We start from the raw sequence: 55,714 nt of genomic DNA, 5'->3' as shown, positions 1-55,714 counted from the left end.
CTGTCGGTCAGGCGGACCAGCATGCCGCGAACCGGCAGGCCTTCGAACAGGAACTTGTGCAATTCATTCATGGGAAGGGGTGCCCGGCACGTCGATGCGCACCAGGTCGGTCTTGTATTGGGCGCTCTTGGTGACATAGAGCGCGGTGCCGATGCGCATGCGCATGCGCTCGGCGTCGTTCAGTGGCCGCACGGCCTTGGCGGGCTGACCGAGGATCAGCATGCCGTCCTCGAACACCTTGCCTTCGGTGACGAGGGCGCCCGCACCGACCAGGCACTCCTTGCCGATCACCGCGCCGTTGAGCACGACGGCCTGGATGCCGATCAGCGCACCGTCACCGATGGTGCAGCCGTGCAGCATGGCCTGGTGACCGACGGTCACGTCGGCACCGATGGTGAGCGGAAAGCCGATGTCAGTGTGCAGCACGGCGCCTTCCTGCACGTTCGAGCGTTCGCCCAGCGTGATGGGCTCGTTGTCCCCGCGCAGCACGGCCTGCGGCCACACGCTGCTGCCTTCGGACAGGATCACCTGGCCCATGACGTCGGCCGATTCGGCGACGAAGGCGCTGGGGTGCAGCTGTGGAACCTGGTCCTTGATGCGGTAGACGGCCATGGCACGGGCGCGCGACGCGGCGCGGGGGGCTGTTGGGGAGGGCTTGATTCTAGGCGGCTTGGCCTGCCGCGGTTGGCGCGGGGCCAAAGCTCCACCTATGATCGGTACCATTGCTTTTCAATGGTGCGTTGACCACCTTATGCTCCTCCTGCTGTCCCCCGCCAAGAGCCTTGATTACGAGGCCCCGCCCGTCACCGACCGCCACACGCTGCCCGAGTTCGCCGACGAGGCCGCTGCGCTGATCGACGTGCTGCGTCCCTACACCCCGGCCCAGATTGCCTCGCTGATGGACCTGAGCGACCCGCTGGCCACGCTGAACGTGGCGCGGTATGCCGCCTGGTCGCCCAAGTTCACGGCGGCCAACAGCAAGCAGGCCATCCTCGCCTTCAACGGCGATGTGTACGAGGGCCTGGATGCCACCTCGCTCAAGCCCGCGGATCTGGACTGGGCGCAGGCGCACATCGGCATCCTCAGCGGGCTGTATGGTGTGCTGCGGCCGCTGGACTGGATGCAGCCGTATCGCCTGGAAATGGGCACCCGGCTGGCCAACCCGCGTGGCAAGGACCTCTACGCCTGGTGGGGTGACGCGCTGGCCGAGTACCTGAACCGGCGCCTGGCCGAGCAAGGTGATGACCTCGTCATCAACCTGGCCTCGCAGGAGTACTTCAAGTCGGTCAAGCGCAAGGCCCTGAAGGCCCGCGTGGTGGAGTGCGTGTTCGAGGACTGGAAGGCCGGGCAGTGGAAGATCATCAGCTTCCATGCCAAGCGGGCCCGCGGGCTGATGGCCCGTCACGCGGTGCTCAAGCGGGCGCGGAGCACGGCCGATCTGCTTGATTTTTCAGCCGAAGGGTATGCCCACGATCCGGCAGCCTCGGAGGCGGACCGGCTGGTGTTCCGCCGCAAGGTGGCCGCTTGACCGTGACGCAGCGCGTGAGCCCCGAGCTGCGCGACTGGGCGGTCGCGCAACTGGCGGCCGGCCAGCCGGCCGCGGTGCTGTTGCGCGCCATGCTGGACAGCGGCTGGAGCCGCGATGTGGCCCTGTCCGTCCTCGGCGCAGAAGTCGAGGAGGTCGCGGGCCGGGGTGCATGGCCCGGGCTCGGCCCGGACCGAGTGCGCGCGCCCGGCCTCCCGCCCGGGGCGCTCGAGCGCGGGCGTGTCACCGTGGCCGGCCATGACGTGGACATCCTGGTGCACTGCGATTGCCCGCAGCTGGTGGTCCTGGGCGGGTTCCTCACGCCTGCCGAATGCACGGGCCTCATCGAGGAGGCCCGTGCGCGCCTGAAGCCCTCCGAGACCGTGGTGGGCGATACCGGCGGCAGTGAGGTGAATGTCGCCCGGACCAGCGAGGGCATGTTCTTCGGTCGGGGTGAGTCCGAGCTGTGTCAGCGCATCGAGGCCCGCATCGCGGCCTTGCTGTCGTGGCCGGTGTCGCACGGCGAGGGGCTGCAGGTGCTGCGCTATGGGCCGGGCGCGCAATATCGTCCTCACCACGACTATTTCGATCCCGACCTGCCGGGCAGCAGCCGCATCCTGCAGCGCGGGGGGCAACGCGTGGCCACGTTGGTGATGTACCTCAATACGCCGGAAGAGGGCGGGGCCACCACCTTTCCGGAAGCCGGGCTCACGGTGCATGCCGTGGCCGGCCACGCCGTGTTCTTCTCGTATGACCGGCCCGACCCCGCCACGCGCACGCTGCATGGCGGCGCCCCCGTCATCGCGGGCGAAAAGTGGGTGGCGACCAAGTGGTTGCGGGAGGGCACCTTCGCCTGAAAGCAGAAACGGAGCCCATGGGCTCCGTTTCGGGGGGGGCGGTCAGCGCGCGGGCTGACCGGTTCAGCCGGTCACCGACTGCGGGGGCGACCCGCGCCAGATTGATCGCGCGGTCCGCGTTCCATGCGGCCATCCTGGCGACCCGACGACGGGCCGCGGCCACCTCGCTGACCCCCACCACCGCCACCCGCGGGACGGCCACCGCCGCCCGAACGCGAGCCGGTGTTTCCATGCAAGACACGGCGGCCGAGTTGGATGGGCTCCGGGCGGGCATTCGGGTCGGGTTCGAAGCCGGCCACCACCTCGCGCGGGATCGGGCGCTTGATCAGCTTCTCGATGTCGGCGAGGAAGCCTTCCTCGTCAACGCACACCAGCGAAACGGCCTCGCCGTCGGCGCCAGCGCGGCCGGTGCGGCCAATGCGGTGCACGTAGTCTTCGGCCACGTTGGGCAGCTCGAAGTTCACCACGTGCGGCAGCTGGTCGATGTCGATGCCGCGCGCCGCAATGTCGGTGGCCACAAGGACCTGCAATTCGCCGGACTTGAAATCGGCCAGCGCCCGCGTGCGCGCGCTCTGACTCTTGTTGCCGTGGATCGCCATGGCCGTGATGTTCTGCTTGAGCAGGAACTCGACCAGCCGGTTGGCGCCGTGCTTCATCCGCGTGAAGACCAGCACCTGGTGCCAGTTGTTCGACTGGATCAGGTGGGTGAGCAGCTCTTTCTTGCGATCACGGTCGACCGGGTGCACCTTCTGCGCGATGGTGTCGGCGGTCGCGTTGCGGCGGGCCACCTCGATCACCTGAGGCTTGTCGAGCAGGCGCTCGGCCAGGGCCTTGATCTCGTCGGAGAAGGTGGCCGAGAACAGCAGGCTCTGCTTGCGCGGGGGCAGGATGGCCAGCACGCGGCGGATGTCATGGATGAAGCCCATGTCCAGCATGCGGTCGGCCTCGTCCAGCACGAAGTATTCGACGTGACTCAGGTCGAGTGTGCCCTGCTGGTGGTGGTCCAGCAGGCGGCCCGGCGTGGCGACCAGGATGTCGACGCCGCGCTTCAGGGCTTCGATCTGCGGGTTCATGCCCACACCACCGAACATCACCATCGAGCGGATCGGCAGGTACTTGCCGTAGAGACGCACGCACTCTTCGACCTGGGCGGCCAGTTCGCGCGTGGGAGTCAGGATCAGGGCGCGGATAGGACGACGCCCACCCGAGGCCGGCTTGGCCGTGGCGGCCAGCATGTGCAACAGCGGCAGCGTGAACCCGGCGGTCTTGCCGGTGCCGGTCTGTGCGCCGGCAAGGAGGTCTCCGCCGTTCAGGACGGCCGGAATGGCCTGTGCCTGGATCGGCGTGGGGGTGGCGTATCCGGCCTCCGAAACGGCCTTCAGGAGAGGTTCTGCCAACCCCAGATTTTCAAACGACATCACTACGTGGCCCATTCAAGGTTGTCGGCGACTGCACTCTCTTTGCCCGGGCCGGGGCCAAGCGAGTCAACCGGATGGCATCGGGGAATTTCCCAGCCTGATCGAAGTGCATTTCACCCTTCGCATCACGAGTGCATTGTAAGTCTCGCCGTCTACGGTGAACAGACCATTTCGCGGCATGGAAGCGACTTTCCAGGGCGGTATGTCACCGGATATCACGGCAGGTTGAATGCCTTCCCCCTTGGCTGAGGGGGCCAATGGCGCGACTAGAATCGCGCGATGACTTCGACGGTACTCGCGCGCAAATACCGCCCCAAAGGTTTCGACAGCATGGTCGGCCAGGGGCATGTGGTTCAGGCATTGGGCAACGCCCTGACCCAGCAGCGCCTGCACCACGCCTACCTGTTCACCGGCACCCGGGGGGTGGGCAAGACCACTGTGTCGCGCATTCTGGCCAAATCGCTGAATTGCGTCGGGCCCGACGGACAAGGCGGTATCACGGCCAGCCCGTGCGGGCAGTGCCAGCCCTGCCGTGACATCGACAGTGGACGATTTGTCGATTACGTTGAACTCGATGCGGCTTCCAACCGCGGTGTCGAGGAAATCTCGCAACTGCTGGAGCAGGCGGTCTACAAACCGGTGGTCGGGCGCTTCAAGGTCTACATGATCGACGAAGTGCACATGCTGTCGAACACGGCGTTCAACGCCATGCTGAAGACGCTGGAGGAGCCGCCCGACTACCTGAAGTTCGTGCTCGCCACCACCGACCCGCAAAAGGTGCCCGTGACGGTGCTGTCGCGCTGCCTGCAGTTCAACTTGCGGCCCATGGCGGCGGAAACCGTGTTCGAGCACCTGGGCAGTGTGCTGCAGGCCGAGGGCATTGAGGCCGAACCGGGTGCCTTGCGTCTGTTGTCGCGGGCCGCGCGCGGTTCCATGCGCGATGCGCTGTCGTTGACGGACCAGGCCATTGCCTTTGGTGCCGGGCTTCTTGACGAGGCCGGGGTGAGGCAGATGCTGGGCTCGGTGGACCGGGCGCATGTGCAGCGGATCATCGAGGCGGTGGCGGCGTGTGATGGTGCCGCGCTCGTGGCAGCGGTGGATACGCTGCGCCAGATGGGGCTGTCTGCAGCCGGCACGCTGGAGGAAATGGCTTCCGCACTGCAGCGGATGGCCGTGCTGCAGGCCGTGCCCCAGGCACTCGACCTGGAAGACCCGGACGCGGCCACCTGGGCGGCGCTGGCGCCGCTGTTGGCGCCCGATGAAACGCAACTCTTCTACAGCCTGTGCCTGCAAGGGCGCGCCGAGCTGGCACTGGCACCCGACGAGTACGCCGGCTTGCTGATGCTGCTGCTTCGCCTGCTTGCCTTCAAGCCCGGACAGGGGGGCGGCCCAGGCCCAAAAGCGTTGGGCTCGGCGGCGCAGCCTGACGCCGTCGAGCCCCGTCGCACGCCGGTGACGCAGGCAGCGGCCGCGCCGGCGGGTGCAGCTGCGCGGCCCATTTCGGCGTCCGGGGCGTCGGCTTCCGGCAACACTGCCGTCGCTCAGGCCAGCGCACGAGTGCCCGTCAGCGGTGGCATCGCCGCGCCGGTGCCCGTTGTTGCCGAGGCGCGGGCGGAGCCGGCCCGCACCCTCGACCCTGTGGCGCCACCGGTGGCACCCGTGCGCCCCGTCGCCCCGTCGCCGGAGGCAGCGTCGGCGCCTCATCCGCCTGTGGTGGCTGCCCCGGCTGCTTCGCCAGCCGCTGCCCCTGCGCCCCGTACCGCGCCTCAGGAGGCACGGGACGGCGGCGGCATTCCCCCATGGGAAGCGCTGCCGCCGGAAGCCAATGAATGGGATGCGGCCCCGGCCGCCATGCCGGACGAGCCCGCCTGGATGGACGTGCCCGACGACGTGCCGGATTCGGTGTCGACATCCCGCCCTCGTCGGGGCCCGTCGGAGCCCATGCGGACATCGGCCCGTCCGGGCGCCTCGGTCTCATCGCCTCCCGCCGAGGTGCCCCCCGAGGCGCGTCCCTCGGTGACGCCGACCTTGCCCCCTCGCGGGGCGGATCCGCTTTCCGATGAATGGGCTGACCTCGTGACGGCGATGGCCGGGCAGGGCTTGATCGCCGCGCTGGTGCGCGAACTGGCCATGCAGGCGCAGTGCGTGGCGTGGCAGGAACAAGGTGAGGGCATCGCAGGCACGCTCCGTGTCGAGCGTGAAAGCCTCATCACCGCAGCGTTGCAGGACCGGCTCACGCAGGCCCTCACGCAGCACTTGCAGCGACCGGTGTCGGTCACCGTGGAGCGCGGGGCGGCGTTCAACACGCCGGCTCAGCGCGATCAGGCTGCCCGCGAGCAGCGCCAGCGCGATGCCGAAGCCTTGATCCAGAGTGATCCGCTGGTGCAGTCGTTGTTGCTGCAGCATCCCGGGGCGCGCATCGTCCCGGCTTCCATCAGGCCGATCTGAGCGGCCGACCGCGTCGCCGTTGAACGCGGCGACAATCATGTTTTGCGCAAGAAAGGATGAGCCATGCTCAAAGGACAACTCGCCGGCCTGATGAAACAGGCCCAGCAAATGCAGGACAACCTCAAGAAGGCCCAGGAAGAGCTGGCCCAGATCGAGGTGGAAGGTCAGTCCGGTGCGGGCCTGGTCAAGGTCGTGATGACCTGCAAGAACGATGTGAAGCGGGTGACGATCGACCCGAGCCTGCTGGCCGACGACAAGGACATGCTTGAGGACCTCGTGGCCGCGGCGTTCAACGATGCCGTGCGTCGTGCCGAGGCGACCAGCTCGGAGAAGATGGGCAAGCTGACGGCCGGGATGCCCATGCCCCCCGGCATGAAGTTCCCGTTCTGAACGGGATTGCACCATGGCAGATCCGGCGCTGGACGGGCTGGTCGAAGCCCTGCGTTGCCTGCCCGGTGTCGGGCAGAAGTCGGCGCAGCGAATGGCCTACCACCTGCTGCAACATGATCGCGCTGGCGCCCTGAAGCTGGCGCGCGCGCTGGATGGTGCCGTCAACGAGATCGGGCACTGCGCCCGATGCCATACCTTCAGTCGCGCCGAGTTGTGTGACCTGTGTGCAGATTCGACGCGTGATGCGCGGTTGCTGTGCGTGGTCGAGACGCCGGCAGACCAGGCGGCCCTTGAACGCACGGGCAGCTACAAGGGGCAGTACTTCGTGCTGCTGGGGCGGCTGAGCCCGCTGGATGGACTTGGGGCCCGCGACATCGGCCTGTCGGCGTTGCTGACCCGGGCAAGCGATGGTGTGGTGGAGGAGGTGATTCTTGCCACCAACTTCAATGCAGAAGGCGAGGCCACGGCCCATGTGCTCGGTGAGCAACTGAAGGCCCGTGGCCTGAAGGTGACCCGGCTGGCGCGTGGCGTGCCGGTGGGCAGCGAACTCGAGTACGTCGACCTCGGCACCATCGCGCACGCCTTCATGGACCGGCGCTGAGGCCGGCCTGCCCTCGGGAGAGGGCGGTCAGTGGACTCAGCGGGCGCTGGCGACGCGGACCTTGGTCTTGCTGCTGCGAGGCGTGTTGCGGCTGGAACCGGCAGCGTTGCGGTTGCCACGGCTCTCCGACTTGCTGACCCGGTTGCTGGCCACCACCACGGCCTTCTTGCCGGTCTTGCTCTTCGATGCCGAAGCCACTGTCGACACCGCACGCTTGCTGTCCGCACGGGCAGCCGGCACATAGATCGCGATCGTCTGACCCTTGCGGAAGGTGGCGCTGGCGGCCACCTTGTTCCATTGGGCCACTTGCTGCGGTGCGACCTTGTAGCGCCGCGCCAGCGAGGCCACCGTGTCCCGCTTGCCGGCCTTGACGCTGATGCGACGCAACGGGGGCACGTCGGGGGCCAGCGTCATCATGGCGTTGTCGGCCAGCACCTCGGACACGTCCTGCATGCGCTGCTCGGAACGCGGCACCAGCAACGTCGAGCCGGCCTTCACCAGCATCTTCGGCGGGATGTGGTTGAGCTCGCGCAGGCTGGATTCGGGCATGCCGACTTCGCGCGCCGCGTCCGTCGGGCGCATGGTGCGGGGCACCACCCACGCGGTCCAGCTGGCCAGGCGGCCCTTGTGGGCCTTCAGGTTGTGCACGAACAGGCTGGCGTTGTCGTAGGGCAGCAGCAACTGCGGTGTACCGGCCGCGAGGATCACCGGCTTGTTCAGGGACGGGTTGAGTGCCTTGAACTCCTCGATGGGCAGGCCGGCCAGCCGTGCGGCCAGGTTCACGTCCATGTCCCGCTGGATCGGCACGCTGACGAAATAGGGGTGGTTGTCGACCGGCGTCAGCGTCAGGTTGTACGCCTCCGGCTGGGCGACGAGTTGCCGCACCGCATACAGCTTGGGCACATAGTGTCGGGTCTCGACCGGCATGCTGAGGCTGAGGTAGTCGGTCGGCAGGCCCTGGCGCTGATTGCGGGCGATGGCCCGCTGCACATTGCCTTCGCCCCAGTTGTACGCCGCCAGGGCCAGCTGCCAGTCACCGAACATGCGGTGCAGGCGTTGCAGGTAATCCAGCGCCGCCCGCGTGGAGGCGAGCACGTCACGGCGGTCGTCGCGGAACAGGTTCTGCTTCAGGCGGAAGTCCTTGCCCGTGGCGGGCATGAACTGCCACATGCCGGATGCACGGGCGCTGGACATGGCCTGCGGATTGAAGGCGCTCTCGATGAAAGGCAGCAGGGCCAGTTCCATCGGCATGCCGCGCCGCTCGATTTCCTCGACAACATGGAAAAGGTAGCGGCTGCCCCGGTCGGTCATTCGCTGCACGTAGTCCGGCCGGGCTGTGTACCAGCGACGGTGCTCGGCCACAAGATCGGAATCGAGTTCGGGTAGGGTGAAACCCTTGCGGATGCGGCTCCAGAGATCCTGCGTGGCGCCGCTGTCGTCCAGGTCGACGGTGGTATCCGGGCTCAGGGGATCGGTCGCCATCCCGACCGCATCCTTGCCTTCGTCCTCCGCCGGACGGGCCTGCTGCAGCGTGACGGCAGGCCGCAGAGGCGAGGGCGTGGCCACCGTGCCGCCGGCGACGTCAAGTCGGGGAAGGCCGGGCTGCCGTGCATCAGCCGGGCGGGGTTGCAGGTGGTCAGAGGTGCGCAGGCTCAGTTCGGCCATGCGCGGGTCGGTGGGGGTGCTGCTGCATGCCCACAGGCTGGCCGAAGCCAGCAGCGTCAGCGCCAGGCGCAGGCCGCGGTGCAAGGGAGAGGCGATCGTCATCGTCAGAAGGTGTTTTTCCACAGGCGAAGCGCGGCAAAGACCGCCTCGGGGCTGTCATCCAGGGCGCCGTGATGGCGTGCAGCCTGGATGACCGCCGCCTCGGTGCACCGCAGGAAGGGGTTGATCTTCCGTTCCAGATGCACCGTGGTGGGCAGGGTGGGCAGGTCCTGCGCGCGCAGACCTTGGCAATGGGCCAGATGGCCCCGGATGTCTTCGTTATCGGGTTCGACCGCCTGCGCGAAACGCAGATTGCCGAGCGTGTACTCGTGGGCGGGACACAGCACGGTCGAGTCGGGCCACCGGGCCATCTGGGCGACGCTGTGTTGCAGTTGGGTCATCGTGCCATCGAACACGCGCCCGCAACCCGCGGAAAACAGTGTATCGCCGACGAAGGCTACAGGCGAGGGGGTCAGCTCATCCAGCCCGTCGGGCAGCATGTAAAGCACGTGACCGGCTGTGTGCCCCGGCGCGTTGATGACCTGAAAGCGCGCCCCCAGGGCCTCGATGTCCTCACCACCGGCCACTGCATGCGTCACACCGGGAATGGCCTCGTGTCGCGGGCCGTACACGGGGATCTCCCCGGTCTGCAGCGCTGCCAGACCGCCGACATGGTCGGCGTGGCGATGCGTCACTAGAATGGCGGCCAGGGTCAAGCCCAGGCGCTGCAAGGCGTCCTGCACCGGCGCGGCCTCTCCCGGATCCACCACCACGGCCTTGCGGCCATCGTGCAGCATCCAGATGTAGTTGTCGGCGAAGGCGGGCAGGGCTGAAAGTTTCATGTCGAAAGTCGGGCCGATTATAGAGTTGCACCCCTGGTTGGGCCTGCCGAGCGGTCAGGCCCTGCTGGCGTGGGAGCAGGCCCGCATCGATGCGCTGGTGAGCGACATGTTCGGCTTCCATGCCTTGCAGCTCGGGCTGCCGGAACTGGACGGCCTGCGCACCAATCGCATGCCCCATCGTTGGCTGGCTCTCGACGCAGCGTACCAGCGGTGGTCGCCGGCCTCGAACGCCTCACCGCTGGAAGAGGGGCCTTCGCTGTCGAGTGCGCCGCTCGGCCTGCGGTGCGATTTCGAGTCGCTGCCGTTTGCCAGCAACAGCCTCGATCTGGTGGTGTTGCCACACGCCCTGGAGTTGGCACGCGATCCGCACGACACGCTGCGTGAGGTGGAGCGCGTGCTGGTGCCCGAGGGCAAGGCGCTCATCATCGGCTTCAACCCGATGAGCCTGTGGGGCACGCGCCAGCGCATGGGACGTGGCCGGGGTGCCTCGGCCAAGGTGCTGCCACAGGGCGAGTTCATCGGCTACTGGCGCCTGCGCGACTGGCTGCGTCTGCTCGACCTCGAAGTCGAGACGGGCAGCTTCGGTTGCTGGCGCCCCATGGTTGGCACCGAAGCCTGGTGGCAGCGGCTCGCGTGGATGGAGCGCGCTGGCGAACGCTGGTGGCCGGTGCTCGGCGCCGTGTACGTCGTGGTGGCCGTCAAGCGGGTGCGCGGCATGCACCTCGTGGGCAAGATCCGCAAGACCCGGTTGCCCGCTGCGGCGCAACCGGCCGTGGTGACCCAGCGCCATCCGGTGCGGGCACCGTATCAACAGGATGTGAATGGATGACTGAAACGGCAGCACCTGCAGTGGTGGCCTATACCGATGGGGCCTGCAAGGGCAACCCGGGCCGAGGTGGCTGGGGGGTGTGGATGGTGAGCGGCCCGCACGAACGGGAAATGTGGGGCGGCGAGTTGAACACGACGAACAACCGCATGGAACTGACGGCGGTGATCGAGACGCTGAAGTCGCTCAAGCGGCGCTGCAAGGTGGTGATCTACACCGACAGCGAATACGTGCGCAAAGGCATCACCGAATGGATACACGGCTGGAAGCGCCGGGGCTGGAAGACCGCTGACAACAAGCCGGTGAAGAACGCCGAGTTGTGGCGTGAGCTGGAAGCCATGGCGGCCCAGCACGACGTGGACTGGCGCTGGGTGCGCGGCCACAACGGCGACCCGGGCAACGAGCGCGCCGACGGCCTGGCAAACCGGGGCGCAGCCGAGGCCCGTTGAGGCCCGTTGAGGCCCGGGCTCGCTGGCGGTGGTGCTCAGAGCACGAGCACCATGGTGAGCTTGTCGAAGTAGCGGATCTGGCCCGGCGCGTCGACCAGACGGATTGCGTGGGGCAGGACGCCGCAGCCGCGGAAGCCTGCGCGCTCGTACAGATTGATGGCCGATGTGCTGGCGGTGCTGACGCGCAGGACGATCTGTTCCAGGCCGATGGCCTTGCGGGCTTCGGCCACGGCGGCTTCGACCAGCGCGATGCCGACGCCCTTGCCGGTGTGCGAGGGTCGGACCATCATGCTGTTGAGCTCGGCACAGTGTCTGAGCTTGTGGAGGGACTGGCGCTCCAGCCCGACCATGCCGATCATGTCCCGGCCTTCCCAGGCACCGATCAGGAACGTCCCGCCCAGGGGTTCGGTGAGGCCCAGCTTGCCGAGGTAGCTCTCGGGCGGCCGGGCCTGTTCGCTTTCGATGTCGGCGTCGAAGGCATCGGGATAGAGGCGGAGACCTTCATCACGCAGGTTCTTGTAAGCGCTCAGGTCGGCGGGGGCGATCCGCGACAAGCGCACTGGTGAATCAGTCACCACCATGCTCAGTCTCCAGGGTGTTGAAGTTCGCGAATCCTGCCGCGTCGGCAAAGGATACGCTGGTCCATTTGCATCTGGCAATCAGATGCCCGACTTTGCGTTCCCCCGAGATGAAGGCGGTCTGCAGCGTCGGGAGCACGCGCTTGTGCATCAGCGCGCACACCCAGTGGTGGCGCGAGCCGTCCAAGCCGTCGGGTGTGCATGGTACAGCCACGTCTGCCCCATCCCGGTGCGCTGCGCGCCACAATGTCGCAAGCACGTCACCCGGAAGGCGCGGCATGTCGCATGGCAGAAACCAGATCCATTCCTGGGGCGTCGCGGTCATCGCGGTGAGCATGCCGGCCAGCGGACCGCTGAAGGGCGGGAGCCCGGGATCGTCGGCGTGGACGCCCAACGAGGTCGGTGCCGGCGGTTCTGCCACGGGATGGGCGGTGCCTGACGCGTGGTGCGTCAGGAGGGCGCGGTAGCGGTCTGCATGCCGATTGGCGACGATGCCCAGCCCGCCTACCTGCGGTGCCATCGCGGCCAGAACGTGGTCACCCATGGGGCGACCCCGCCACGGAAGCAGTCCCTTGTCCTGGCCGCCGACACGTCGGCCCTCTCCCCCCGCCAGCAGCCAGCCGGCACACGCCACGATCCGTTCAGCCACCGATGAAGCTCATTTCAATGCGTTCAGGGGCGGCCGGTGCGCGGCCGCGCAGTTCCGAGTAGCGGTCGCTGCGCTGCTGCCACAGTGCAGTCAGTCGATCGCGGATGGCGTCATCCGGCTCGCCCCCGCGCAGCAGGGCGCGCAGATCATGGCCGCGGTCCGCGAACAGGCAGGTGTAGAGGCGGCCGTCGGTCGAGAGGCGCAGCCGGGTGCAGTCGCCGCAGAAGGGGGCGGTGACGCTCGAAATGAAACCGACATGCCCCGCGCCATCGGCGTAGGCCCAGCGCTCGGCCGTGGCGCCAGGGCGCGGCGCTTCGGCGGGTTGAAGAGGCCATTCGGCCGCAATGCGGGCGCGCACGGCATCGGACGCAAGGACGACATCCCGCTGCCAGGCGTTGGTCTTGCCCACGTCCATGAACTCGATGAAACGGAGCTCGACCCCGCTGTGGCGGAAGTGGCGTGCCATGGACACGACCTCGGTGTCGTTGATGCCGCGCTGGACCACCATGTTGACTTTGACGGGGCCGAGGCCGGCCTCGCGGGCGGCATCGATGCCGTCGAGCACTTCATGCACGGTGATCGCGCTGTCGCTCATGCGGGCAAAAAGGCTCGGATCCAGTGCATCGAGGCTGACCGTCACGCGGCGAAGGCCAGCGTCACGAAGGGCTTGCGCCTTTCGACGCAGCAGGGAGCCGTTGGTGGTGAGGGCGATGTCGGGCGGCGTGCCCTCGATCGTCTTCAGGCCGGCCAGTTGGGCCACCAGGCGCTCGAGATCCTTGCGCAGCAGGGGTTCCCCGCCAGTGAGGCGCAATGTGCGGACGCCCAGCGACAGGAACAGCTGCGCACTGCGGGTGATTTCTTCGAAGCTCAGCAGGGCGCCTTGCGGCAGGAAAGCGTGGTCGCGGCCAAAGGCTTCGCGCGGCATGCAGTAGCCGCAGCGGAAGTTGCACCGGTCGGTCACGGAGATGCGCAGATCGCGCAGTGCGCGGCCTCGGGTGTCGGTCAGTGCACCGTTGACGGCGATGCCGGCCCGCTCACGCGGGGGCAGGGGCAGCACCCGGCCTGCATCCGGAGCGTCGGGCACAAGCGGGATGGTGCGGCGTGGGGCGACAAGCGGGTCTGGCAGACGCATGGCGCACATTGTGGCGCGGGTCAGGGTGACCCGGTATGCGCGGGCACAAGGCCGGACTTACTTAGGGGCTTCGATGCCTGGCGGACGCGCCACCATCGCGGGGGCCCGGCGGGCACCATCGAAGCGTTGCTGCCAGTAGCTCACGCGCATGTCTTCGACACGCACGGCACCGCCGGCGCGCGGGGAATGGATGAACTTGTTGTCACCGATGTAGATGCCGACGTGGGAGAAGGTGTGGCGCAGCGTGTTGAAGAAGACAAGGTCGCCGGGCTTCAGTTCGCTCTGCTGCACGGGGATCAGGTCGGGCGAGTTGGCCTGTTCGATGGCGCGGCGCGGCAGGATCAGGCCGACGCTGTTCTCGAAGACGTGGCGGGTGAAGCCGCTGCAGTCGAAGCCCTGCTCACGCGATTGGCCGCCGCGACGGTAGGGCACGCCGAGGAAGTTCATGGCCGAGAGGACGAGCTCGGATGCCATGTCGGAGGCCTTGCCGCGCATTTGCTGGGCGAAGTCGACCACCGGGCGGGTATTGGGCAGGAGCCCTCGGTCGGACAGGAAGCGGGAGACCGGGTCTTCGCTCTCGGTGCGCGCGGGCGCCGAGGCGGCCTGGGCAGGCGCCACGATGGACTGCGCGTGCGATGCAGGGGTCACTGTGAGCGAGGCCGTGACCGACACGAGCACCAGGGCGACGACGGTGGTCAGGGAAGCAAGGCGTTGCTTCAGCGCACGCAGACCCGGAGAGGAGCCGCCACCTGGGCGGATTTCAAAACGCATGGGGCGCAAGCGTAGGCAGGAAGACGCCGGACGTCAACCTTGGAAAGTCGGTGATAACGCGAGATTAGCACCGAATCTCCGTGCAACCCGGTTTTCACTGGCCGGAAAACCGGGGCGCCGAAGGGTCAGGTGCTCAGCGCAGCACGAGGCGCACGTCGATGTTGCCGCGGGTGGCATTGGAGTAGGGGCACACCTGATGGGCTGCATCGATCAGGGCCTGGGCCTCGGTCCTGTCCATGCCGGGCAGGGTGATGTTCAGCGTGACCTCGATGCCGAAGCCAGCCGGAATCGGCCCGATGCCGACGTCGGCAGTGATCTCGGTGCCCGCGGGCAGGGCCTTGCGCTGCTGCCCGGCGACGAAACCCATGGCGCCCAGGAAGCAGGCGGAGTACCCTGCGGCGAACAGCTGTTCCGGGTTGGTACCGTTGCCTTGTCCGCCCATTTCCTTGGGCCGGGCGAGGGCGACATCGAGATGACCGTCATCGCTCACGGAGCGACCGTCGCGACCACCGCTCGAGGTGGCGTGGGCGACGTAGAGAACTTTGTCGAGTGCCATGGATTTTCCTTTCAGGCAATTAAGTTGCGTGCAATGTATTTTGCGGTAAAGACGCTGTGGTATCACGCGTCGCCTTCATAACCCCCGGTGCCTACAGGGGTTCCGGCGGCAGGCCGTGCAGGCGCTGACGGAGCTTGCCCAACGTATCTTGCAGGGAGGCCACTTCATCTGGTGAAAGACCCATCCGGCACAGCAGCGTGCGGGGCACATCCTGTGCAGCGTGCTGGAGCGTGCGCCCGGCTTCTGTTGGCTCCACCAGAACGCGGCGTTCGTCAGCATGGTCACGCTGTCGGAGGATCAGGCCGGCGTTTGCCATGCGCTTGAGCAGCGGGGTCAGCGTGCCGGAATCGAGGTGCAGCGTGTGGCCGATCTGGTTGACGCTGAGACGCCCGTGCTCCCACAGCACCAGCATGACCAGGTACTGAGGGTAGGTCAGCCCGAGCGGGGACAGCAGCGGCTTGTAGAGTTTCGTCATGGCCAGCGAGCTGGCGTAGAGCGAGAAGCACAACTGGTTGTCGAGCGACAGCAGGGCGTCGGGTGCGGTGTCGGGTCGGGGCTCGGGCGGCGATGGGCGGGTCTCAGGCATGGCCGCATGGTAGACGCCCGCGGCAGGCGTGCTCAGTTGACGTGCAGCAAGGCGATGGTGCTGCGAGCTTTCTATCCTGAACGGTGCGCTGGCCGCAGCCCGGATGGCCGCGGCGTTCCAGCCGACACGTCACAAGGAGACATGCATGAATTCCGTGGAAGCCCCGCTGCGCGCGCAAGCTGGACTCGATGTCGACACCCTCGGCGAACTGAAGGCCCGCCTGCAGGCGCACCGGATGGATCTGCTGGGGCGGGAAGGGCAGCTGCGCGCACGCCTGGCGGCCGAAGATGCGGCCACCGCGAACACGTTCGTGGCCGGTGTCGAAGGCGGGGCTGCGGCAGAAGCCGATGACGAGGTGATCGCCATGCTGCACCACGATGACGCCGAACTCGCGGCCGTGGACGCTGCGCTGGCGCGCATGGCCGATGGCACCTATGGATGGTGTACCGGATGTGGTGAAGAGGTCGGGGTGGCCCGACTCAAGGCCCTGCCTCAGGCGGAACTCTGCATTGCCTGTCAGGACGTCGCGGAGCATCGCCGCGGGCACTGAGCGCCGCGGCGATGACGCCCGGATGGGTCAGGCGCTGAGTTGCTCGATGGCGTCGGTGAGTTCAAGCCACCGGGATTCCAGTGTTTCGATCTCGTCGCCCAGGGCCTTGAGCCGTTTGCCCTGTTCGGCCCGCTCGGCACCAGTGAGATCCGGGCCGCCGAGTGCTTCCGTCAGTTCCGTCTGCTCGCGGGCGGCATGGGCCAGGCGGTCGTCGATCTTCTTGAGCTCGGCTTTCAGCGGTTTGGCCTGCTCGGCCAGTCGCTGACGGGCCTGTGCTGCCGCTTTGCGGTCTTCCTTGCGGTTGGCCGGGGCTTCACCCGGAGCGATCGCCTTGTCAGCGTCGCGGGCTGCGCGCGCGGCCAGCGCGACCTCGCGTGCCTGCTCCTGCAGCCAGCGCTGGTAGTCGTCGAGGTCGCCGTCGAAGGTGCTGACACCGCCTCGCGTGACGAGCCAGAACTCGTCGCACACCTCGCGCAGCAGGGCCCGGTCGTGGCTGACCAGCATCACCGTGCCTTCGAACTCGTTGAGCGCGATGCTGAGCGCCTCGCGGGTGGTGAGGTCGAGGTGGTTGGTGGGTTCGTCGAGCAGCAGCAAGTTGGGGCGCTGCCAGACCACCAAGGCCAGCACCAGCCTGGCCTTCTCGCCTCCGCTGAACTGGCCGACGGGTTGCATGACCATGTCGCCCGTGAAGCGGAAGCGCCCCAGGAAGTCGCGCAGTTCCTGCTCGCGGGCCTGTGGGCTGACTTCCTTAGCCAGGCGGATCATGTGGGCGAGCGGGCCTTCGTCCGGCCGCAGGACGTCGAGTTCCTGCTGCGCGAAGTAGCCGATGCTCAGGCCTTTGCCTTCGGTGACGGTGCCGCCCACCGGCTGCAGCATGTGAGCCAGCGTCTTGACCAATGTGGACTTGCCCTGCCCGTTGGCGCCCAGGATGCCGATGCGTTGCGCCGGCAGCACCGAGCGGTTCACGCCCTGCACGATGGTCAGCGGGGTGTCGCCCTCCCTCGGGTAGCCACACTGCAGGTCTTTCATGACCAGCATCGGGTTGGGCAGGCTGGCCGGGGCCGGAAACTCGAACTCGAAGTCGCTGGCCGTGAGCACGGGGGCGAGCTTCTCCATCCGTTCCAGCGCCTTGACGCGGCTTTGCGCCTGGCGGGCCTTGGTGGCCTGGGCCTTGAATCGGTCGATGAACTTCTGCAGGTGGGCGATGCGGTCCTGCTGCTTTTCGAACGCAGCCTGGTGCTGCGTGAGCCGCTCGGCCCGCATGGCCTCGAACGCGGTGTAGCCGCCGGTGTAGCGGGTCAGGGTGCCGTCTTCGAGGTGCAACGTGACGCGGGTGATGGCGTCGAGAAACTCTCGGTCATGGCTGATGATGATCAGCGTGCCTTCGTAGCGCTGCAGCCAGCCTTCCAGCCAGACCAGCGCGTCGAGGTCCAGGTGGTTGGTGGGTTCGTCGAGCAGCAGCAGGCGGGCGGGACACATCAGCGCGCGGGCGAGCTGCAGCCGCATCCGCCAGCCACCGGAAAAGCTGTTGACGGGCGCCATGGTCTGCGCGAGCTGGAAGCCCAGGCCCAGCAGCAGCGCCTGGGCGCGGGCAGGTGCATCGAAGTGGCCGGCCTCGGCCAGCGCGGCGTGGGCCTCGGCCATGGCGTGGCCGTCGCCGCTGGCTTCGGCCTCGATCAGGGCCTGTCGCGCTGCCATCAGGCGGCCGTCGCCCTGCAGCACGAACTCGGTGGCCGGCTCGTCGGTTTCGGGCATGTTCTGCGCGACCTCGGCCATGCCGCCGGGCTGCAGCCAGCTGGGCGGGATCTCGACGTCGCCGGCATCGGGGTGGAGGCGCCCGGCCAGCAGCGAGAACAGCGAGGACTTGCCCGCGCCGTTGCGGCCGATGAGGCCGACCTTTTCGCCAGGGTGGATGGTGGCGCTGGCCTGGTCCAGCACGGGCTTCACGCCTCGCAGCAGGGAGACGTTCTTCAGGACGATCATGATGAGAGCGGGGCGCCTTCGGGGGCGTGGGTATCGAGCAGCAGCGCGTCGCGGGTCACCAGCAGCAGCTGGTCGTCGCCGGACGTGGTGGGCAACCAGGTGACGGCCAGGTCGGGGAAGGCGCTTTCGAAGTTCGGGCGTTCGTTGCCGATCTCGAGCACGATGACGGCGTCTTCGCCCAGGTGACGGTCCGGATCCGCGCGCAGCGCGGCAAACAACGCCCGCGTGAAGTCCATGCCGTCCTCACCCGAGGCCAGGGCCAGTTCGGGCTCGGCGCGGTATTCGGCCGGCAGTGCCTTCATCGATTCGGCGTTGACGTAGGGCGGGTTGCAGAGGATGAGGTCGTAGGGGCCACGCACGCTGGACAGCCCGTCGCTGTGCAGCAACGTGATGCGGTCCTGCAGGCCGTGCTGCTCGACGTTGATGCGGGCCACGGCCAGCGCGTCTTCGCTGATGTCGGCACCGTCGACGGTCACGTCCGGGAAGGCCATGGCGGCGAGCACCGCCAGGCTGCCGTTGCCGGTGCACAGGTCGAGCACCCGGTGGGTGCGGTCGCTGAGCCAGGCGTCGATGCTGCCGTCGGCCAGCACTTCGGCGATGAAGGAGCGCGGCACGATGACGCGTTCGTCCACATAGAACGGCACGCCTTGCAGCCAGGCTTGCCGGGTCAGGTAGGCGGCGGGCTTGCGGGTGGTGATGCGCTGCTGGATGAACACATCGACGGCGGCCTGTTCTTCGGCGTTGACAGGGCGGTCGGCCACGTCGTCCAGGCTGTCGAGCGGTTCACCGAGGCGCCACAGCACCAGCCACGCGGCCTCGTCGAAGCTGTTGGTGGTGCCGTGCCCGTAGGCCACGCCGGCTTGATCCAGTTGCGCTGCGGCTTGCTCGATCAGCGCGATGACGGTCAGCGGCGCGCTCACGCCACGAGCCTTTCCAGCGTCTTCAGGTAGATGTCCTTCAGCGGCTCGATGTCAGCCACGGCGACGTGCTCGTCGATCTTGTGGATGCTGGCGTTCAGCGGGCCGAATTCGACCACCTGCGGGCAGATCTGGGCGATGAAGCGGCCATCCGAGGTGCCGCCGCTGGTGGACAGCTCGGTCTCGATGCCGGTGACCTCGTGGATGGCGCCCGAGATGGCTTCCACCAGCGGGCCCTTGCGGGTGAGGAAGGGGCGGCCGCTGAGGGCCCAGTCGATGTGGTACGCCAGGCCGTGGCGATCGAGCACCGCGGTCAGACGTTCCTTCAACGATTCGGGCGTGGAGTCGGTCGAGAAGCGGAAGTTGAAGTCGATGACCAGCTCGCCCGGGATCACGTTGTTCGCGCCCGTGCCGGCGTGAATGTTCGACATCTGCCAGCTGGTGGGCGGGAAGTGATCGTTGCCCTCGTCCCAGACGATGGCGGTGAGCTCGGCCAGGGCCGGGGCGGCCAGGTGAATGGGGTTCTTCGCCAGATGCGGGTAGGCGATGTGGCCCTGCACACCCTGGATGCGCAGCTTGCCCGACAGCGACCCGCGACGGCCGTTCTTGATCATGTCGCCCAGCGCGCGCACCGAGGTGGGCTCGCCCACGATGCAGGCGTCCACTCGCTCACCGCGTGCCTGCAGCCATTCGCACACCTTGACGGTGCCGTCCACCGAGGGGCCTTCTTCATCGCTGGTAATGAGGAACGCGACGCTGCCGGCGTGATCCGGGTGGGCCGCCACAAACGATTCCGTGGCCACGACCATGGCCGCCAACGACGTCTTCATGTCGGCGGCGCCGCGGCCGTAGAGCTGTCCGCCGCGGTAGGTGGGCGCGAACGGCGGGCTGTTCCATTGCTCGAGCGGGCCGGTGGGCACGACGTCGGTGTGACCGGCGAAGACCAGGGTGGGCGCGCCCGTTGCGTGGCCATGGCCGCGGCGGATGGCCCAGAGGTTGGTGACCGGCGCGTTCTCGGGCCCGAAGGTCAGGGTGTGGCACTCGAAGCCGATGGCCTGCAGGCGCTCGGCCATCAGGGCCTGGCAGCCTTCGTCTTTTGGGGTAACCGAGGGGCGGGCGATCAGCGCCTCGACGAGGCGCACGGTTGGGGTCATGGTGGGAGCTTCAGAAACGGGTGGACGCGAAGCCGGGCACTTCGTCGTGGTTCACGTCCAGGGTGATTTCGGTGAACGACGGGCCATCGTCGTGTTCTTCGACCTGCGCGGTCAGCTTGCTTCTGGCCGTCGTGTCATTGGCCAGTCGCCACATGAGGTTGGTCGGCGAGTCGGCGTTGGCCAGGCCTTCGTCGCGGGTCACGACGCCTTCGGTGATCAGCCGCGCGATGTCCTGTTCGTAACTCTGCGAGCCTTCGGCCAATGACTTCTCGATGGCTTCCTTCACGCCGGTGAAGTCACCGCGCTCGACCATCTCGGACACCAGCTGGGTGTTCAGCAGCACCTCGACGGCCGGCACACGCCCACCTGCCGTGGAACGCAGCAGACGCTGCGACACGATGGCCTTCAGGCCGGAAGCAAGGTCACTCAGCAGCGCGGGGCGGGCCTCGGGCGTGTAGAACGACAGGATGCGGCCCAGCGCGTGGTAGCTGTTGTTGGCGTGCAGGGTGGACACCACCAGGTGGCCGGACAGGGCGTACGACAGCGCGGCCGTCATGGTCTCACGGTCGCGGATTTCGCCGATGAGGATGCAATCGGGCGCCTGGCGCAGCGCGTTCTTCAGGCCGATCTGCAGCGATTGCGTGTCGCGGCCCACCTCACGCTGGTTCACGATGGACTTCTTGTTCGAGAACAGGAATTCCAGCGGGTCTTCGATCGTCAGGATGTGGCCCGTCATCCGCTGGTTGCGGTGTTCGAGCATGGACGCGATGGTCGTGCTCTTGCCGGAGCCGGTGGCGCCGGCCAGCAGAATCAGGCCGCGCTTTTCCAGAATCAGGTTGCCCAGGATGTCGGGCACGTTGAGCGTGTCGAGCTGCGGGATCTCGGAGGGGATGTGCCGGAACACGGCCGCCACCGAACCGCGTTGCTTGAATGCGCTCAGGCGGAAGATGGCCACGCCGGGAATCGTGATGCCGAGGTTGAGCTCTCCGGTTTCGTCGAGCTCTTCCATCTGCGTGGGCGAAACCAGTTCGGCCAGCAACTGCCGCGGCTGGGACGGCGTGAGCGCCTGGTCCGTCAGCTGCATGATCTGCCCGTGGATCTTGATGAGGATGGGCGTCTTGGCCGAAAGGAACACGTCCGACGCCTTCTTCTCGGCCATCAGACGCAGCACCCGCTCCAGATTGCCACCACTCATCCTGCGCTCCCGGGGTTTGGTATCTCAGTCAGGGCCGGGGCCCGCTCAGGCGCCCGGCCGGTTGACACTGTTGGGCCGATCAGGCGCGCAGCAGGTCGTTGATGCTGGTCTTCGAGCGAGTCTGGGCATCGACGCGCTTGACGATCACGGCGGCGTACAGGCTGTAGTCCTGGCCGGCGGCGGTCTTCTTGGGCAGGTTGCCCGACACCACCACCGAGCCCGAGGGCACGCGGCCGTAGGTGATCTCGCCGGTTTCGCGGTTGAAGATCGGGGTGCTCTGGCCCAGGTACACGCCCATGCCCAGCACCGAGTTCTCTTCGACGATCACGCCTTCGACCACTTCCGAGCGGGCGCCGACGAAGCAGTTGTCTTCAATGATGGTGGGGTTGGCCTGCAGGGGCTCCAGCACGCCGCCGATGCCCACGCCGCCAGACAGGTGAACGTTCTTGCCGATCTGGGCGCACGAGCCCACGGTGGCCCAGGTGTCGACCATCGTGCCTTCATCGACGTAGGCACCGATGTTCACGTACGACGGCATCAGGATCACGTTCCTGGCCTGGAAGCTGCCACGACGGGCGACGGCCGGCGGCACCACGCGCACGCCGGTGGCCTTGAGCTGCTCGGGCGTCATCGAACCGTACTTGCTGGGCACTTTGTCGAAGAAGGTCAGCGGGCCTTCGCCCATCGGCACGTTGTCGTTCAGGCGGAAGCTCAGCAGCACGGCCTTCTTGATCCACTGGTGCACGACCCAGTTGCCGTCGATCTTCTCGGCCACGCGGGCCTTGCCGCTGTCGAGCTGGTCGATGATGTGGTTGACGGCGTCACGGATCTCGGCGGGGGCGCTGGCCACGGACAGCTCGGCGCGGGCTTCCCACGCGTTCTCGATCACGGTTTGCAGAGCTTGGGTCATCTTGTGTCTTTCGGGGGAGGGTTCACTTCGACTGGGAAAGGATGAAGGCCTTGATGCGTTCAGCCGCTTCCACACATTCTTCGACGCCGGCCACCAGGGCCATGCGCACGCGACCGGCACCTGGGTTCACGCCCTGGGCCTCGCGGGCCAGGTAGCTGCCGGGCAGTACCGCGACATTGTATTGAGCCAGCAGTTCACGGGCGAAGGCCTCGTCGCTGCCACCACAGACGGTGTCGGGCACCTTGGCCCACAGGTAGAAGCTGGCGTCCGGCAGGGCCACGTCCATGACCGAAGCCAGGATGGGCGTGACCTTCTCGAACTTCTCGCGGTACAGGCGGCGGTTTTCCACCACGTGGGCCTCGTCGTTCCAGGCGGCGACGCTGGCGCGCTGCACGGCGGGGCCCACTGCGCTGCCGTGGTAAGTGCGGTAGAGCAGAAAGGCCTTCATGAGCTTCGCATCGCCCATGACGAAGCCCGACCGCAGCCCCGGCACGTTCGAGCGCTTGGAGAGGCTGGTGAGGGCCACAAGGTTGCGGAAATCGGAGCAGCCCAGTTTCGCGGCGGCTTCCAGGCCACCCAGGGGCGCGGCATCGGGGCCTTCGCGGAAGTAGATCTCGGAGTAGCACTCGTCCGACGCGATCACGAAGCCGTGGCGGTCGCTCAATTCGAACAGGCGCTGCCATTCTTCCAGCGGCATCACGGCACCCGTCGGGTTGCCCGGCGAGCACACGTACAGCAGCTGGGTCGTGGCCCACACGGCGTCGGGAATGCTGGACCAATCCGCCGCGAAGTTGCGCGCCGGGTCGGAATTGGCGAACACCACACGCGCGCCGGCCAGCAGGGCCGCGCCTTCGTAGATCTGATAAAAAGGGTTGGGGCAGACCACCGCCGGGCCGCCTGCTTCGGCGTGCTGCGTCGGGTCGATCACCGTCTGCGCCAACGCGAACAGCGCCTCGCGCGAGCCGTTGACCGGCAGGATCTGCGTGGCAGGATCGAGCGACAGGCCGTAGCGACGCTGTACCCAGGCCGCACAGGCTTCGCGCAGGGCGGGCTCACCTGCCGTGGCAGGGTAAGCGGCCAGGCCGTCGAGCGCGGCGGTCAGGGCGTCCTTGATGAAGGCAGGCGTCGGGTGCTTCGGCTCGCCAATGCCCAGGCTGATCGCCCGGTAGGCCGGGTTCGGCACCACCCCGGCCGTCAGCTGACGAAGGCGCTCGAAGGGGTAGGGCTGCAGTTTGGAAAGCAGGGGATTCATGGGGCGCGATTATCGCCCGTGGTGGGGCTCGGACTGCGCCTTGTCGGCCTCGGGATGTGTCATGTGCCCGTGCGCGCGGCGAGGGCGTCACGGTCCCGGCCGCTCCGCTTGGCCTGGTACAGCGCCTTGTCGGCCCGCTCCAGGATCTGGGCGACATTGCCCGGCGCTTCGTGCACGGCGATGCCGGACGAAAAGCGCACACGCAGTCCCGGGGCCGAGGCCGACACCGGGGCGTGGCTCAGGGCCTCGCGCAGCCGGCGCATGGCGATGGCGGCCTTGCCTGCCGTCGCGTTGGGCAGCACCACCAGGAACTCCTCGCCACCCCAGCGCGCCACCGTGTCGGTCTCGCGCAGCACCAGCATGGCGGCGGACGCAAAGGCCTGCAGCGCCTCATCGCCCACCTTGTGGCCATGCTGGTCGTTCACCTGCTTGAAGTGATCCAGGTCGATCAGCACCACCGCAAAGCGCTCGCCGTAGCGATCGAAGCGCTTGACGCTCTGGTCGAGCTTCTCCTGCATGAAGCGGCGGTTGTACAGGCCCGTCAACACGTCGCGCACGGCGAGCTTCTGAACCTGCTCCAGCGCGGCCCGCAGATCCCGTCGCTGCGTGGCGACGCGCTCACGCCAGGTCGAAAGCCGGTAGGCCGACAGCACGACCACGGGCATCGAGCCGGCGAGCAGCTCGAACCGGATCAGCTCGTGGGCGGGCGGGTAGTAGACCGGGTCCAGCCAGGACAGGATGCCCATGGTGGCCGCCAGCACCAGTGTGGCGACGATCCCGATCGCGGCAGACTGTTTGGGAGTGTGCGTGTACATGCCGAAGACGGTGACCAGTGCCAGCAACACAAGCACTAGGCCCCGGTCATGCGGCCCGACGGCCGTGTAGGCGAACGCGATGGCCAGCAAGGCAAACACGTTCTGCGGGATCATCAGCGTCGGGTCCTTCAGGCGGCGCGTGCGGCCGCTGCGCACGAGCAGGAAGAACACCACATAGGCGGGCAGGCTGGTCCACGCCAGCCAGGCCGGCGCGAAGCTGCGCATGACGCCGATGTCGGCCGCCATCCGCGCGGCCAGGCAGCAGATCAAGTACATCACCGCGCAGAGCAGAATCGCCGCCGTGCGCAGCCTGGTGGCGCGGTCGGGCCCGAACACGAAGGCGGCCAGCCGGCTGATGGCCTCGATGATGGGGTCATGCTCTTCCGCGAAGCTGGTGGCCGGGTTGCCGCTCATGCCCCGTCCTCCTGAAGGCGAGCCACGCTGCGCAGGTCGATCAGCAGGGCGCTGCCTTCTGCCTGGGCGGCAGGCTCACCGCTGCGCGGTACGGCTGCCACGCACCGGTTTCGGCCCGTGCGTTTTGCTTCGTACAGTGCGGTGTCCGCCCGGTCGAGCAGGGCATCCAGCGTCTCGTCCTCACGCAGTTGCGCCACACCGGCCGACACGCTGATGTGCACCGACGGGTGGCCCGGCACCGCCAGTTGCTGTGCCTGGAGTCGCAGACGATCAAGCGCAACGAGCGCATCGGCCAGGGGCACGCGGGGCAGCAGCAGCAGAAACTCCTCGCCGCCCCAGCGTGCAAGCAGGTCCACCTGGCGGAGGTCCTTGCGACCGAGTGCAGCCAGAGCCTTCAGCACCTCATCGCCGGCGGCATGGCCGTGGCGGTCGTTCACGTGCTTGAAGTGGTCGATGTCGATCAGCGCCACGCACATCGGCGTGTCATGCCGCAGGCTCTGGCGAATTTCACGCTCGAGGATTTCCGTCATCATCCGCCGGTTCATCAGCCCGGTCAGCATGTCGGTGGTGGCCAGCTGCTGCACCGTGGTCAGGGCGTCCTTCAGCTCCCGGGCCTGACGGTCAAGGCGCACCCGGATGTCGCTCACCCACTTGGCAACCAGCGACAGCAGCAGGATGGTGGAGCCCCCCACTGACAAATGCAGCCACCCGACGGGCGCGGGGAAGCTGGCGGGGTCATGGTGGTGCAGCCCCGTCACCGCCGCTGCGAGCAGCAGCACGGAGGCGCAACCCAGCGCCAGAACCTGGAGGGGGCGCAGGCGGAACATGGCGGCGACGATGGTCTGCGCGATGAGGATGATCACGTTGCCGCGGTCGGAGCCGAGCGCCACGTAGGCGGCCATGGACAGCACGATGCACGCCATGGCGTGGGGAAACGTGAGCACCGGATCGCTGAGGCGGGCCGACCAGCCGCTGCGCACCAGCGCGTACACCAGCGTGAAGACGGCCAGGCTGGTGCCGGCCAGGATCAGCGCAAGGGACGGGGCCAGCAACCCGAATGCCGACGACTGGATGGCCACGGCCATGCTGACCGCGTAGAGAGGCCCCGTGGCCAGCACGAACAGCACATGCCGCCGCCGCCGGGGATGGCGGCCCAGCAGGGCATTCGCGAAGGAGGGAAACCGGGGTGAGGGCAGTGGCGGCATCGGTACATCAGGCCTGATGCCGCAGGATATCGGCCGCAAGCGCCCGGACTCCCGACGTTTACGCCAGTTCAGTGCGTGGCGGGGAACATTGGCCGCCGGATGACGTCATGGGCCCGGGCGATGGGGGCCGGCGAGATAGCGCTGGTCCGAATACGTCAGCATCCAGTGCGGCTTGAATGCCACGAAGATGGCAGTCAGCATGCCCGTGCTGATGGCTTCGCCCCACCCGAGCAGCCAGTGCGCCAGCAACCATTCACCGGTGTCGATGCCTTCTGGCACGCGCCCGATGGCCGCCGCGGCGAGCCCGGCGAGCGTGACGGACAGGGCCGTGACGATGAAGCCCCGCCCGAGAATGAAGACGAAGAGGTGGGCGGGCATGAACCGCCGGACAGCCAACCCCAGCAGCAGGCCCAGTGTGGCCGGCAGCACGCCGAGCCACGCCACCTGCGCGGCGATGGCATCGGCCTGATGGAGCAACCGGGGGCCCAGATCCGTTACGCCCTGGATGGCGGGCAAGGCCTCGTTCATCCAACGCTGATGCGCGTTCAGACGCGGGGGGGTGAAGGCCTCCAGCGCGGCCGTCAGCACGCCGACGAGCGTGATGCTCCACACGGCCAGCGGCCAGCCGAACATCAGCACGAGCAGGCAGGCGCCGCTGACATGCAAGGCCAGCCCGGAGGGCAGCAGATGCCGTGTCCACCAGGCAAAGGGCAGGATCACCATGGCGCCGAGCCAAGGACTCTGCAGTTCGCGGTGGCGCAGCGGCAACCAGGGCTTGAACGGCAGGGTGGCCGCGAGGCAGCCAAGCACCATCACCCATTCGATCGCGGGCAGCGCCCCGTCCGAGAAGGTCATTGCTCGCTGCCCGGTGGATCAGGGGCTCAGCCCAGCAGGCCGGTCTCGGCGTTGTGCTGCGGCAGTTCCACGCGCGGGGCCGGCTTCCAGCCCTTCTTGCGGTGCTCGACGACCACGTTGGTGTAGATGCCGCCGCGCACGTACCACTTGGCCGTGATCCGCAGGTAGCGCGGGTCGATGGCCTTGACGATGTCTTCCAGAATGTCGTTGGTGACCTTCTCGTGGAACGCGCCTTCGTTGCGGTAGCTCCACATGTACATCTTCAGGCTCTTGAGTTCGACGCAGAGTTCGTCGGCGATGCAGTCGATCGTGAAGTGCGCGAAGTCGGGCTGCTTGGTCAGCGGGCAGAAGCAGGTGAACTCGGGCACCTGGAACTGGATGACGTAGTCGCGCTGGGGGGCCGGGTTGGGGAACACGTCCAGCTGGCGCGACGGCACCGAGGGGGGCACCGCGGGGGCGGTGCGCTCACCGACGACCAGATCGGCTTCGGTCGGGGCGGTCTTGCGGGCGCGGGCAGGGGCCTTCGCGGCGGTGGAAGAGGCTTTCTTGGCCATGCGGGGATTGAAGCAGTGCACGCGGTGGCGCGCGGGTCTGGAGGAGGAGGTGCAAGCCACCACGCGACCTTAGGGCCGTGCGCGGAGGCAGGCTTGCACAGCAAATGCCAATGGTATCATCCCTGATTGTCTCTCGCCCTCAAAACGGCGGGTTTTGATAGAGAAATCAACGACTTAGCGGGTGGCTTGCCTCGAATTTGCGTCGGGTGTGCCCGCGGTCCGGCCCGCAGGCATCGGTCCCGGTTGAGCCCCAAGCATGCGTCTGAATTCGATCAAGCTGTCCGGCTTCAAATCCTTCGCGGAACACACGCACTTCCAGCTGCCCGGGCAGCTGGTCGGCGTGGTGGGCCCCAATGGCTGCGGCAAGTCCAACATCATGGATGCCGTGCGCTGGGTGCTGGGCGAGTCCAAGGCGTCCGAGCTGCGTGGCGAGTCCATGCAGGACGTGATCTTCAACGGCTCGGGCAACCGCAAGCCGGCCAGCCGCGCCAGCGTCGAACTCGTCTTCAGCAATGAGTCGGGCCGCGCAGGTGGGCAGTGGAACCAGTTCGCCGAAATCGCCGTCAAGCGTGTCCTCACGCGCGACGGTACGTCGAGCTACTACATCAACAACCAGCCCGTGCGCCGTCGCGATGTGCAGGACGTGTTCCTCGGCACCGGCCTGGGGCCGCGCGCCTACGCCATCATCGGACAGGGCACCATCAGCCGCATCATCGAGTCTCGCCCGGAAGAGTTGCGGCTGTTTCTGGAAGAGGCGGCCGGGGTCTCGAAGTACAAGGAGCGCCGTCGCGAGACCGAGAACCGGTTGAAGGACACGCGCGAGAACCTGACGCGGGTAGAAGACATCCTCCGGGAGCTGAACAACAACCTGGAGCGCCTGGAGCGGCAGGCCGAGGTGGCTTCGCGCTACCACGGGCTGCAGGAGCAGGGCACGCTGAAGCTGCATCAGCTGTGGTTCCTCAAGCACCGCGATGCCACGAGCGAGGAAAGCCGCATCCGGCTGGCGGTCGCTGAGGCCACCAACGCGCTGGAGGCCCGCATGGCCGAGCTGCGGTCGGTGGAGGCCGAGCTGGAGCACGTGCGTCAGGACCACTATGCATCGAGCGATGCGCTCCATGTGGCCCAGGGCGCGCTGGCCGATGCCAACCTGGAAGTGAGCCGGCTGGAAGAGCGCATCCGCTATGTGGTGGAGGGCCGTCAGCGCACCGAGCAGCGTCTGGCGGAACTGAAGGCACACAACGATCAGTGGGCTGAGCGCGCTGCCGCGGCCGAGATCGAGCTGGAAGAGCTGGCCGAGAAGATGATGGCCGCCGAGGAGCAGGCCGAGATCCTGGCGGCGCAGGCCGAAGAGCTGGCCGGCAACGTGCCTGCCCTGGAAGACGCCGTGCGGGCCGCCACCCAGCGCGCCAACGCCCAGCGCGGGGCCGCACAGCAGGTGCAGCAGCAGATCCAGCTGCTGGCGGCCGAGTCGCGCAGCATCGACGAACAGACGCGCCAGTTCAACATGCGGCGCGAGCGCCTGGTGGCCGAGCGGCAGAACCTGACTTCGACCGACGACGCTCGCCTGCATGAACTGAAAGCCCAGCTGGACGAGGGGCAGGAGGCCCTGGCTGTGCTGGAAGCCCGCCTGGGCGACCTGACCGACACCGTGCCCACGCTGGACGAGCAGCGCAAGGCGCGCCAGAACGAGGCCAATGCGCAGGCCGCGCGCCAGGCTGAACTGGCCGCGAGGCTGGAGGCCCTGAAGGCCTTGCAGGAAAAGGTGCAGACCGAGGGCAAGCTCAAACCCTGGCTGGCCAAGCACGGGCTGGATGGCTTGCCCGGGTTGTGGACCCGCGTGCACATCGAGCCCGGTTGGGAGAACGCCCTGGAAGCGGCCTTGCGCGAACGTCTGTCGGCGCTCGAGGTCGGTCGGGTCGAGACCGTGCGCGCGTTCGAGCAGGATGCGCCACCCGCACGCCTGGCGTTCTACAGCCTGCCGTCGGACGAGATTGCGAACACCCACGCCACCTTGCCCCGTCTGAGTGACCTGCTGCGCCTGACCGAGCCGGGCCTGAAGGCGATGATGAACGACTGGCTGGAGGGCGTCTACACCGCCGCCAGCCTGGAAGAGGCGCTGGCCAGCCGCAGCAAACTGACCCATGGCGAGCTGATCCTGACGCGGGCCGGTCATGCCGTGAGCCAGTTCGCCGTCACGTTCTATGCGCCGGACTCCGAGCAGGCCGGCATGCTGGCGCGCGCCCAGGAAATCGAGAACCTCGACAAGCAGGTCAAGGCTCAGGCGCTGATGGGGGACGATGCCCGGGCTGCGCTGATCCGTGCCGAAGCGGCCTACACCGACGCCTCGCAACGCCTGGCCGTGTCCCGGCGTGAAACGAGCGAAGCGCAGCAGCGCACGCACGCCCTCCAGGTCGAGGTGTTGCGGTTGACGCAACAGGCCGAGCAGACATCGAGCCGGCGCGGGCAGATCACCGAAGAACTGACCGAGATCGACGCGCAGCTCGACGAGCTGCAGGAACGCCGCGCCACCGGCGAGGCCCGCTTCGAGGAGCTCGACGTCAGCCTGGGTGAGGCCCAGGAAAAGCACGCGCAGCTGGAAGAGAGCGTGATCGAAGCAGAGCGCAAGCTGTCGCAGGCGCGCGAGCAGGCCCGTACGCTCGAGCGCCAGGCTCAGGAGGCGCAGTTCAGCGCCCGGTCGATGGTGGCGCGCCGCGGTGAACTGCAGCGCGGCATCGAAACCGCCCGTCAGCAGATTGCCGCCAACGAGGCGTCTGCCGCACAGCTGAACGACGAGCTCGCGAAGCTCAGTGAGTCGACGGCCAGCGCCGGGCTGGATGAGGCGCTGGCGGTGCGTGTGGAAAAGGAAAAGGCGCTCGGTGCGGCACGCCAGCATTACGACGACCTGTCCGCGCAGCTTCGCCGTGCCGACGAGCAACGCATGGGCTTCGAACGCAGCCTGCAACCGCTGCGCGACGAGATCACCAAGCTGCAGCTCGAATTGCAGGCGGCCTCGCTGGGTGGCGCACAGTTCATGGAGCAGCTCAACGCCGCCGGTGTCGACCTGGCCGTGCTGGCCGAAGGCATCGAGCGCGATGGCGTCAAGCTCTACGGCCTGCAGACCGAGATCGACCGGATCCAGCGCGAGATCAATGCGCTGGGTGCCGTCAACCTGGCCGCGCTGGAAGAGCTGACCGCCGCCCGCGAGCGCAAGGGCTTCCTCGATTCGCAGATGGCCGACCTGATGGACGCCATCCAGACGCTCGAGGACGCCATTCACAAGATCGACCTGGAGACCCGTGACCTGCTGGGCTCTACCTTCAACACCGTCAACGAACACTTCGGGCGCATGTTCCCCAGCCTGTTCGGTGGAGGCAGTGCCAAACTGGTCATGACCGGCGACGAGATCCTCGATGCCGGCGTGCAGGTCATGGCCCACCCGCCGGGCAAGAAGAACAGCACCATCCACCTGCTCTCCGGTGGCGAGAAGGCGCTGACCGCCATCGCCCTGGTGTTCGCCATCTTCCAGCTCAACCCCGCCCCGTTCTGCCTGCTCGACGAAGTCGATGCGCCGCTGGACGACGCCAACACCGAACGTTACGCCCGCCTGGTCAAGAGCATGTCCAGCGGCACCCAGTTCCTGTTCATCTCGCACAACAAGATCGCGATGGAGATGGCCGAGCAACTGGTGGGCGTGACCATGCAGGAGCAAGGCGTCTCGCGCATCGTGGCCGTCGACATGGAAGCGGCACTGGGCATGGCCCAAGCCTGAGGACCCTCATGAACTCTTCCCTCACCCTGTATCTGGCGATTCTCGGCGGCGTCGTGCTGGCGGTCTTCCTCATCCACAGCACCTGGCAGTCGCGCAAACTGGCCGCCCGGCAGCCGCGCCGTGCCGCCGTCGAGCCGGTAGACACCCAGGCCGGCCTGCCCGGTGAACCGACGCTGGGCGACGACCTGCCCACGCAGCCGTTGGACCTGCCCGCAGCGCCCGGCACGGTGCCGCCGCTCAAGCGAGGACACGTGCACCTGGATGCCCTGGTGGACGCCATTGCGACCATCACCATCGACGCACCGATGAGCGGCGATCACATCCTGCTGCACGTGCCGACCACGCGCCGTGCGGGCAGCAAGCCCGTGCTGATCGAGGCGCTGCGCGCCGATTGCGGTGAGTGGGAGGCACCTCAGGCCGGCGTGACGTACGCCGAGCTGCAGGCTGGCGTGCTGCTGGCCAACCGCACCGGCGGCCTCAACGAGATCGAGTATTCCGAGTTCGTGCAGAAGATCCAGGCGATGGCCGACGCGCTGAGCGGCGCGGTCGAGTTCCCGGACATGCTGGACGTCGTCGCGCGGGCCAAGGAGCTGGACGCCTTTGCCGGCGCGCACGACGCACAACTCGCCATGCGCTTGTATGCCCGCGGCAGCGCGTGGTCGGTGGGTTACGTGCAGCAACAAGCGGCGCGTCACGGATTCCTGCCCGGCTCGCTGCCCGGCCGGCTCGTGTTGCCCGGCAACGAAGAGGGTGCTCCCCCGGTTCTGACGCTCCAGTTCGACGCCCAGGTAGCCTTTGCAGAAGACCCTGACCAGGCCGCGCTGCGGGAACTGCTGCTGGCCTTCGACGTGCCCCAGACCGCGCCGGAACAGACGCCGTTCAGGGCTTGGTGCGCCGCGGGCGAAGCCCTTTCCATGGCGCTGGATGCCGTCATGGCCGACGACCAGGGCCAGCCGTTCTCACCGGCCGCATTCGCCTCGATTGAAGGCGAGCTGACCCGCCTGTACGAGGCGCTTGCCGCGCGCGACCTTGGCGCCGGATCGGCCGCCGCACGCCGCCTGTTCAGCTGACTGGAGGCGCCATGTCGCAATCCAACGTGTCCGGCGGCGCTCCGACGGCCCCGCCCGGCGACGACCTGCCCACGCCGGCCGAGCAGGCTGCCACGCTGCGCGCGCAGTTGCACGAGCACGCGCACCGCTATTACGTGCTGGACGAACCGGCCATTCCCGACGCGGAATACGACCGGCTCTTCCAGGCGTTGCAGACGCTGGAGGAAACCTACCCCGAGCTGCGCACATTCGATTCACCGACGCAACGCGTGCTGGGCAAGGTGCTGGAGGGCTTCACGCCGGTGCGCCACGCGGTGCCCATGCTGTCCATCCGCACCGAGACCGACACCGAGGCAACCGGCGCCGAGGCCTTCGATGGCCGTGTGCGGCGCGAGTTGGAGCTGCCTGATGAAGCACCGGCCGTCGAGTACGCCGCCGAGCTGAAGTTCGACGGGCTGGCCATCAACCTGCGCTATGAGCAGGGCGTGCTGGTGCGCGCGGCCACACGCGGCGATGGTGAGACAGGCGAAGACGTCACACAGAACATCCGCACCATCCGACAGATTCCGCTGCGCCTGAAAGGCGAGGGCGCGCCAGCGGTGCTGGAGGTGCGCGGCGAGGTCTACATGCGCCGTGACGACTTCGAGACCCTGAACGCCCGGCAACGCGAACACGGCGACAAGACCTTCGTGAACCCGCGCAATGCGGCGGCCGGCGCCGTCCGCCAGCTGGATCCGGGCATCGCCGCCCGCCGCCCATTGAGCTTCTTCGCCTATGGACTGGGTGAGGTCCAGGGCTGGGACATGCCGGCCACGCACAGTGGTGTGCTGGATGCACTGGCTGCGTGGGGCCTGCCGGTCAGCAGCGAGCGTACCGTGGCGCAAGGCGCAGCTGGCCTCGTTGCCTTTCACCAGGCCATCGGGGCGCGGCGCGACGGCCTGCCCTTCGACATCGACGGTGTGGTCTACAAGGTCAACAGCCTGGCCTTGCAGGCCCGACTCGGTTTCGTGACCCGCGAACCACGCTGGGCCGTGGCCCACAAGTACCCCGCACAAGAGCAGCTCACCCAGGTCGAAGGCATCGACATCCAAGTGGGCCGCACGGGCAAGCTGACCCCGGTGGCGCGCTTGAAGCCCGTGTTTGTCGGCGGCGTGACGGTCACCAACGCGACGCTGCACAACCTGTTCGAGTTGCGCCGCAAGCGCGTGCGCGTGGGTGACACGGTGATCGTGCGACGCGCCGGCGACGTCATCCCGGAAGTGGTGGGCGTCGTGGCCGGCGAGCGCCCGGCCTACGTGCCCAACTTCCGCATGCCCGCGCACTGCCCGGTGTGCGGCAGCGATGTGGTGCGCGAACGCGCCGAGGTGGATCACCGCTGCTCAGGTGGCCTGTTCTGCGCCGCGCAGCGCAAGCAGGCGCTGCTGCACTTTGCCCAGCGCCGCGCCGTGGACATCGAGGGCCTCGGTGACAAGCTGGTGGACCAGCTGGTCGATGGCGGTCTGGTCCGCACGCTGCCCGAGCTGTACAAGCTCGGCCTGATGAAGCTGGCCGCGCTGGACCGCATGGCGACCAAGAGCGCGCAGAACCTGGTGGACGCGCTGGAAAAGAGCAAGCACACGACCTTGCCGCGTTTTCTGTTCGGCCTGGGCATCCGCCACGTGGGCGAGGCCACGGCGAAAGACCTGGCACGCCATTTCGGCGGCATCGACCGCATCATGGACGCCACCGAGGCGCAGTTGCTGGAGGTACGCGACGTGGGCCCGGTGGTGGCACACAGCATCCGCACCTTCTTCGACCAGGCGCACAACCGCGAGGTGGTGGAGCAACTGCGTGCGTGCGGTGTGACCTGGCCCGAGCACGAGCCGGCGGCCGACCCGGCCAGCCTGCCGCTGTCAGGGCAGACCTTTGTGCTGACGGGAACGCTGCCCACGCTCAGCCGCGATGAGGCCAAGGCCCTGATCGAAGCGGCGGGGGGCAAGGTCGCCGGCTCGGTCTCGAAGAAGACGCATCACGTCGTGGCCGGCGCGGAGGCCGGCAGCAAGCTCGAGAAGGCGCAGAGCCTGGGGGTGTCCATCCTCGACGAGGATGGCCTGCGTGCGCTGCTGGCTCTGGCGGGCAGCGTGGCAGGTGGCGCGGTCGGCGAAGAAGCCGATCAGTCCTGATCGCGGTGCTGCTGGGGCTCGAGCGCATGCGCTTTCAGGGCCTCCAGCGGGATCACCTCCAGTGCCTTTTCATGGGTGGCTTCCAGGGCCACCGGCGGGGCCACGCCGGCCTGCCACGCTTCCAGCCAGCGATTGGCGCACAGACACCAGCGCTGGCCCGGCTGCAGACCGGCAAAACGCCATTCGGGGCGGGGCGTCGACAGGTCATTTCCCCGTTTCATCGAGAACGCCAGAAACTCGGCCGTGACGCGACAGCACACCACGTGCAGGCCGGTGTCGTCGGGCCGGGTGCGGCAGCAGCCGTCCCGGAAGTAGCCGGTCAACGGATCGTAAGAGCAGGCCCGCAGCGGGCCGCCCAGCACGTTGCGGCCGGGCACGAGGTCGATGGCAGACATGGTCTTGGCGTTGCGTGGAGGTGAGGGCGGTCAGGCCTTGGGCGGCGTGTGCGGCCCACCGCGCTGGATCAGGGTCATGGCCGTGCCGATCAGCGACGACACCTCGCTCATGTTGCCCGGCACGATCATCGTGTTGTTCGTGCGCGCCAGCTGGGCATAGGCCTCGACGGCCTTCTCGGCCACCTTCAGGTTCACGGCCTCCTGGCCCCCCGGCGCGCTGATGGCCGCGGCAATCTTGCGGATGGCCTCGGCGGTCGCATCGGCCACGGCCGCGATGGCCGCTGCCTCACCCATGGCGCGGTTGATCTCGGCCTGTTTCTCGCCCTCGGACTTCGCGATGAACGACTCGCGCTCGCCGTTGGCCAGGTTGATCTGTTCGAGCTTGCGGCCTTCGGATTCGGCAATGCGGGCGCGTTTGTCGCGCTCGGCGGTGATCTGCTGCTGCATGGAGCGCAGGATCTCGTTGGGCGGCGTCAGGTCCTTGATTTCATAGCGCAGCACCTTGACACCCCAGTTCAGCGCGGCCTCGTCCAGCGCGGCCACCACGGCCGAATTGATCACCTCGCGCTCCTCGAAGGTGCGGTCCAACTCCATCCGACCGATCACGCTGCGCAGCGTGGTCTGGGCCAGCTGCGTGATGGCCACGACGTAATCGGCCGAGCCGTAGCTGGCCCGCATCGGGTCGGTCACCTGGAAGTAGAGGATGCCGTCAACCTGCAGCTGCGTGTTGTCGCGCGTGATGCAGACCTGGCTCGGCACGTCGAGCGCGATTTCCTTGAGCGAGTGCTGGTAGGCCAGGCGGTCGACGAAGGGCACGAGCACGTTCAGACCGGGCGTCAGCACGCCGTGGTATTTGCCCAGCCGCTCGACCACCCAGGCGCTCTGTTGCGGCACGACCTTGACGGCCTTGGCGACGAAGATGACGGCGATGACGAGCAGGACGACGGCGAGTTCCATGACGGGGCTTTCCTCGTTGATCGGTTCAGATCTTTTCCAGCACGAGCTGGTTGCGCTCGATGGCGCAGATGCGGTGCGGGCCGGTCTGCGGGGCACCTTGCGGGTCGGCCAGGCGGGCGCGCCATTCCGAGCCACGATGGTGGACCCGGGCGGTGCCGTCGGCGTGCCAGTGCGACACCTGCACCTGCTCGCCCACATCCAGATGGCCCAGCCCCGGCGGCGGCGCGTCGCTGTCGGCCGGGCGCGTGGCGCGATGGCGTTGACGCGCATACCAGGCAAGCGCGGCCGCACCGCCCGCGCAGGCGGCCACCACGATCTGTGCGACCAGGCCGATGCCCAGCCACGCGGCCACCCCGCCGACGGCGGCACCCAGGGCCAGCATCAGCAGGTAGAGCGTGCCGCTGAGCAGCTCGGCGCCCACGAGCAGGCCGGCCAGAATCCACCACATCGTCACGTCACCCATGCGTCAACTCTCCCGTTGCAACCGAGTGTAGTACGGGCGTGTGACGGTGCCAGCGCGCCGGTTGCGTGCAAGGCCAGCCCCCCGGGGATGTGTGCTGGCGCAAATTCGCCGCGCCTGACATACGCAGCACCTTCAATCGCCCCTACACTTCGCGCTTTTCCGGATTTTCCGCCGTTCCATCCTGAAGGGGCCGCCCATGCTGCGTTTCCGCTTTCCGATCGTCATCATTGACGAGGACTTCCGCTCCGAGAACACCTCGGGTCTGGGCATCCGTGCCCTGGCTGACGCCATCCAGAAGGAAGGCTTTGAGGTGCTGGGCGTGACCAGCTATGGCGACCTGTCACAGTTCGCGCAGCAGCAAAGCCGCGCCAGCGCTTTCATCCTGTCGATCGACGACGAAGAGTTCACGCCCGGCCCCGAGCTCGACCCGGCGGTCTTGAACCTGCGCAAGTTCATCGAGGAAATCCGCTTCAAGAACGCGGACATCCCCATCTATCTGTACGGCGAGACGCGCACCTCGGAGCACCTTCCGAACGACATCCTGCGTGAGCTGCACGGCTTCATCCACATGTTCGAGGACACGCCCGAGTTCGTGGCGCGTCACATCATCCGCGAAGCCAAGAGCTACCTCGACGGCCTGGCGCCGCCGTTCTTCAAGGCGCTGATGGACTACGCCCAGGACGGCTCGTATTCCTGGCACTGCCCGGGGCACTCGGGTGGCGTGGCGTTCCTGAAGAGCCCGGTGGGCCAGATGTTCCACCAGTTCTTCGGCGAGAACATGCTGCGCGCCGACGTGTGCAACGCCGTGGAAGAGCTGGGCCAGCTGCTGGACCACACCGGCCCGGTGGCCGAGTCGGAGAAGAACGCCGCGCGCATCTTCAACGCCGACCATTGCTTCTTCGTCACCAACGGCACGTCGACCTCGAACAAGATGGTGTGGCACCACACCGTGGCCCCCGGTGACATCGTCGTGGTGGACCGCAACTGCCACAAGTCCATCCTGCACAGCATCATCATGACCGGGGCCATCCCCGTGTTCCTGACGCCCACGCGCAACCACCTCGGCATCATCGGCCCGATTCCGAAGAGCGAGTTCGAGCCGGACACCATCCGCAAGAAGATTGCCGCGAACCCGCTGCTGAAGGGTGTGGACGCCAAGAAGGCCAAGCCGCGCATCCTGACGATCACGCAGAGCACCTACGACGGCGTGCTCTACAACACCGAGACCATCAAGGGCATGCTGGACGGCTGGATCGACAACCTGCACTTCGACGAAGCCTGGTTGCCGCATGCCGCCTTCCACAAGTTCTATGGCATGTACCACGCCATGGGCAAGGGCCGCGCGCGCCCCAAGACCTCGGTGGTGTACGCCACGCAGTCGACCCACAAGCTGCTGGCCGGCATCTCGCAGGCCTCGCACGTGCTGGTGCAGGACTCGCAGACGGTGCCGCTGGACCGCCACCTGTTCAACGAGGCCTACCTGATGCACACCTCGACCTCGCCGCAGTACGCGATCATCGCGAGCTGTGACGTGGCCGCGGCGATGATGGAGCCCCCGGGCGGCACGGCGCTGGTGGAAGAGTCGATCAAGGAAGCGCTGGACTTCCGCCGCGCCATGCGCAAGGTCGACAAGGACTACGGCAAGGACTGGTGGTTCAAGGTCTGGGGCCCGGACAAGCTGGTGGCAGAAGACATCGGCAAGCCGTCGGACTGGGTGCTCAAGGCCAATGAGAAGTGGCATGGCTTCGGCAACCTGGCCGAAGGCTTCAACATGCTCGACCCGATCAAGTCGACCATCGTCACGCCGGGCCTCGACATGTCGGGCAAGTTCGCCAAGAGCGGCATCCCGGCGAGCATCGTCACCAAGTACCTGGCCGAGCACGGCGTGGTGGTCGAGAAGACGGGCCTGTACTCGTTCTTCATCATGTTCACCATCGGCATCACCAAGGGCCGCTGGAACACGATGCTGACCGCGCTGCAGCAGTTCAAGGACGACTACGACCGCAACCAGCCGATGTGGCGCGTGCTGCCCGAGTTCTGCCAGAAGTATCCGATGTACGAGCGCATGGGCCTGCGCGACCTGTGTCAGGCCGTGCACGAGGCCTATGCCAAGGGCGACATCGCACGCCTGACGACGGACGTGTACCTGTCGGGCCTGGAGCCGGCGATGAAGCCGAGCGACGCCTATGCCTGCATTGCCCGCCGCCAGACCGAGCGCGTGGACATCGACCAGCTGGAAGGCCGCATCACGACCGCGCTGCTGACGCCTTATCCGCCGGGCATCCCCCTGCTGATCCCGGGCGAGCGCTTCAACCGCAAGATCGTCGACTTCCTGAAGTTCACGCAGAGCTTCAATGTGGCCTTCCCCGGCTTTGCCACGGACGTGCACGGCCTGGTGTCGGAAGAGCTGCCGGGCGGCGCGCGACGCTACTACGTGGATTGCGTCAAGGCCGAAGGCTGAGGCACATCAGGGCAGGCGCAGCGTGAAGGCGGCGCCCCCGGCCGCGTCGGGGGTGAGGGCGACCTGACCCTGGCGCTCGCCGCTGCGGTGTGCCTCGGCCACGGCGCGGCTGAGGGCGGTGCCGAGACCCGTGGCATGCGAAGCGCCCGGGTCGCCCGCGCTGAGCCCTGCCCCGTCGTCACGAATGCGCCAGACCAGCCAGCCGGATTCCTCGGCGACACTGAGCCTTACGGCGCGCGTGGCAAACCGCAAGGCGTTGTGAAGGGCGGCATCGAGCGCCAACTGCACCAGGCGGCGATCGAAATACCAGAAGGGCGGAGCGAGTGGATCGGCGTCGATGCTGAACTCGACCGGTCGTCCTTCCGCGTTCGCCTTGAGCTGCCAGACCTGTTGCAGGTACTTCAGCAGGTCGGAAGGCGACTCGTCCTCACACAACGCATGCAACTGACCCGACTCGGCGCTGTACAACGTCAGGAATTGGGTGAACTGGCGCCTCAGGTCTGCGCAGTGCTGGTGAGCCGTCTCGGCGCCCACGGGTGTGGGGTCGTCGATCATGGCCGCCAGCTCGCACTCGAGCACCCCCAAGGCATTCTTGAGGTCGTGGGCAATCAGTGCGAGGGGCGTGCTCATGGCATTCAGCGAGGGAGACCGCCACCTTCCAGGGCACTCACGGTCTCGCGGAAGTAACGGCGCATCATGGTGACACGGTCGTTGGCGGGCATCAACTTCTCCAGCCGGCTGAGGTAGAGACGCACCTTGTCGACACGGGCCGGGTTCAACTCCTTCTTCAGGCGCAGCGCCATGCAGTTGATCTGCGCCGCCTGCAGCAGCACCCCGGTGTTCTCCGGGTAGTCCTTCACCGCCTCCTCGATGGCCAGCACGGCCTCGTCGACCTGGCTGTCGCGCAGCAGCTTGCGGGCGTCCTTGACCTTGTTCTCGAGGGCCGCCGCCGCGCCGGCAATCAGCTGCTCCACCTTGTCTTCATGGCCCGTATCGCGCAGCGCGTTGCCGATCATCTGCTTGACTCGCGGGTTTTCGTGGTCCGCCGACACGGCAGACTCGAGCAACTTCAGGCCGGCCTCTTCGTTGCCGGCCATCAGCTCTGCCTTGGCAAGGGCAATGGTCGCGAAGTCGGCCTTGCCCTTGCGCAAGGTCTCACGCGCCCGGCGCATGGTCTTCTCGGCCTCGATGGCATTGCCGTTGCGGATGTGGGCCTGGGTCTGGATGGCCATGGAGACGCTGCCGAAAGCGGGGTTGGTCCGGTAGGTGCTGTCGCCCTCGCTCAGTACCTTGAGCGCATCTGCCGCCTCGCCCTTGTCTACCAGCGCCTGAGCCAGCAGCAGGGTGTCCTGCGGCTGCGCGATCACCGATCCTTTGGTGGCCTTGGCCACCTTCTGCATGCACTCCTTGGCGGTGTCCAGGTCGCCGTTGCGGTAGGCGCTTTCGCCCACGAGCCGCTGACGCCGCGCAGAGGGCACCACGGCTGCCGCGTCTCGCAGCACCCACAGGGCGCCACTGGGGTCACCCTGCGCCTCCAGCGCCTCGGCCACCACGTCGTAGGCCGCCACGTTCTTTTCGCCTTCTGGCGAGTGGATGATTTCCTGGGCGATCTGGCGGGCCTCCTCGAACTGCCCTGCGGCCTTGTGCGCGCGGGCCAGCCCCAGCTGGGCCCAGATCAGGCCCGGGCGGTGTTCCAGGGCCATGCGGTAGACCTGCTTGGCGTCTTCATGGCGCCCGAGTTGCAGCAGGGCTTTGCCCTTGGCCTGCAGCGCCGCCATGGCCCAGCGGCTGCGCTGCGCCAGAATGCGGTCGCACGCGGCCACCGCACCGGTCAGGTCTTCCTTCGAGAGGCACTGGTGGATGGGCAGGAGGGCCTCGCGCTTTTCCAGCTGCGACTTCAGCCGATCCTCGATGTCGCTGGCCGTGATGGGCTTGAGCAGGTAGGCGTCTGGGTGATGCTCGGTCGCCGCCGCGACCTGGGCATAGGCGCTCTCGGCCGTCACCATGAAGAACAGGCAGTCTGCCGGCAGCAGGTTCTGATCGCGCAGGTACTCGAACCACTGCTGTCCGTCGGACTTGTGGTTGAGGTTGAAGTCGCACAGGATGAGGTTGTAGCGGCGGCTGCGGATCAGCCGCGTGGCATCCTCGGCGTTCGCGGCCACGTCGGCCTTGCCGATGCCGATCTGGTTCAACTGGCCGCGCAGCGTGGTCTGCTGCGTCGACATGTCGTCCACGATCAGTGCGGTGAGGTGGGAGTAGGGGGTCACGATCGCCATAGGGGCACTCTCTCGTCTGCGCCGGCACGCCTGTGGCCGCGCGCCATGCCAATGGGCGGAACGCCCGCCCGGGCTACCACGGTCTGTTTTTCGGCATGCTGAAATGGAACTTGAGGGCTGGGAAATGCGGGCGTCGTTTCACAAAGAAAAACGGCGCCGTAAAGGCGCCGTGGATGGAGCAGGGGGGAGGCCTCTGCGTTACTTGAAGATGTTCTTCACGCGGTCGGTCCAGCTCTTGGAATTCGGCGAATGTTTCTCGCCGCCCTTCTTGAAGGACTCGTCCAGCTCCTTCAGCAGCTTGCGCTGGTGCTCCGTGAGCTTGACTGGCGTCTCCACCACGATGTGGCAGTACAGGTCACCCGGGTAGCTCGAGCGGATGCCCTTGATGCCCTTGCCACGCAGGCGGAACGTCTTGCCGTGCTGCGTGCCTTCAGGAATCTCGATCTCGGCCTTGCCGCCCAGCGTGGGCACCTCGATGCTGCCACCGAGCGCTGCCGTGGTCAGCGGCACCGGCACCGAGCAGTGGAGGTCGTCGCCGTCCCGCTCGAAGATGTCGTGCTGCTTGATGCGGATCTCGATGTAGAGATCGCCAGCCGGCCCGCCATTGGTGCCCGGCTCGCCGTTGCCGGCCGAGCGGATGCGCATGCCCTCGTTGATGCCCGCCGGGATCTTGACTTCCAGCGTCTTGGTCTTCTTGACGCGACCCTGGCCGTGGCAGGCCGTGCACGGCTCGGGGATCACCTTGCCGGTGCCCTGGCAGTGCGGGCAGGTCTGCTGCACGCTGAAGAAGCCCTGGCGCATGTGCACCGTGCCCGAGCCGTTGCAGGTGGGGCAGGTCTTGGCGCTGGTACCGGGCTTGGCGCCCGAGCCGTGGCACACGCCGCACTCATCCCACGCGGGGATGCGGATCTGCGTGTCCTTGCCGGCGGCGGCTTCCTCCAGCGTGATTTCCATGGCGTACGACAGGTCGCTGCCACGGTAGACCTGCGGACCGCCGCCCCGGCGGCCGGCGCCCTGGCCGAAGATGTCGCCAAAGATGTCGCCGAACGCATCGGCGAAGCCGCCGAAGCCTTCCGGACCACCGCGGCCGCCCATGTTGGGGTCGACGCCGGCGTGGCCATACTGGTCGTAGGCGGCCTTCTTCTTGGGGTCGGAGAGCATCTCGTAGGCCTCTTTGACCTCCTTGAACTGCTCCTCGGCCTCCTTGGCCTTCTCACCCTGGTTGCGGTCAGGGTGGTACTTCATGGCCAGCTTGCGGTAGGCCTTCTTGATCTCGTCTTCCGACGCGCCCTTGGCCAGGCCAAGGACTTCATAAAAATCGCGTTTTGCCATGTGGATTCCAGGCGGTGGCGAAGGTGGCCCAGGCAGCAGATTGCCGCAAGGCCCCGGATTCGACAAAGGCACAGGGTGCGAGCGCGGTGCTCACACGGCCTGTGCCCTGCCGACGCTCGGGCCGAGGCCCGATCCCGATCAGTCCTTCTTGACTTCCTTGAACTCGGCGTCGACCACGTTGTCGTCGGCAGGCTTGCTGTCGGCTGCACCAGCGGCATCGGCACCTGCGGCACCGGCTGCGCCAGCAGCACCCTGGGCGGCCTGCATGTCGGCGTACATCTTCTCACCGAGTTTCTGGCTGGCGGTCATCAGGGCGTTGGTCTTGGCTTCGATGTCGTCCTTGTCTTCGCCCTTGAGCGCTTCCTCGACGTCCTTGATCGCGGCCTCGATCTTTTCCTTCTCGCCGGCTTCCAGCTTGTCGCCGTACTCGGTCAGCGACTTGCGCACGCTGTGCACCATGGCGTCGCCCTGGTTCTTGGCCTGCACGATCTCCAACTTCTTCTTGTCTTCGGCGGCGTTCAGCTCGGCGTCCTTCACCATCTTCTGGATCTCGTCTTCCGACAGACCCGAGTTGGCCTTGATGGTGATCTTGTTTTCCTTGCCCGTGCCCTTGTCCTTGGCGCTCACGTGCAGGATGCCGTTGGCGTCGATGTCGAAGGCCACCTCGATCTGCGGCACGCCACGCGGTGCGGGCGGGATGCCTTCGAGGTTGAACTCGCCCAGCATCTTGTTGCCCGAAGCCATCTCGCGCTCGCCCTGGAACACCTTGATCGTCACGGCCGGCTGGTTGTCGTCGGCGGTCGAGAAGGTCTGCGCGAACTTCGTCGGGATCGTCGTGTTCTTGCTGATCATCTTGGTCATGACACCGCCCAGGGTCTCGATGCCCAGGGACAGCGGGGTCACGTCCAGCAGGAGCACGTCGGTGCGGTCACCCGACAGAACCTGGCCCTGCACGGCGGCGCCCACGGCGACGGCTTCGTCCGGGTTGACGTCCTTGCGCGGCTCCTTGCCGAAGAACTCCTTGACCTTCTCCTGCACCTTGGGCATCCGGGTCATGCCGCCGACCAGGATCACGTCCTGAATGTCGGCCACACTGACGCCAGCATCCTTGATGGCGGTGCGGCAGGGCGCGATGGTGCGCTCGATCAGCTCGTCGACCAGGCTTTCCAGCTTGGCACGGGTCAGCTTGACGTTCAGGTGCTTCGGACCGGTGGCGTCAGCCGTGATGTACGGCAGGTTGACGTCGGTCTGCGTGCTGTTGGAGAGCTCGATCTTGGCCTTCTCGGCGGCTTCCTTCAGGCGCTGCAGGGCCAGCACGTCCTTGGACAGGTCCACGCCCTGGTCCTTCTTGAACTCGGCGATGATGTAGTCGATGATGCGCTGGTCGAAGTCTTCGCCGCCCAGGAAGGTGTCGCCGTTGGTCGACAGCACTTCGAACTGCTTTTCGCCGTCCACATCGGCGATCTCGATGATGGACACGTCGAACGTGCCGCCACCCAGGTCATACACCGCGATCTTGCGGTCACCGGCGCCGTGCTTGTCCAGGCCGAAGGCCAGGGCCGCGGCGGTGGGCTCGTTGATGATGCGCTTGACGTCGAGACCGGCAATGCGGCCGGCGTCCTTGGTGGCCTGGCGCTGCGCGTCGTTGAAGTAGGCGGGCACGGTGATGACGGCCTCGGTGACTTCTTCACCCAGGTAGTCTTCGGCCGTCTTCTTCATCTTGCGCAGGATCTCGGCGGAGACCTGCGGCGGAGCCAGCTTCTTGCCGCGCACTTCCACCCACGCGTCGCCGTTGTCGGCGGCAGCGATGGTGTAGGGCATCAGGTCGATGTCCTTCTGCACTTCCTTCTCGGTGAACTTGCGGCCGATCAGGCGCTTCACCGCGTACAGCGTGTTCTTGGGGTTGGTGACGGCCTGGCGCTTGGCCGAGGCGCCCACCAGGATCTCGCCGTCTTCCTGATACGCGATGATCGACGGCGTGGTGCGTGCACCTTCGCTGTTTTCGATGACCTTGGTGGTGTTGCCTTCCATGATGGCCACGCACGAGTTCGTGGTGCCCAGGTCAATACCGATGATCTTGCCCATGTTGGTCTGCTCCTAACGGAATCTGAATCTGTGTGTCTGGAAGCGATGGCTTCCGCTTGTTCGGGTAAGTGCGTGCGCCGTGGGGTTTTTCAAGAGCCTGCCGATTTGATCTTCAGCAAGTTCCGCCGCACCGGCCGCGCAGGCGTCACTTCGGCGCGGCCACCGTCACGAGGGCCGGGCGCAGGATGCGGTCGGCAATCGAGTAACCCTTCTGCAGCACGCCCACCACGGTGTTGGCTTCCTGATCGGCGGGCACCATGCTGATGGCCTGATGGAGGTTGGGATCGAACCTGGCGCCTTGCGCGGGGTTGATCTCCAGCACCTTGTTGCGCTCGAGGGCCGAGGCCAGCTGGCGGAGCGTGGCCTGCACGCCTTCCAGCACGGTCTCGACCGGGGTGTCGGGCTTGGCGGCTTGCGTGGCGAGGGCGGCCTCCAGGCTGTCGCGCACGGGCAGCAGGCTTTCGGCGAACGACTCGACGGCAAACTTGCGGGCCTTGCTGATTTCGTCTTCCGCGCGGCGGCGGACGTTTTCGGCCTCGGCCTTGGCTCGCAGGTAGGCATCGGCCACTTCGGCGTGCTTGGCCTGCAGCTCGGCAAGTTGCTGCTCGATCGAGGGGGCAGCGTCGGGCGTGGCCGACGGGGCGGCCTCGGGGGCATGTTCGGGCGTGTGGGCGGTGTCGCTCATCTCTGCTTGTGTGGGTTGGATGCGAAAACCTGGGGTAGATCAGGGTCAGGCGGCGGCTTTCAAGAGGCCGTCGCCAAAAAAATGTGCCTCGTCGGCAAAAAAGAGGTCAGCGCTCGTCGACGCTGGCAGACCACCGTTGCCAGTCCGCCAGCTGGCGCCGGTCCCGCTTTGTGGGGCGGCCTTGCTCGATGCTCTCTGCCGGCTCGGCCGACAGCCGCCGCCGCTCTGTGTGTTCGCTGCGGCGAAGCAGGCTTTCTGCCGTCTCTTCGTACAGCATCTGCGCCTGCACGGCAGGCCCCCGCACGGTGCTCACGGCCTTGACCACCACCGTTCGCGTCAAGGCCCCCTGTCGGATGTCGACCGTCTCGCCACCGCGCAGCTCGCGCGATGCCTTGGCCACCTGGCCATTGACCTGGATGCGCCCTTTGTCAATGTCGTCCGCGGCCAGGCCGCGCGTCTTGTAGAAACGCGCAGCCCAGAGCCATTTGTCGAGGCGGAGCCGGTCGGTGAGGCCGGGCAGCGGGCGAGCAGAGGTGTCTTGCTTCATGGTCGGTGAACGACCGCACTGTAGCGCAGTGCGCAGGCGGCCGCCCTCGGGTCAACTGCTGCTGTCAGGGGCTTGCGCGGCGGCGCCCCGTGCTGCGCGCGCCAGAAAGCGTGCCGGGTCGAGCGCGTCGCGCAAGTCTGCCTCGACCGGGCAGGGTGCGCCCGTCACCCAGTGCGCCAGCAGCCGTCCGGCCAGCACGGACCACGCGATGCCTCGCGAGCCCAGTCCGGCGATCAGGTAAAGCCCCCCGGCGTCATCGCGCTGTCGGGCAATCTGACGCACCTGGTCTGCGCGAAGATGCGGGACATGGGCCAGCCGAGCAGGCGCCCATGGCAACGCGCCGACCACGGGCAGCCGGTCCGGCGTGACGGCACGCCAGCCGACGCGCCCGTCGAGCCCGTCCACGTCGTCTTCCTCGGAAGGCAGGCCGGAGAGCCCCAATCGCCGGGCCTGCTGCAGGTTGTGACGGTGATCGGCCTCCCGCACGGTGGGGTCGGCGTCGTGGTGCTGGCTGGTGGCACCGCACAGCAGGGTGTGCTCGTCGAGCGCAAGCGCGTAGCCGCTGCCGGCGATGGGCGCCTGAGGCAGGCCGGCTGGGAGGGGCAGGGCCGTGATCTGTCCTCGCACGGCGCTCAGCGGCGGCACGGCGACGGCGAGTTCATCGGGCAGCGTGCCGAGCAGCGTCGGTGCGCCCAGCGCGTTGGCCAGGACCAGGGTGGGCGCCTGTGCCAGCGCGGCGCCGGTGGCGGACATCGCCTGCCACTGGCCTGTGGGCTCGTCGCGTTGCATTGCGGCAGCTTCAACACCGAACTTGACGGTCAGCGCACCCGGGAAGCCGGTTGCCGCCGCTTCCAGCATCGCCTGGGCCAGCCCGGCCGGGTGCAGCCAGCCCGCCTGAGCAAACCACCAGCCGCCGCTCGGCACGGGCACCCCACATCGCTGTGCAGCTTCCTCGGCCGTCAGCCAGGTCACATGCGCCTTCGGCAGGCCCAGGCGACGCAATGTGGCGCGCGCCGTGGCCTCGTCCGTCTTCGGGTCGAGGCGCAGCAGGCCATCGGGTTGACCGCGCACCTGACCGCTTGCAAGCCAGTTGCCCGCTTTCTGCCAGAGGGCGAGCACAGCGGCCCGGTGCGCCCGCGCATGCACACCGTCTTCGCCATGCACGATGCTGTGAAACAGCCCGCCCGGGTTGCCGGACGTGGCCTGCGCGGGGCCGCTTTCGCGATCGAGCAGGGTCACGCGCCATCCGGCCTCGCACAGGGCCAGCGCGGCGCTCGCACCCGCCAGCCCGGCGCCGATGACGACAGCGTGCCGATGCCGCGGGGCCGGCGCGCGCCACAGCCCCCCGGCGGGTGGGGAGGGCACATGGCGCGGCGCGTGGAGACCGCTCAGCGCCTCGCGATGACCTTCGGCGTCCGGCATGATCGCCAGTTCGAAGCCGGCTGCGGCCAGCGCACCGCGAATGGCAGGTGTGTGCGTCCAGCAGGCGAGGGTGGCTTCCGGAGCGGCCAGCCGGTTCAAGCGGGTCAGCAGGCGCTCGTCCCACATGGCCGGATTGCGGTCGGGCGCGAAGCCGTCGAGGTAGAACGCGTCGGCCTGGGCCAGCAGCGCCGGCAGCAGGCGGTTCACATCGCCCAACCCCAGCATCAACCGAACCCGTGGCCGCCTGCCGCTGCCACCGGCAGGCAGGCCGGCCTCGTCGAAATCGAGCAGATGCCAGCCCGGCGTCAGCGGGGGCCAGGCGGCTTGCAGGCGGGCCGCCAGTTCAGCGGCTGGGCCTGTCTTGCCGGCATGGGCCGCGGCCAGGTCAACTGCTTGCAGCGGGTGCTGCTCGACCGAGATGAAGATCAGTTCGTCGCAGCGGGCCGGGTCGTCACGCCAGCTCAGCCAGGTGGCCAGAAAGTTCTGCCCCAGCCCGAAGCCGGCCTCCAGGATCACGAAGCGATCGCGTTGCTGCCATCGCCCCGGCAGGCCGTTGCCGTGCAGGAACACATCCCGGGCGCGCGCCCAGATGTCCCTCGGCTCGCCATAGAAGTCATCGTAATGCGGCGCGTAAGGCGCGCCAGGCGCCCGGCCCCCTGGCGCTTCGCCCAGGGTTGCAGGTGTCAGGGTCATGCCCGATTACTGGGCCGCCCAGCCACCGTCCATGTTCCATGCGGCACCGCGGATGTTGTCGCCTGCCGACGAGCACAGGAACACGGCCAGGTCGCCCAGTTGTGCCGGGGTCACGAACTGCAGCGAAGGCTGCTTCTCACCCAGCAGGCCCTTCTGGGCTTCGGCCAGCGAGATGCCTTCACGTGCCGCCTTGTCGTCGATCTGCTTCTGCACCAGCGGGGTGAGCACCCAGCCCGGGCAGATGGCGTTGACCGTGATGCCGGTCGTCGCGGTTTCGAGCGCCACGACCTTGGTCAGGCCCACGATGCCGTGCTTGGCCGCCACATAGGCCGACTTGCCTGCCGAGCCCACCAGCCCGTGCACCGAAGCCAGGTTGATCACGCGCCCCCAGTTCTTCGCCCGCATGCCGGGGATGGCGAGTCGCGTGGTGTGGAAGGCCGAACTCAGGTTGATCGCGATGACCGCGTCCCACTTTTCGATCGGAAAGTCTTCGACGTTGGACACGTGCTGGATGCCGGCGTTGTTGACGAGGACGTCCACACCGCCAAAAGCCTGATCGGCATACGCCATCATCTCGGCAATCTCGGCCGGCTTCGACATGTCGGCGCCGTGGAAGCCGACCTTCACGCCGTGCGCCTGGCCTGCAGCCGACACGGCTGCCTGAGGCGCGGCCGTGTCGCCAAACCCGTTCAGAATGACGTTGGCGCCCTGTGCAGCCAGCTTTTCAGCGATCCCCAGGCCGATGCCGCTGGTGGACCCGGTCACGAGGGCGGTTTTTCCTTTCAACATCTCAGGCCTCCTGTCGGCAAGTACAAAGACAATGTGGGTGAACAGCCCATTATCTGACCCGAATCACCCGCAGCCATGAACCACGTGCAAACAGAACCCACGCTTCAGTACGTCACCTGTCCCGGGGCAAGTCGCACGGACCCTCAGACGCACCGCATGGCCTACTGGCAATGGGGCGACCCGACCAATCCGCGCATTCTGATCTGCGTCCACGGTTTGAGCCGTCAGGGCCGCGACTTCGACGCACTCGCAGGGGCGCTGAGCGACACCTACCAGGTGATCTGCCCGGATGTGGTCGGGCGCGGTCACTCTGACTGGCTGGCTGAACCCGCCGGGTACCAGGTCTTCACATACGCGTCCGACATGGTGGTGTTGCTGCAACACCTGCGTCAGCAGGTCGGCGCCGCCAGCCCCATGGACATCGACTGGGTGGGCACGTCGATGGGGGGGCTCATCGGTCTGGCGCTTTCCACCGTGCCGACGGAGGTGACGGGCGCACGCTACCGCCGGCTCGTGCTGAACGACGTCGGTCCCCGGCTGCGTCATGAGGCGCTGGTGCGCATCGGCGACTACCTTGGCCAGCCGATGCGCTTCGACACCGAGCAGCAAGCGGCCGATTACCTCTGGAGCATCTCGACAGGCTTCGGACCGCACACACCCGCGCAGTGGCTGGCCTTGTCGCGCCCCTTGTTGCGTCCTGCCCCGGATGGCGCCGGGTTCGTGCTGCACTACGACCCCGCCATTGCAGCCCCGTTCAAGACCATGTCGGCCGACAGCGCGGCCAGCGGGGAAGCCATGCTGTGGCAGGTGTACGACGCGCTGCGCTGCGAGACCCTGCTGCTGCGCGGCGCACAGTCCGACCTGCTGGATGCCGAGACGGCGGACGCCATGACCGCCCGTGGCCCGAAGGCCCGCCTGGTGGCGTTCGAGGGTGTAGGCCATGCGCCCACGCTCATTGCACCGGACCAGATCGCCGTGGTGAAGGACTTCCTGCTGGCATGAGAACCGGTTCGCTTCAGACCGCGCCCCTCGAGCCGGGCGGCGCCATGCAGGCTGCCATTGTCGGGCTGGCCGATGTGGCTGCGGGCGGTGAACAGGCCGGTGGTGAACACCTGCTGCTCAAGGCGCGGACCTTTGCCGAGCCTCTGCTGGCCGGCCGCCATTTCGACACCGGTGAGGACGCCTTGCGCCACGCCGACGGCGTGCGCCTGATTCTGCAAGGCATCGGTGCGCCGCCGTCGCTGCAAGCCGCGGCCTACCTCGTCTACGCCAGCGAATACCTGACCGACCCGGAAGAGGTGGTGGCGCGCGCCTTCGGCGACGACGCGGTGGGCCTGGTGATGCACACGCGCAAGCTGGTGCAGGTGCAGCGCAACGCCCGTGACGCACTGGGCGACGACACCGACGGGCCCCTGCGAGCCGAGCAGGTCGAGCGCATCCGCAAGATGCTGCTTGCGTTCTCGCGGGACTTGCGTGTGGTCCTGCTGCGTCTGGCCTCGCGCCTGCAGACCCTGCGGCACTATGCCGACACCAAGCAGGTCTGCCCGCGGGCACTGGCCCGTGAATCGATGCAGGTCTTTGCGCCGCTGGCCAACCGCCTGGGCATCTGGCAGATCAAGTGGGAGCTCGAAGACCTGTCCTTCCGCTTTCTCGAGCCGGACACCTACCGCAGCATCGCCCGCTCCTTGCACGAGAAGCGCCTGGAGCGGGAAGCGCACATCGAGCAGTTGCGGCAGCAACTCACGCAGGCGCTGGCCGAGGTCGGCCTGACGGCGCAGGTGCAGGGCCGACCCAAGCACCTCTACAGCATCTGGAAGAAGATGCAGGGCAAGCATCTGCCCATCGAGCGCGTGTTCGACCTCCGCGCCCTGCGCGTCATCGTCGCCGACGTGCCCGCCTGCTACGCTGCGCTGAGCCGTGTCCACGAACTGTGGCATGCCATCGCCGACGAGTTCTCGGACTACATCGCTCGCCCCAAGCCCAACGGCTACCAGTCCTTGCACACCGTGGTGCGTGACGACCGGGGGCGCTCCATCGAGATCCAGATTCGCACCCAGGCCATGCACGACCACGCCGAAAGCGGTGTGGCGGCGCACTGGGCCTACAAGGAGGCGGGTGCCAAGGGCTATGCGGGCGTGCAGGCGTCGGGCGACTTCGAGAGCCGCGTGGCCGAAGCGCGCAAGACCGTGCTGCGTCAGCTTCTGGCGTGGGAGCGAGATCTGGCCAACGCCGACGAGGCCGAAGGCGGGCAGGCGGGTGCAGGTCTGTTCGACGACCGCATCTATGTGTTCACGCCGGACGGCGAGATCATCGACCTGCCCACTGGCGCCACCCCGGTCGACTTTGCCTACACGCTGCACACCAACCTCGGCCACCGTTGCCGCGGAGCCCGCGTCGATGGCGCCATGGTCACGCTCAACACCGAGCTGCGCAGCGGGCAGACGGTCGAGATCGTGGCGGCGAAAGAAGGCGGCCCCTCACTGGACTGGATCAACCCCGAACTGGGCTACCTGCGAAGCCAGCGCGCGCGGGCCAAGGTGCGCGCCTGGTTCAATGCCCTGGCGCAGCAGGCCACCATCGCCAAGGGCCGCGAACTGGTCGAGAAGCTGTTGCAGCGCGAGGGCAAAACCGCCATCAAGCTGGATGAGCTGGCCGCGCGGCTTGGCTTTCGCAGTGCCGACGCCCTGTTCGACGTGGTCGGCAAGGACGAGTACTCGCTGCGCAACATCGAGCAGAGCTTCCGGCCCGCCGAGCCCGAGCCGGATCCAGACCAGGTGCTCTCGCAGCGTCTGGCGCGTCAGGAGGCCGTCGGTGCGCCGGGAGGCAAGGGCGTGCTCGTCGTCGGCATGGACTCACTGCTCACCCAGCTGGCTCGCTGTTGCAAGCCAGCGCCACCGGATGTGATCGGAGGCTATGTCACGCGCGGCAAGGGCGTGGCGGTGCACCGCAGCGACTGCAGCAACTTCCGGCAGCTTGCAGGCCGCAGCCCCGAGCGCATCATCCCGGTGGCCTGGGGACGCGAGGCCGCGGCCGACAACGCGCACTACGCCGTGGACGTGCTCGTTGAGGGCCACGACCGCAGCGGACTGTTGCGTGATGTCTGCGATGTGCTGGCCCAGGCGAAGATTCCGGTGCAATCCATCCACAGTGAGGCGGTGAGGGATCGAATCACGGTTACACTCACGCTCCAGACAGCAGACACCACACGGCTTGCGTCGGTTCTTTCGAAAGTGTTGCAAATCAGCGGCGTGACGAAAGCAAGACGAAAGTAAGAAAAACGTGTTATAGTCTAAGTCTTCCAGGCGCGTAGCTCAGTTGGTTAGAGCACCACCTTGACATGGTGGGGGTCGTTGGTTCGAATCCAATCGCGCCTACCAGATTACCTGGAATTGAGGGCCCGTTCGAAAGAGCGGGCCCTTTTCTTTTTCCGGCGCTCTGCCGAGGTCTTACATCGCCTGTGACGTCCACCGTCGCACCCCCGTCTGCGGGACCCTGACGCCCGACCATCCGTGTCCGGGGCGGGCCACCGTCACCAAAGTGCGCTCCCATCCCACAATCCGTTCCCGAAACACAACAGGGGAGGCGCGATGGCGCGTGGATTGGCTCGATGGGTCGGCGTGGCCTGTGTGGCGATGGTGCTGACGGCTGCATGTGGGTGGCTCTGGCTGCAGCGCCCGCAGGCCGCAGTGGCGCCGACACAGGCCCGGGCCCACTTTCAGCGGGCCGAGCAGTGGCTGCGAGCCCACGAGGGCGACGTGCTGGGCGATGCCAATGCCGCCCTGTGGTGGATGGTGAGCGAGGCTGGGCGCGTCAGCGCCAGTCCGTATCTTTCCGACCTGGTCCGGCGTGCATGGCAGCGTCACCATCCCGAAGACCAACCCCGCACGCCGTGGCGACGCCTGGTCCAGCCGGCCGCCCCGATCGACGTTGGCGAGGTCGACACCACGGCCCTGTTGCCGTATCAGCGCTTCATGCTCCATGCAGTGACGTGTGGCCAGCCCGGCGTGCCGCCGGACGACGCCACGGCCTACCTGCATCGCAACGTCTGTCGGCCGATGGTCGGGCGTGTCTGGTTCGAGGATCGTGTGTGCAGCACGCATCAGCTCATGGCAATCCAGCTCCATCGACGCACCGGCTGCCCTGATGCCCAGGGTGCCCCCGCGGTGGCGCGCAGCCTGCTCGACGACATTCGAACGCAGTTGTGGGTGGATGTGCTGGTCAAGGACGCGTACGTGCAGCGCGTCCTCATGCTCGCCTGGGTGGATGGCCCTGGGGCGCCGCGCGCCGCCTGGGTGCGTCGCGTGCTCGCATCCCAGCGCGACGATGGCAGCTGGGACGGGCGTTTTCAGCTGCCCGAGCTGCCGTCGGTGCTGCAACCCTGGCGGGTGGCTGCGGCCTGGCCGGCGGCACTGGGCGGCACGGCCTCACGGTCGCCCGATTTTCACGCCACCGCGCAGGGGCTGTTGCTTTCGGCGCTGCTCGCCTACCCCGAGGCGGCACCCGTGCACGCGCGTCGTTGAAGAGTTCCGGCCCCTGTCACAGCACCCGAGCCTTCCCCTCCTACAATGGATTGCAGCAGACAGGAGTCCACGATGAACGCCGCACGCAACCCGCGCACCCACGATGAAGCCCCGCAGGACGGCGCCCCCCAGGCCGAGCAGCCTGCGCCTGGCTCGGTGCCCCCGGGCCTGCGCACCATCAAGAAGTACCCCAACCGCCGTCTGTACGACACCAAGACCAGCAGCTACATCACGCTGGCCGAGGTGAAGGACATGGTGATGGGCTGCGAGCACTTCATCGTGGTCGACGCCAAGAGTGGGGAAGACCTGACGCGCAGCATCCTGCTGCAGATCATTCTGGAAGAGGAGACCGCCGGCGTGCCGATGTTCTCCACCCAGGCGCTGGCGCAGATCATCCGTTTCTACGGCCACACCATGCAGGGGCTGATGGGGCATTATCTGGAGAAGAACATCCAGAGCTTCATCGACATGCAGTCGCGCCTCACCGAGAACTCGATGATGAACCTGCAGAACCCGCTGATGCAGAACTTCATGGGCGGGTACATGGAGCAGTCGCGCAGCCTCTTCCTGCAGATGCAAGAGCAGATGAGCAAGCAGGCCGAGACGCTGATCGGCAATCTCGGCGCCGGACTCACGCCGAAGAAGTAAGGCCGCCTCGTCAGCCGCGCAGCAGCGGCTGCAGCCTCGGCCAGATCACGTCAAGGATCACCGGGTGCGCCTTTGGCAAGGGGTGCGTGCCATCGGCCTGGAACCAGTCTCGCGCATCCGGCCGGTCGGCCACGCCCTTGAGCATGAAGGGGACCAGCGGCACCTTGCGCTCGGTGCTCACACGCTCGAACAAGGCGGCGAAGTCGTCCGCATAGCGCTTGCCGTAATTCGGTGGCACCATCATCCCCACCAGCAACACCCGGGCGCCCGCCTTCTGGCTCAGGCCCACCATCTGGCTGAGGTTGTTGCGCGTGCCATCCAGGGGCAGCCCGCGCAGCGCGTCGTTGGCGCCCAGCTCCAGCACCACCACATCGGGCTTGTGCTCGGCCATCAGGGCAGGAAGGCGCGCGAGCCCGCCCGACGTCGTCTCGCCGCTGATGCTGGCGTTCACGATGTTCACTGGCAGGTCCTGCTCTTTCAGGCGCCGCCCCAGCAAGGCCACCCAGCCCGTGCCGCGCGGTAGGCCGTATTCCGCTGACAGGCTGTCGCCCACCACCAGCAGCGTGCGAGGGGGTCTGTTGTTTGCAGCCCGCACTGGGCCCAGCCAAGCACCCAGGGCCCCCAAGGCCAGGGCACGTCGCGTACAGTCGATCGACATGTCCACTTCCGTTTCTTCCTCGATGAACTCCGACGCGTCTTCCGTGGGCCAGCCGGCCATCGTGGTCCGCGGGCTTGGCAAGACCGTGGCCGACGCGAGCGGCCCGTTGACCATTCTGCACAGCATCGAGCTCACGGTACCGCGTGGGGAGACCCTGGCCATCGTCGGGGCATCCGGCTCAGGCAAGAGCACCTTGCTGTCGTTGCTCGCCGGGCTTGACACGCCGACCGAAGGCAGCGTCACCCTCTGTGGCGTCGACCTGTTTGCCCTGAATGAAGATCAGCGCGCTGCGCACCGCGCGCGGCACGTCGGTTTCGTCTTCCAGAACTTCCAGCTCATTGCGCACCTCTCGGCGCTCGAGAACGTGATGCTGCCATTGGAGCTGCGCGGCGACCGAGAGGCGCGCGCCAAGGCCATCGCGATGCTCGAGCGCGTGGGGCTGGGCCAGCGCCTTTCGCATCGACCCACGGTGCTCTCGGGCGGAGAGCAGCAGCGCGTGGCGCTGGCCCGCGCCTTCGTGATGCGGCCCGACATCCTGATGGCCGACGAGCCGACCGGCAGCCTCGACCATGCCACCGGTCAGGCCATCATGGACCTCATGTTCGAACTCAACCGTGAGGTGGGCACCACGCTCATCCTGGTCACGCACGACCGTGAGATCGCAGCGCGTTGTCAGCACACGGTGCACATCGGGGCAGGGCGCATCACCGGTTAGGATGCCGGCATGAGTCTGAAACTGCTATTTGGCTTCCATGCCGTGTCCGTGCGCCTCAAGGTGGCGCCCAAGTCCATCCGTGAACTGCATGTGGATGCCACCCGGCGTGACCAGCGCATGAAGCAGTTTCTGGCCAAGGCCGAGGAAGCCGGTCTGCGTGTGATCGACAGCGACGACGACAGGCTGCAGCAGATGGCGGGTACCCACCGCCACCAGGGCGTGGTGGCACGGGTCGAGGCCCTGAGCCCGGCCCGTTCGCTCGACGACCTGCTCGACAGCCTGACCGAGCCGCCGCTGCTGCTCGTGCTCGACGGCGTGACCGATCCGCACAACCTGGGCGCCTGTCTTCGCGTGGCCGATGGTGCCGGCGCGCATGCCGTGATCGCCCCGAAGGACCACGCCGTGGGCATCAATGCCACGGTGGCCAAGGTGGCCAGTGGCGCGGCCGAAACGGTGCCGTACTTCATGGTCACCAACCTGGCCCGCACGCTCACCGAGTTGAAGGAACGTGACATCTGGATCATCGGCACTTCGGACGATGCAGAGAGCAGCCTCTACCAGGCCGATTTCAAGGGGCCGGTGGCCGTGGTGCTGGGCGCAGAAGGCAGCGGCATGCGGCAGCTCACGCGCAAGCATTGCGACCAGCTGGTCAGCATCCCGATGATGGGCGGTGTCGAGAGCCTGAACGTTTCGGTGGCCAGTGGCGTCTGCCTGTATGAGGCCCGTCGTCAGCGCGGCTGATTGCATCCATCCGGCTCTTTTGGGGGCATCCCTTCATGACACTCGCCATTCGAACCGCTGCGGCCACCCTGGTGGCGGTCGCCACAATGCTGTCCGGCTGTACGCAGGAACAGCAGAACAAGATCAAGCGTGACATCCAGAACTGGACAGGCACCGACGGCGTCATGGAGGTGTATGCCGGGCAGCAGCTTGCCCGCCGCTTCCTCAAGAT

Annotated in this window: 52 protein-coding genes and 1 tRNA gene (2 of these 53 running past the window's edge); 20 read left to right on the top strand and 33 right to left on the bottom strand. The window is 67.3% G+C overall.

Features of this window, described 5'->3' with window-relative positions; genetic code table 11:
- Nucleotides 1-71, bottom strand: partial view of an Hsp33 family molecular chaperone HslO gene (gene hslO / locus DEH84_RS09745; protein WP_109036686.1) — the 5' portion only. Its footprint begins 913 nt before the window's first position; only the first 71 of its 984 coding nucleotides appear in the window; the start codon lies at nt 69-71; its stop codon lies beyond the left edge, outside the window.
- Entirely contained in the window at nt 64-612 is a 549-nt protein-coding gene (locus tag DEH84_RS09740; protein WP_109036685.1) for a gamma carbonic anhydrase family protein, read from the bottom strand. The genes hslO and DEH84_RS09740 overlap by 8 nt, the downstream gene beginning before the upstream one ends.
- Before the next feature lie 139 nt (nt 613-751).
- On the opposite strand from DEH84_RS09740, the gene yaaA reads away from it, so the two are divergent.
- Together yaaA and DEH84_RS09730 are read left to right on the top strand one after the other, a co-directional pair.
- Nucleotides 752-1,528 (top strand): peroxide stress protein YaaA, encoded by a 777-nt coding sequence (gene yaaA / locus DEH84_RS09735; RefSeq protein WP_109036684.1) that lies wholly within the window; start codon nt 752-754, stop codon nt 1,526-1,528.
- 2 nt (nt 1,529-1,530) lie between these two features.
- Complete coding sequence (locus DEH84_RS09730; protein ID WP_109038312.1) at nt 1,531-2,382, top strand: 2OG-Fe(II) oxygenase; 852 nt, start codon at nt 1,531-1,533, stop codon at nt 2,380-2,382.
- 71 nt (nt 2,383-2,453) lie between these two features.
- Here the strand turns inward: DEH84_RS09730 and DEH84_RS09725 are convergent, their stop codons facing one another.
- Nucleotides 2,454-3,800: a DEAD/DEAH box helicase gene (locus tag DEH84_RS09725; protein WP_109036683.1), complete on the bottom strand. Its 1,347-nt coding sequence runs from the start codon at nt 3,798-3,800 to the stop codon at nt 2,454-2,456.
- Nucleotides 3,801-4,079: 279 nt separating this feature from the next.
- On the opposite strand from DEH84_RS09725, the gene dnaX reads away from it, so the two are divergent.
- The 3 genes from dnaX (at nt 4,080) to recR (ending at nt 7,239) form a co-directional block, all read left to right on the top strand.
- Nucleotides 4,080-6,248, top strand: a complete 2,169-nt coding sequence (gene dnaX, locus DEH84_RS09720) for a DNA polymerase III subunit gamma/tau (RefSeq protein WP_109036682.1) — start codon at nt 4,080-4,082, stop codon at nt 6,246-6,248.
- A gap of 63 nt (nt 6,249-6,311) precedes the next feature.
- A complete protein-coding gene (locus tag DEH84_RS09715; RefSeq protein ID WP_109036681.1) occupies nt 6,312-6,638 on the top strand; it encodes a YbaB/EbfC family nucleoid-associated protein in 327 nt (108 codons plus the stop codon).
- 13 nt (nt 6,639-6,651) lie between these two features.
- Nucleotides 6,652-7,239 (top strand): recombination mediator RecR, encoded by a 588-nt coding sequence (recR, locus tag DEH84_RS09710; RefSeq protein WP_109036680.1) that lies wholly within the window; start codon nt 6,652-6,654, stop codon nt 7,237-7,239.
- Nucleotides 7,240-7,275: 36 nt separating this feature from the next.
- Here the strand turns inward: recR and DEH84_RS09705 are convergent, their stop codons facing one another.
- The gene (locus DEH84_RS09705; protein WP_245932547.1) at nt 7,276-9,006 is read right to left on the bottom strand and encodes a transglycosylase SLT domain-containing protein; all 1,731 of its coding nucleotides are present in this window, start codon (nt 9,004-9,006) and stop codon (nt 7,276-7,278) included.
- Nucleotides 9,007-9,008: 2 nt separating this feature from the next.
- A complete protein-coding gene (gene gloB / locus DEH84_RS09700) occupies nt 9,009-9,785 on the bottom strand; it encodes a hydroxyacylglutathione hydrolase (protein WP_109036679.1) in 777 nt (258 codons plus the stop codon).
- Between gloB and DEH84_RS09695 the strand changes: the two genes are divergently transcribed.
- On the top strand, nt 9,784-10,614 hold the full coding sequence (locus DEH84_RS09695) for a class I SAM-dependent methyltransferase (protein WP_109036678.1): 831 nt from the start codon (nt 9,784-9,786) through the stop codon (nt 10,612-10,614). The two genes, gloB and DEH84_RS09695, sit on opposite strands and share 2 nt — an antisense overlap.
- On the top strand, nt 10,611-11,060 hold the full coding sequence (rnhA, locus tag DEH84_RS09690; protein ID WP_109036677.1) for a ribonuclease HI: 450 nt from the start codon (nt 10,611-10,613) through the stop codon (nt 11,058-11,060). The genes DEH84_RS09695 and rnhA overlap by 4 nt, the downstream gene beginning before the upstream one ends.
- Nucleotides 11,061-11,095: 35 nt before the next feature.
- Here the strand turns inward: rnhA and DEH84_RS09685 are convergent, their stop codons facing one another.
- The 6 genes from DEH84_RS09685 to DEH84_RS09660 all read right to left on the bottom strand — a co-directional run bounded on the left by DEH84_RS09685 (nt 11,096) and on the right by DEH84_RS09660 (nt 15,332).
- Nucleotides 11,096-11,641: a GNAT family N-acetyltransferase gene (locus DEH84_RS09685; protein ID WP_109036676.1), complete on the bottom strand. Its 546-nt coding sequence runs from the start codon at nt 11,639-11,641 to the stop codon at nt 11,096-11,098.
- Nucleotides 11,628-12,272 (bottom strand): molybdenum cofactor guanylyltransferase MobA, encoded by a 645-nt coding sequence (gene mobA, locus DEH84_RS09680; protein ID WP_245932768.1) that lies wholly within the window; start codon nt 12,270-12,272, stop codon nt 11,628-11,630. The genes DEH84_RS09685 and mobA overlap by 14 nt, the downstream gene beginning before the upstream one ends.
- Nucleotides 12,273-12,279: 7 nt before the next feature.
- Nucleotides 12,280-13,419 (bottom strand): GTP 3',8-cyclase MoaA, encoded by a 1,140-nt coding sequence (moaA, locus tag DEH84_RS09675; protein WP_109036674.1) that lies wholly within the window; start codon nt 13,417-13,419, stop codon nt 12,280-12,282.
- 57 nt (nt 13,420-13,476) lie between these two features.
- On the bottom strand, nt 13,477-14,190 hold the full coding sequence (locus DEH84_RS09670; RefSeq protein ID WP_109036673.1) for a C40 family peptidase: 714 nt from the start codon (nt 14,188-14,190) through the stop codon (nt 13,477-13,479).
- 133 nt (nt 14,191-14,323) lie between these two features.
- Entirely contained in the window at nt 14,324-14,746 is a 423-nt protein-coding gene (locus DEH84_RS09665) for an organic hydroperoxide resistance protein (RefSeq protein WP_109036672.1), read from the bottom strand.
- Between the two features lie 91 nt (nt 14,747-14,837).
- On the bottom strand, nt 14,838-15,332 hold the full coding sequence (locus tag DEH84_RS09660) for a MarR family winged helix-turn-helix transcriptional regulator (RefSeq protein WP_109036671.1): 495 nt from the start codon (nt 15,330-15,332) through the stop codon (nt 14,838-14,840).
- A 145-nt stretch (nt 15,333-15,477) separates the two neighbouring features.
- Between DEH84_RS09660 and DEH84_RS09655 the strand changes: the two genes are divergently transcribed.
- Nucleotides 15,478-15,882, top strand: coding sequence for a TraR/DksA family transcriptional regulator (locus DEH84_RS09655; RefSeq protein WP_245932546.1), 405 nt, complete (start codon nt 15,478-15,480; stop codon nt 15,880-15,882).
- 27 nt (nt 15,883-15,909) lie between these two features.
- Here DEH84_RS09655 and DEH84_RS09650 read toward each other — a convergent pair whose 3' ends face one another.
- The 10 genes from DEH84_RS09650 to queF all read right to left on the bottom strand — a co-directional run bounded on the left by DEH84_RS09650 (nt 15,910) and on the right by queF (nt 27,136).
- A complete protein-coding gene (locus tag DEH84_RS09650) occupies nt 15,910-17,865 on the bottom strand; it encodes an ABC-F family ATP-binding cassette domain-containing protein (protein WP_109036670.1) in 1,956 nt (651 codons plus the stop codon).
- Entirely contained in the window at nt 17,862-18,785 is a 924-nt protein-coding gene (gene prmB, locus DEH84_RS09645) for a 50S ribosomal protein L3 N(5)-glutamine methyltransferase (protein WP_109036669.1), read from the bottom strand. Before prmB ends, DEH84_RS09650 begins: the two co-directional genes overlap by 4 nt.
- On the bottom strand, nt 18,782-19,936 hold the full coding sequence (gene dapE, locus DEH84_RS09640) for a succinyl-diaminopimelate desuccinylase (RefSeq protein ID WP_109036668.1): 1,155 nt from the start codon (nt 19,934-19,936) through the stop codon (nt 18,782-18,784). The genes prmB and dapE overlap by 4 nt, the downstream gene beginning before the upstream one ends.
- A gap of 10 nt (nt 19,937-19,946) precedes the next feature.
- The gene (locus DEH84_RS09635) at nt 19,947-21,131 is read right to left on the bottom strand and encodes a PilT/PilU family type 4a pilus ATPase (protein ID WP_109036667.1); all 1,185 of its coding nucleotides are present in this window, start codon (nt 21,129-21,131) and stop codon (nt 19,947-19,949) included.
- A 79-nt stretch (nt 21,132-21,210) separates the two neighbouring features.
- Nucleotides 21,211-22,041 (bottom strand): 2,3,4,5-tetrahydropyridine-2,6-dicarboxylate N-succinyltransferase, encoded by an 831-nt coding sequence (dapD, locus tag DEH84_RS09630; RefSeq protein ID WP_109036666.1) that lies wholly within the window; start codon nt 22,039-22,041, stop codon nt 21,211-21,213.
- A gap of 22 nt (nt 22,042-22,063) precedes the next feature.
- The gene (dapC, locus tag DEH84_RS09625; RefSeq protein ID WP_109036665.1) at nt 22,064-23,293 is read right to left on the bottom strand and encodes a succinyldiaminopimelate transaminase; all 1,230 of its coding nucleotides are present in this window, start codon (nt 23,291-23,293) and stop codon (nt 22,064-22,066) included.
- 59 nt (nt 23,294-23,352) lie between these two features.
- Entirely contained in the window at nt 23,353-24,522 is a 1,170-nt protein-coding gene (locus DEH84_RS09620; RefSeq protein ID WP_109036664.1) for a GGDEF domain-containing protein, read from the bottom strand.
- Entirely contained in the window at nt 24,519-25,727 is a 1,209-nt protein-coding gene (locus DEH84_RS09615) for a GGDEF domain-containing protein (RefSeq protein ID WP_109036663.1), read from the bottom strand. Before DEH84_RS09615 ends, DEH84_RS09620 begins: the two co-directional genes overlap by 4 nt.
- Nucleotides 25,728-25,832: 105 nt before the next feature.
- Nucleotides 25,833-26,582 (bottom strand): hypothetical protein, encoded by a 750-nt coding sequence (locus DEH84_RS09610; RefSeq protein ID WP_109036662.1) that lies wholly within the window; start codon nt 26,580-26,582, stop codon nt 25,833-25,835.
- Nucleotides 26,583-26,608: 26 nt separating this feature from the next.
- Nucleotides 26,609-27,136 (bottom strand): preQ(1) synthase, encoded by a 528-nt coding sequence (queF, locus tag DEH84_RS09605; RefSeq protein ID WP_109036661.1) that lies wholly within the window; start codon nt 27,134-27,136, stop codon nt 26,609-26,611.
- Nucleotides 27,137-27,392: 256 nt separating this feature from the next.
- On the opposite strand from queF, the gene smc reads away from it, so the two are divergent.
- Genes smc through ligA form a run of 3 tightly spaced genes read left to right on the top strand, consistent with a single transcriptional unit; the run spans nt 27,393 to nt 34,116 of the window.
- Nucleotides 27,393-30,905 carry a chromosome segregation protein SMC gene (gene smc / locus DEH84_RS09600; RefSeq protein ID WP_109036660.1) on the top strand — a complete coding sequence of 1,171 codons (3,513 nt, stop codon included), beginning with the start codon at nt 27,393-27,395 and terminating at the stop codon, nt 30,903-30,905.
- A gap of 8 nt (nt 30,906-30,913) precedes the next feature.
- A complete protein-coding gene (locus DEH84_RS09595; RefSeq protein ID WP_109036659.1) occupies nt 30,914-31,975 on the top strand; it encodes a cell division protein FtsZ in 1,062 nt (353 codons plus the stop codon).
- Nucleotides 31,976-31,986: 11 nt separating this feature from the next.
- A complete protein-coding gene (gene ligA, locus DEH84_RS09590; protein ID WP_109036658.1) occupies nt 31,987-34,116 on the top strand; it encodes an NAD-dependent DNA ligase LigA in 2,130 nt (709 codons plus the stop codon).
- Here the strand turns inward: ligA and DEH84_RS09585 are convergent.
- Genes DEH84_RS09585 through DEH84_RS09575 form a run of 3 tightly spaced genes read right to left on the bottom strand, consistent with a single transcriptional unit; the run spans nt 34,107 to nt 35,931 of the window.
- Nucleotides 34,107-34,511, bottom strand: a complete 405-nt coding sequence (locus DEH84_RS09585; protein ID WP_109036657.1) for a DUF2237 family protein — start codon at nt 34,509-34,511, stop codon at nt 34,107-34,109. The genes ligA and DEH84_RS09585 overlap by 10 nt on opposite strands.
- 30 nt (nt 34,512-34,541) lie before the next feature.
- A complete protein-coding gene (locus DEH84_RS09580) occupies nt 34,542-35,468 on the bottom strand; it encodes an SPFH domain-containing protein (protein WP_109036656.1) in 927 nt (308 codons plus the stop codon).
- A gap of 25 nt (nt 35,469-35,493) precedes the next feature.
- Entirely contained in the window at nt 35,494-35,931 is a 438-nt protein-coding gene (locus tag DEH84_RS09575) for an NfeD family protein (RefSeq protein WP_109036655.1), read from the bottom strand.
- A 196-nt stretch (nt 35,932-36,127) separates the two neighbouring features.
- Between DEH84_RS09575 and DEH84_RS09570 the strand changes: the two genes are divergently transcribed.
- Nucleotides 36,128-38,392 carry an arginine/lysine/ornithine decarboxylase gene (locus DEH84_RS09570; protein WP_109036654.1) on the top strand — a complete coding sequence of 755 codons (2,265 nt, stop codon included), beginning with the start codon at nt 36,128-36,130 and terminating at the stop codon, nt 38,390-38,392.
- 6 nt (nt 38,393-38,398) lie between these two features.
- Here DEH84_RS09570 and DEH84_RS09565 read toward each other — a convergent pair whose 3' ends face one another.
- From DEH84_RS09565 to DEH84_RS09530, 8 genes are all read right to left on the bottom strand, one after another.
- Complete coding sequence (locus tag DEH84_RS09565; protein WP_109036653.1) at nt 38,399-39,022, bottom strand: sensor histidine kinase; 624 nt, start codon at nt 39,020-39,022, stop codon at nt 38,399-38,401.
- Nucleotides 39,023-39,027: 5 nt separating this feature from the next.
- Nucleotides 39,028-40,668, bottom strand: a complete 1,641-nt coding sequence (locus DEH84_RS09560) for a tetratricopeptide repeat protein (protein WP_109036652.1) — start codon at nt 40,666-40,668, stop codon at nt 39,028-39,030.
- Nucleotides 40,669-40,866: 198 nt separating this feature from the next.
- A complete protein-coding gene (gene dnaJ, locus DEH84_RS09555) occupies nt 40,867-42,000 on the bottom strand; it encodes a molecular chaperone DnaJ (protein WP_109036651.1) in 1,134 nt (377 codons plus the stop codon).
- Nucleotides 42,001-42,138: 138 nt separating this feature from the next.
- Entirely contained in the window at nt 42,139-44,085 is a 1,947-nt protein-coding gene (dnaK, locus tag DEH84_RS09550; protein WP_109036650.1) for a molecular chaperone DnaK, read from the bottom strand.
- A 145-nt stretch (nt 44,086-44,230) separates the two neighbouring features.
- The gene (gene grpE / locus DEH84_RS09545; RefSeq protein ID WP_109036649.1) at nt 44,231-44,770 is read right to left on the bottom strand and encodes a nucleotide exchange factor GrpE; all 540 of its coding nucleotides are present in this window, start codon (nt 44,768-44,770) and stop codon (nt 44,231-44,233) included.
- 106 nt (nt 44,771-44,876) lie between these two features.
- Nucleotides 44,877-45,317: an RNA-binding S4 domain-containing protein gene (locus DEH84_RS09540; RefSeq protein ID WP_109036648.1), complete on the bottom strand. Its 441-nt coding sequence runs from the start codon at nt 45,315-45,317 to the stop codon at nt 44,877-44,879.
- 51 nt (nt 45,318-45,368) lie between these two features.
- Nucleotides 45,369-47,432 carry a bifunctional tRNA (5-methylaminomethyl-2-thiouridine)(34)-methyltransferase MnmC2/FAD-dependent 5-carboxymethylaminomethyl-2-thiouridine(34) oxidoreductase MnmC1 gene (gene mnmC / locus DEH84_RS09535; protein WP_109036647.1) on the bottom strand — a complete coding sequence of 688 codons (2,064 nt, stop codon included), beginning with the start codon at nt 47,430-47,432 and terminating at the stop codon, nt 45,369-45,371.
- 6 nt (nt 47,433-47,438) lie between these two features.
- Entirely contained in the window at nt 47,439-48,221 is a 783-nt protein-coding gene (locus DEH84_RS09530) for a 3-hydroxybutyrate dehydrogenase (protein ID WP_109036646.1), read from the bottom strand.
- A 75-nt stretch (nt 48,222-48,296) separates the two neighbouring features.
- On the opposite strand from DEH84_RS09530, the gene DEH84_RS09525 reads away from it, so the two are divergent.
- The 5 genes from DEH84_RS09525 (at nt 48,297) to phaR (ending at nt 53,389) form a co-directional block, all read left to right on the top strand.
- Nucleotides 48,297-49,223: an alpha/beta fold hydrolase gene (locus tag DEH84_RS09525; protein ID WP_109036645.1), complete on the top strand. Its 927-nt coding sequence runs from the start codon at nt 48,297-48,299 to the stop codon at nt 49,221-49,223.
- Entirely contained in the window at nt 49,220-51,493 is a 2,274-nt protein-coding gene (locus DEH84_RS09520; RefSeq protein WP_109036644.1) for a RelA/SpoT family protein, read from the top strand. Before DEH84_RS09525 ends, DEH84_RS09520 begins: the two co-directional genes overlap by 4 nt.
- Before the next feature lie 28 nt (nt 51,494-51,521).
- Nucleotides 51,522-51,598, top strand: a tRNA-Val gene (locus tag DEH84_RS09515).
- Between the two features lie 210 nt (nt 51,599-51,808).
- Nucleotides 51,809-52,741, top strand: a complete 933-nt coding sequence (locus DEH84_RS09510) for a hypothetical protein (RefSeq protein WP_159098927.1) — start codon at nt 51,809-51,811, stop codon at nt 52,739-52,741.
- A 72-nt stretch (nt 52,742-52,813) separates the two neighbouring features.
- Nucleotides 52,814-53,389: a polyhydroxyalkanoate synthesis repressor PhaR gene (gene phaR, locus DEH84_RS09505; protein ID WP_109036642.1), complete on the top strand. Its 576-nt coding sequence runs from the start codon at nt 52,814-52,816 to the stop codon at nt 53,387-53,389.
- A gap of 10 nt (nt 53,390-53,399) precedes the next feature.
- Here the strand turns inward: phaR and DEH84_RS09500 are convergent, their stop codons facing one another.
- The gene (locus DEH84_RS09500) at nt 53,400-54,047 is read right to left on the bottom strand and encodes an arylesterase (protein ID WP_109038309.1); all 648 of its coding nucleotides are present in this window, start codon (nt 54,045-54,047) and stop codon (nt 53,400-53,402) included.
- A 43-nt stretch (nt 54,048-54,090) separates the two neighbouring features.
- On the opposite strand from DEH84_RS09500, the gene DEH84_RS09495 reads away from it, so the two are divergent.
- The 3 genes in view from DEH84_RS09495 to DEH84_RS09485 are tightly spaced (at most 35 nt apart) and all read left to right on the top strand, a layout consistent with a single transcriptional unit that may run on beyond the window.
- Entirely contained in the window at nt 54,091-54,762 is a 672-nt protein-coding gene (locus DEH84_RS09495) for an ABC transporter ATP-binding protein (RefSeq protein ID WP_179950583.1), read from the top strand.
- Nucleotides 54,763-54,771: 9 nt separating this feature from the next.
- The gene (rlmB, locus tag DEH84_RS09490; protein WP_109036640.1) at nt 54,772-55,503 is read left to right on the top strand and encodes a 23S rRNA (guanosine(2251)-2'-O)-methyltransferase RlmB; all 732 of its coding nucleotides are present in this window, start codon (nt 54,772-54,774) and stop codon (nt 55,501-55,503) included.
- A gap of 35 nt (nt 55,504-55,538) precedes the next feature.
- Nucleotides 55,539-55,714, top strand: partial view of a hypothetical protein gene (locus DEH84_RS09485; RefSeq protein WP_109036639.1) — the 5' portion only. 172 nt of this gene lie beyond the right edge of the window; 176 of the gene's 348 nt are visible here — the first part of the coding sequence; it begins with the start codon at nt 55,539-55,541; the stop codon falls past the right edge of the window.

The sequence above is a fragment of the Aquabacterium olei genome (assembly GCF_003100395.1).
Classification (GTDB): Bacteria; Pseudomonadota; Gammaproteobacteria; order Burkholderiales; family Burkholderiaceae_C; genus Aquabacterium; species Aquabacterium olei.
This window is presented reverse-complemented; position numbering and strand designations above follow the sequence as displayed.

Bases quoted from the DNA above. Each gene is read 5' to 3' on its own strand.
- DEH84_RS09725 (WP_109036683.1), bottom strand. From the start codon at position 3,800: ATGTCGTTTGAAAATCTGGGGTTGGCAGAACCTCTCCTGAAGGCCGTT.
- DEH84_RS09540 (WP_109036648.1), bottom strand. From the start codon at position 45,317: ATGAAGCAAGACACCTCTGCTCGCCCGCTGCCCGGCCTCACCGACCGG.
- ligA (WP_109036658.1), top strand. From the start codon at position 31,987: ATGTCGCAATCCAACGTGTCCGGCGGCGCTCCGACGGCCCCGCCCGGC.
- DEH84_RS09740 (WP_109036685.1), bottom strand. From the start codon at position 612: ATGGCCGTCTACCGCATCAAGGACCAGGTTCCACAGCTGCACCCCAGC.
- dapD (WP_109036666.1), bottom strand. From the start codon at position 22,041: ATGACCCAAGCTCTGCAAACCGTGATCGAGAACGCGTGGGAAGCCCGC.
- DEH84_RS09580 (WP_109036656.1), bottom strand. From the start codon at position 35,468: ATGGAACTCGCCGTCGTCCTGCTCGTCATCGCCGTCATCTTCGTCGCC.
- dnaX (WP_109036682.1), top strand. From the start codon at position 4,080: ATGACTTCGACGGTACTCGCGCGCAAATACCGCCCCAAAGGTTTCGAC.
- recR (WP_109036680.1), top strand. From the start codon at position 6,652: ATGGCAGATCCGGCGCTGGACGGGCTGGTCGAAGCCCTGCGTTGCCTG.
- DEH84_RS09620 (WP_109036664.1), bottom strand. From the start codon at position 24,522: ATGAGCGGCAACCCGGCCACCAGCTTCGCGGAAGAGCATGACCCCATC.
- DEH84_RS09615 (WP_109036663.1), bottom strand. From the start codon at position 25,727: ATGCCGCCACTGCCCTCACCCCGGTTTCCCTCCTTCGCGAATGCCCTG.
- DEH84_RS09695 (WP_109036678.1), top strand. From the start codon at position 9,784: ATGTCGAAAGTCGGGCCGATTATAGAGTTGCACCCCTGGTTGGGCCTG.
- dnaJ (WP_109036651.1), bottom strand. From the start codon at position 42,000: ATGGCAAAACGCGATTTTTATGAAGTCCTTGGCCTGGCCAAGGGCGCG.
- rnhA (WP_109036677.1), top strand. From the start codon at position 10,611: ATGACTGAAACGGCAGCACCTGCAGTGGTGGCCTATACCGATGGGGCC.
- DEH84_RS09635 (WP_109036667.1), bottom strand. From the start codon at position 21,131: ATGAGTGGTGGCAATCTGGAGCGGGTGCTGCGTCTGATGGCCGAGAAG.
- gloB (WP_109036679.1), bottom strand. From the start codon at position 9,785: ATGAAACTTTCAGCCCTGCCCGCCTTCGCCGACAACTACATCTGGATG.
- moaA (WP_109036674.1), bottom strand. From the start codon at position 13,419: ATGCGTCTGCCAGACCCGCTTGTCGCCCCACGCCGCACCATCCCGCTT.
- phaR (WP_109036642.1), top strand. From the start codon at position 52,814: ATGAACGCCGCACGCAACCCGCGCACCCACGATGAAGCCCCGCAGGAC.
- DEH84_RS09530 (WP_109036646.1), bottom strand. From the start codon at position 48,221: ATGTTGAAAGGAAAAACCGCCCTCGTGACCGGGTCCACCAGCGGCATC.
- DEH84_RS09520 (WP_109036644.1), top strand. From the start codon at position 49,220: ATGAGAACCGGTTCGCTTCAGACCGCGCCCCTCGAGCCGGGCGGCGCC.
- DEH84_RS09510 (WP_159098927.1), top strand. From the start codon at position 51,809: ATGGCGCGTGGATTGGCTCGATGGGTCGGCGTGGCCTGTGTGGCGATG.
- DEH84_RS09585 (WP_109036657.1), bottom strand. From the start codon at position 34,511: ATGTCTGCCATCGACCTCGTGCCCGGCCGCAACGTGCTGGGCGGCCCG.
- grpE (WP_109036649.1), bottom strand. From the start codon at position 44,770: ATGAGCGACACCGCCCACACGCCCGAACATGCCCCCGAGGCCGCCCCG.
- DEH84_RS09500 (WP_109038309.1), bottom strand. From the start codon at position 54,047: ATGTCGATCGACTGTACGCGACGTGCCCTGGCCTTGGGGGCCCTGGGT.
- dapC (WP_109036665.1), bottom strand. From the start codon at position 23,293: ATGAATCCCCTGCTTTCCAAACTGCAGCCCTACCCCTTCGAGCGCCTT.
- DEH84_RS09685 (WP_109036676.1), bottom strand. From the start codon at position 11,641: ATGGTGGTGACTGATTCACCAGTGCGCTTGTCGCGGATCGCCCCCGCC.
- dapE (WP_109036668.1), bottom strand. From the start codon at position 19,936: ATGACCCCAACCGTGCGCCTCGTCGAGGCGCTGATCGCCCGCCCCTCG.
- rlmB (WP_109036640.1), top strand. From the start codon at position 54,772: ATGAGTCTGAAACTGCTATTTGGCTTCCATGCCGTGTCCGTGCGCCTC.
- DEH84_RS09610 (WP_109036662.1), bottom strand. From the start codon at position 26,582: ATGACCTTCTCGGACGGGGCGCTGCCCGCGATCGAATGGGTGATGGTG.
- DEH84_RS09595 (WP_109036659.1), top strand. From the start codon at position 30,914: ATGAACTCTTCCCTCACCCTGTATCTGGCGATTCTCGGCGGCGTCGTG.
- DEH84_RS09670 (WP_109036673.1), bottom strand. From the start codon at position 14,190: ATGCGTTTTGAAATCCGCCCAGGTGGCGGCTCCTCTCCGGGTCTGCGT.
- DEH84_RS09570 (WP_109036654.1), top strand. From the start codon at position 36,128: ATGCTGCGTTTCCGCTTTCCGATCGTCATCATTGACGAGGACTTCCGC.
- DEH84_RS09575 (WP_109036655.1), bottom strand. From the start codon at position 35,931: ATGGGTGACGTGACGATGTGGTGGATTCTGGCCGGCCTGCTCGTGGGC.
- DEH84_RS09560 (WP_109036652.1), bottom strand. From the start codon at position 40,668: ATGGCGATCGTGACCCCCTACTCCCACCTCACCGCACTGATCGTGGAC.
- mnmC (WP_109036647.1), bottom strand. From the start codon at position 47,432: ATGACCCTGACACCTGCAACCCTGGGCGAAGCGCCAGGGGGCCGGGCG.
- DEH84_RS09525 (WP_109036645.1), top strand. From the start codon at position 48,297: ATGAACCACGTGCAAACAGAACCCACGCTTCAGTACGTCACCTGTCCC.
- smc (WP_109036660.1), top strand. From the start codon at position 27,393: ATGCGTCTGAATTCGATCAAGCTGTCCGGCTTCAAATCCTTCGCGGAA.
- DEH84_RS09715 (WP_109036681.1), top strand. From the start codon at position 6,312: ATGCTCAAAGGACAACTCGCCGGCCTGATGAAACAGGCCCAGCAAATG.
- DEH84_RS09565 (WP_109036653.1), bottom strand. From the start codon at position 39,022: ATGAGCACGCCCCTCGCACTGATTGCCCACGACCTCAAGAATGCCTTG.
- queF (WP_109036661.1), bottom strand. From the start codon at position 27,136: ATGGCCAAGAAAGCCTCTTCCACCGCCGCGAAGGCCCCTGCCCGCGCC.
- DEH84_RS09665 (WP_109036672.1), bottom strand. From the start codon at position 14,746: ATGGCACTCGACAAAGTTCTCTACGTCGCCCACGCCACCTCGAGCGGT.
- DEH84_RS09655 (WP_245932546.1), top strand. From the start codon at position 15,478: ATGAATTCCGTGGAAGCCCCGCTGCGCGCGCAAGCTGGACTCGATGTC.
- DEH84_RS09650 (WP_109036670.1), bottom strand. From the start codon at position 17,865: ATGATCGTCCTGAAGAACGTCTCCCTGCTGCGAGGCGTGAAGCCCGTG.
- dnaK (WP_109036650.1), bottom strand. From the start codon at position 44,085: ATGGGCAAGATCATCGGTATTGACCTGGGCACCACGAACTCGTGCGTG.
- DEH84_RS09660 (WP_109036671.1), bottom strand. From the start codon at position 15,332: ATGCCTGAGACCCGCCCATCGCCGCCCGAGCCCCGACCCGACACCGCA.
- DEH84_RS09705 (WP_245932547.1), bottom strand. From the start codon at position 9,006: ATGACGATCGCCTCTCCCTTGCACCGCGGCCTGCGCCTGGCGCTGACG.
- yaaA (WP_109036684.1), top strand. From the start codon at position 752: ATGCTCCTCCTGCTGTCCCCCGCCAAGAGCCTTGATTACGAGGCCCCG.